Consider the following 55140-nt stretch of genomic DNA (forward strand, 5'->3'; position numbering starts at 1 on the left):
TGCATCGCCGCTTCGCGCACGGCGTTTTCCTGCGCGTACCAGCCGAGCTGCAGCCACAACAGCTGCATTATGCATTGGAGCAGTTGCGTGCGGCGCACCCGGCGCTGGGCGCGCGGATCCGCGACGGTCAGTTGGTGGTTGAAACCGCCGCCGCCGGTGAGCTGATGCAGGTTGATACCGTGTCCGGTGAGCTGGAATCAGCGGCGGAACAGGCGTTTGATGCCGCGCTTGACCATCTCGATCCGGCAGCCGGTGCCATGATGCAGGCGATCCTCTTGCAGCGCGACGGGCAGAGCCTGGGGCTGGTGCTGGCGATCCATCACCTGGTGGTCGACGGCGTTTCCTGGCGCATCCTGCTCGACGAACTGCGGCAGGTGGCCGACAGCGCCATGCAGGGGCAGCCGATCACATTGCCGCCGGAAGAAACCTCGCTCTATGAGTGGTCTGCACGCCTACGAGCCGACGCTGAACGCCGGGAAACCGAGCTGCCGTTCTGGCGGCGGATGCTGGCGGACGGCGCACCGCGTTTGGGGCGGCGAGCGTTGGATCCGCTGAACGATCGCACGGGCGACGTATCGGAAAAACGCACGCTGCTCGACAGCCGGCTGACCGCCGCGCTGCTCGGCGCATTGCCGCAGGGATACCGCGCCCAGGTTGAAGAGATCATGCTGTGCGTGTTGGCTCAGGCCTGCCGCCAGCGTTTCCAGGCCGCTTCGCTGCGTTTCTCTCTGGAGTCGCACGGCCGCGCCGAACTGGACGACGGCCTCGATCTGGCCCGCACCGTCGGCTGGCTGACGGCGGAGTATCCGCTGCGCATCGAACTGCATGACGCTGAGCACAATGAGGCCGTGCGCGCGGTGAAACGGGCGACGCGAGCGGTGACCGATCGCGGCGTCGGTTATGGCCAGCTGCGTTATCTGCACCCGCGGCGTGACGAACTGGCGGCGCTGGCGCAGCGCAATGCGCCGGAGATCTTGTTCAACTACCTCGGGCGTTTCAGCCAGGATGAGGGGCACTGGACGCCGCAACGCAGCCAAACCCGCTTCCGCGACGCCTTCGCCGTGGCGCAGGATGCGCAGCAGGCGCTGTCGTATGGCCTGGAGGTGAATATCTTTGTCGAAGAGCGGCGCGACGGCGCCTGCCTGGCGATCAACTGGAGCTGGCTGGAGGCGATGTTCAGCGAGAGCGACATTGCGCAGCTGCACAGCGGCATCGAGCAAGCGGTGCGTTCACTGTGCGAGTTTGCCGAGCGTCATCCCGAACGCGCGGCGGCAACGTTGGTGGCGGCCGAGATCGCCCAGCCGAACGTTGACGATGAGACGGTGCGCGCCTGGGAGCAAGAGTGCGGGCCGTTGGCCGCGGCGCTGCCGCTGTTGCCGTTGCAGCACGGCCTGCTGTTCCATGCGCAGACGGCGCAGCAGGGCGGCAGCTATAACTCGCTGACGCGCCTGAGCCTCTGCGGCGAGCTGGACGAACATCAACTCCAGCAGGCGCTGAATGCGGTGATCCGCCGCCATCCGCAGCTGGCCGCCCGGTTCAACCGCGAGGGGGAACCGCTGCAGCTGATACCGCAGGAAAGCCATTGGCCGCTGGACAGTCGTAAGCTGCCGCCGCAGTCCGAAGAGCAAGAAGCGCAGGCGCTGCATGAACTGGAACAGGAAGAGTTGCGGCGCGATCTGTTTAATCAGCCGGGCGCGATGCTGCATGCGCTGCGGATCAAACACGGCGATAGCGAACGCTACACGCTGTTCCTTAACGCGCACCATCTGATTGTCGACGGCTGGTCGACGCCGGTGGTGCTCAACGATCTGATGCTGGCCCTGCGTGAAGGCGAGCAGGCGTTGCCGCCGCTGCGCTCGAACTACGCCGATATCGTGCGCCGCCTGACCGCTCGGGATGCCGACGCCTCGCGCCGCCTCTGGCGTGAGACGCTGCAGGATGTGCGCCCGACGTTGTTGTTCGGTGAATCGCATAACGATCGCGTGCATGAGCTGGAAATGACGCTGCCGCCGGCCGAGGAAAGGCGCTTGCTGACCCTGTGCCGCGAACGCGGGCTGACGCTCAATACCCTGATGCAGGGCATCTGGGCGCTGCAGCTGGCCAGCTGTTGCGGCCAGCAGGACGTGGTGTTCGGCTCGCCGGTTTCCGGCCGCTTTGGCCAGATAGAAGGGATTGAGGAACACGTTGGCCTGTTCAGCAACACGCTGCCGGTGCGGGTTCGTCTGCAGCATGACCGTTCGTTGACGGATCAACTGACCGAACTGCAGCATCGGCAGATTGAACTGCTGGAGCACGACGACTTGGGCTTGGGAGAGATCCAGCATCTGGCCGGGGCGGGCACGCTGTTCGACACGCTGTTGGTGGTGGAAAACTACCCGGACAACGACGCCTTGCTTGGCGGCGCAGGTTCCTTGCGCTGCGATGCCATCCGTAACAAAGGCTATACCCACTATCCGCTGACGCTGCTGGTGCTGCCGGGCGAGCGCCTGCGTCTGCTGATGGAGTACCGCGATTCGGTGCCGCAGCCTGAACGCTTCGCCGCACGGCTGATGGCGCTGCTGCAACAATGGATAGCGCAGCCGGATCTGCCGCTGCCGCGCTGGCAATTGCAAACGCCGCAGGAGCAGGCGCTGGTCGCGGCGGTCAACCGCACCGGGCAGGCGGTGGCGGACACCACCTTGCATCAGGCGATCGCCGAGCAAGCGCGGCGCACGCCGGAACGCATCGCGCTGCAGGACGCCGGGCACAGCCTCAGCTACCGTGACATGCAGCGCCAGGCCGCGCTGTTGGCCGAACGGCTGACGGCGGCCGGCATTCAGCCGGGCGATATCGTCGCGGTGGCGTTGCCGCGTTCGGTGCGCCTCAGCCTGGCGCTGACGGCGATTGTGCAGACCGGTGCCGCCTGGCTGCCGCTGGATACCGGCTATCCGGACGAGCGGCTGGCCTACATGGTGGAGGACGCCAAACCACGGCTGATCGTTACCGAGAGCGCGTTGGATGCCCGCTTCGCAGCGCTGGCGCCAACGCTGCGGTTCGATGCGCTGGACGACAGCGGGCGCGAACCGGCGCCGCGCCCACCGGCGGGGAGCGGCGATCATCCCGCCTACGTGCTGTATACCTCAGGCTCTACCGGGCGGCCGAAAGGCGTGGTGGTGAACCACCGGGCGATCGTCAACCGCCTGTTCTGGATGCAGCACGAGTATGCGCTCGATGCGCAGGACGTGGTCCTGCAGAAAACGCCGTGCAGCTTCGACGTTTCCGTCTGGGAGTTCTTCTGGCCGCTGATGGTCGGCGCGCGCCTGGTGATGGCGCCGCCGGAGGCGCACCGCGATCCGCAGGCGCTGACGACCTTGATCGACGACTATGGCGTGACCACGCTGCATTTCGTTCCGTCCATGTTGGCTATCTGGGTGGAGGCCTTGAACGAGCGGGCGCCACGGCGCGCCGCCGCCAGCCTGAAACGCGTGTTCTGCAGCGGCGAAGCGCTGTCGTGCGAACTGGCTTCCCGCTATCAGGCGTTGGTCGCCGCGCCGCTGCACAACCTGTATGGCCCGACGGAGGCGGCGGTCGATGTTACCTATCAGCCGGCGTCCGGCGAGGCATTGGCGGCGGTGAACGGCGCCGGCGTGCCGATCGGCAAACCTGTCTGGAACACCCAACTGAGCATTCTCGACGCCATGCTGCGGCCGGTGCCCGTCGGCTGCGCCGGCGATCTCTACCTGCGCGGCATTCAGCTGGCCGACGGCTATCTGCATCGGCCGGAGTTGACGGCGCAGCGGTTTGTCGCCGATCCCGCCGGCAACGGCGCGCGCATGTATCGCACCGGCGATATCGCTCGCTGGCTGGAGGACGGCAGCGTCGAGTATTTGGGCCGCAGCGACGATCAGCTGAAGATCCGCGGCCAGCGCATCGAGCTGGGCGAAATCGAACAGGCGCTGCTGGCGCAGCCGGGGGTAGCGCAAGCGGCGGTGCACGCCATCGAATTAAGCGAGGGCGCGACGGGGCTGGGCGGCGCCGATATGCGCCAGTTGGTCGCCTGGCTGATCGCCCAACCGGGCGTGACGCTGGATACCGGCGCGCTGCATCAGGCGCTGGAGGCGCGTTTGCCGGCGCATATGATGCCGGTCAGCTATGTCATGACCGACAGCTTCCCGCTCAGCGCCAGCGGCAAGCTGGATCGCAAGGCGTTGCCGCGGCCGCAGTTGAACCCGCAGAGCGGCCGCGCGCCGCACAGCGACAGCGAACGCCTGCTGGCGGCGCTGTTCGGGGAACTGCTGGGGCGCGAGACGGTGTATGCCGACGACGACTTCTTCGCGTTGGGCGGCCACTCGCTGCTGGCGATGCGTTTGGCGGCGGAGCTGCGGCGGCGCGTCCCGCGGCCGTTGAGCGTCGGGCAAATCATGTTCGCCCGCAGCCTGGAGAAGATGGCGCACCTGCTCGATGACGCGCAGGCCGCCAACTCGGCCGAAAGCCGCGGCGTCGGCGAGTGCCTGCAGCTGCGGGCCGGCCAAGGCCCGGCGCTGTTCTGTCTGCACCCGGCTTCCGGTTTCGCCTGGCAGTACTCGGGGCTGAGCCGTTATCTGCCGGGGAGTTACCCGATCATCGGCCTGCAGTCGCCAAGGCCGGATGGCGCCATCGCCACCTGCGAGGACATTGAGCAGATGGTCGATCGTCATCTCGCCACTCTGCGCCGCCTGCAGCCGCAGGGGCCTTATTACCTGCTGGGCTATTCGCTCGGCGGCACGCTGGCGCACTCGATGGCCGCGCGTTTGCAGCAGCAGGGCGAAGAGGTGGCGTTCCTCGGCATGCTGGATACCTATCCGCCGGAAGGCCAGGACTGGACCGGCCCCAGCGAGGAGGAGGCGCAGAAGGAGGTGGCGCAGGAACAGGCCGAGTTTATGGCGGAAGATCATGGCGATCCGGCGCTGATGGCGGAGAAGGCGGCGATGTTCGACAGCATCGTCGCCAACTACCGCGACGCGGTGCGCCTTCTGTCTCAGGCGCGCAGCCGGCGTTTCCACGGCACGGCGACGCTGTTCGTCGCCGACCGGACGCTGCCGCCGGAGATGGATATCAACGCCGTGTGGGCGCCGTATCTGGATGGGCTGATCTGTCATCACCAAAGCTGCGAGCACGCGGACATTCTGTCGCCGGCCTCTCTGGAGACGCTCGGGCCGCTGTTGCATTCGCTCCTGACGCGGCAATACGGGTTGGTATAACGCAACCGGGCCGGGGCGTGCGTCCCGGCCCGCACTAAAACATGATATGCAGGACACTATGGCCAGACCTTCTTTTTTTCTTGATTTCAGTTTGCTGAGAAGCAATGCGCATTTCCGCGCGATTTTCTGCGCCCGCATGCTGTCGGTGTTTTCCCTCGGCATGCTGGCGGTGGGGGTGCCGATTCAGATCCAGGCGATGACCGGCTCCACGTTGCAGGTGGGGGTCGCGGTGGCGCTGGACGGCGTGGGCATGTTTATCGGCCTGATGCTGGGCGGCGTGCTCGCCGATCGCTACGATCGCCGCAAGCTGATCCTGTTTGCGCGCGGCACCTGCGGGCTGGGCTTTGTCGCCCTGAGTCTGAACGCCTTCGCCCCGGCCCCGTCGCTGTGGGCGCTCTACCTGTTGGCGGCCTGGGACGGCTTCTTCGGCGCGCTGGGCATGACGGCGCTGATGGCGGTGATCCCGCTGCTGGTCGGGCGCGAAAACCTGGCGGCGGCGGGGGCCTTGAGCATGGTGACGGTGCGCATCGGCGCGATCCTGGCGCCGGCGCTGGGCGGGATTATCATCGTGTTCGGCGGCGTGGGGCTGGCGTTTGCCGTCGCGGCGGCAGGGACGCTGGGCACCCTTGTGCCGCTGGTGCGCTTGCCGACGCTGTTGCCGCAGCAGCAGGAGCCGGAACACCCGCTGCGCGCGCTCGCCAGCGGCTTCCAGTTTGTCTGGCGCAATAAGGTGGTCGGCTCGGTGGTGCTGCTGGGGATGCTGATGAGCATCGTCGGCGCCGTCAGGGTGCTGTTCCCGGCGCTGGCGCAGGACGCTTACCACGTCGGGGCGTCCTCTATCGGCCTGATGTACTCCGCGGTGCCGCTCGGTGCGATGCTGGGCGCGCTGACCAGCGGCTGGGTGGGGCGATACGCTCGCCCTGGCGTGCTGATCCTGATCGCCGCCATCGTCGCGTTTACCGCCATCGCGTCACTGGGGCTGTTCAGCCACCTGGCGCCGGCGCTGCTGGCGCTGGTGTGCTACGGCTACGCCAACGCCATCGCCTCACTTCTGCAGTTCATGCTGATCCAGAGCAACACGCCGGACCATCTGCTGGGGCGGGTGAACAGCCTCGGCACCGCGCAGGACGTAACCGGCGATTCGATCGGCGCGCTGGGGCTCGGCGTACTGGGCCGGGTATTTACCCCGTTGATGAGCGTGCTGTCGTTTGGCGCATTCGCCGCCTTGTTGGGCGTGCTGGTGGCTTTCAGCGTACGCACGCTGCGCCAGTGCCGGCCGGCGGACGCGCTGGTCGAGCACGATGAACCCGCGCCGGCAACCTCAGCGGCGGCGGACAACTAACCCCTCACGGCACCGGCTGTTCCGGCCGGTGCTGCTCCCCCCAGTTACACATCATGTCGATCACCGGGATCAGCGAACGTCCGCGCTCGGACAGGCTGTACTCCACCTTGGGCGGGATCTGCGGATACTCCTTTCTTACCACCAGGCGATCTTTTTCCAGCTCTTTCAGCGTCGAACTCAGCGTTTTGTACGAAATAGTGCCGATGCAGCGCTGCAGTTCGTTGAACCGCAATACCGGCTTATACAGCGCCAGCCAGTAGAGAATAATCATTTTATATTTGCCGTTGATCACCGACAGGGTGTAGCCATAGCCGGTGTCTTCGAGGCTGATGCCCGTTGGGCTGCAGCGGGATTCGGCGGTCATTTTATACTTTCTCCAGGGTAAGTATGTGTCGTGAGTGTGCGTATTTTACATTCTGTCAGCATACCCTAAGATGCGTCGAAACACCTGACTGGAGAGATCAGTATGAAAACCTTGGTGGTAGTAACACATCCCGATATGGCGAACTCGGTGGTCAACAAACGTTGGCTGGAGGAACTGCGCCGCTATCCGGCGCTGTATACCGTGCACGAATTGCATCAGGCCTATCCGGACTGGCAGATCGATGTCGCCAAAGAACAGCAGTTGATTGAAGCGCATGACAACATCGTGCTGCAGTTCCCGATTTACTGGTTCAGCAGCCCGCCGCTGCTGAAAAAATGGCTGGACGACGTGCTCACCTACGGCTGGGCCTACGGTTCCCGCAGCGGCTATAAGATGCAGAACAAGAAACTGGCGCTGGCGGTCACGGCGGGCGTGCGCGCAGAAGATTACGCGCGCGACGGGCGTTATCGCTACTCGCTGGAGGAGATCTTCCGGCCGTTTGAAGTGACCGCCGATTACGTGCGGGCCGACTATGCTTCGTTCTTTGCCTTTTACGGCAAGGAAGCCGCTTCGGACGGGGCGGTGGAGCCGCTGCAATCCCACGAATTGGATCGCAGCGCGCAAGGCTATCAGGCATTTCTCGCCGCCCTGAATGAACGACACGCCCCGGATGCGTCTGATAGTGCTGTTGCGAATGTCCGGGGAGGAATATGATTGCCGTATTCTTTGACGCGCCGGTGATAACCCCATGCCTTCAGCCGAAACGTTTATTGCTTTTCTTGTTGCACTCACCCTTCTGGAACTCTCTCCCGGACCGGATATGATGCTCACGCTGGCCCGGGGTATCGGCCAAGGTCGTCGCATCGCGCTGCTCAATGTTTTCGGCATGGTTTTTGTCGCCGGTATGGTGCAGGTTTCCATGCTGGTGCTCGGCCTCGCCACGCTGTTGCATAGTTATCCGCTGGCGTTGGACGTATTGCGTTGGGTTGGGGCCGCCTATCTGGTCTGGCTGGGGATAAAAATGCTGAAGGTAAGCCGGCAGCGTTCCGATGCCGTGCTGAAACCCCGGATGATGACCGGGTGGCAGGCGGTGAAAGAAGGGGCGATTAACAGCCTGACCAACCCTAAGTCGCTGCTGTTCATGTTTGCTTTTCTCCCGCAGTTTGTTAACCCTGAAACCGGGCCGGTTTGGTTGCAATTGCTCGTTTTAGGTTCCATTCAGAAGCTGGCCGGGATCCTTTCGCTGGGCTCTGTCGCTATGGCCTCCGGCACCGTGGGGCAATGGCTCGCCCGCAATCCCCGTTTGTTGGTCTGGCAGCAGCGATTTACGGGCGTGGTCATGATGGGATTGGGCGCCAAACTCCTCCTCGGGGGCGGCGCTGTGTCAGCGCCGCGATAAGGGGAGCGGCTCGCGCTATTTCAGGTGAATGCTAAAACCGTCTTGCCCCGGCGCCAGATGGGCTTTCAGCGTCAGCTGCGGGATCAGGTAGTCACCGGCGTTCTGCCGCCGAAACGGAATCGGCTCGGTGTGCCACAGATTATCGAGCCGCTGTCCGAGCTGTTCGCACAGGGCGGCAAAGCGCGTCTCGTCGGTCTTACCGGCGCGGTAGGTGACGAACGGCGGCAACACCTCGAACCCCGGGTAATGCAGCATGCCGTGCTGGATCGGGAACAGAATATCGTCGATCGGCCCGTTAATGCCGCGTGGGGCGTAATGGGATTCCCAGCCGCCGGCGCTGACGATCAGCATCGCCCGTTTGCCTGCCAACATACCCTCGCCGTAACGGTCGCCCCAATGGGTATCGGAATGCTCACCGACGCCGTAGGCAAAACCATAGGCATAGACGCGATCGAACCAGCCTTTCAGCATCGCCGGCATCGAGAACCACCACAGTGGGAACTGCAACAGCACCGCGTCCGCCCAACGCAGCTTTTGTTGCTCCCGTTCGATGTCGGCGCTCTGCACGCCGTTGGCAAACGCGCGCCGGGAATCCAGCGAAGGATCGAAACGGGGCCCTGATGCGCCTTCCAGGCTGTCGTCGGCGTCGATCGCCGCTTTCCACTTCATGGCGTACAGGTCTGACACCTGGACCTGATGGCCGGCCTGCGTCAGGCGCTCAACGGCGAAGTTTTTCAGTGAGCCGGTCAGCGACTGTGGCTCCGGGTGGGCGTAAACAATCAGCACATTCATAACAACGCTCCTTGGTGTGAGAGCTGCAGAGTAGGGCGTCACGAGGTATATTAGAAATGAATTACCGTTATCCCAGGTATAAGCATGAATAATTTAAGGCGGCTGGATCTCAATCTGCTGGTGACGCTCGACGCGCTGCTGGCTGAGCACAACGTCACGCGCGCGGCGCAGCGGCTCAATTTCTCTCAGCCGGCAGTCAGCGTGCATCTCGCCAAACTGCGGGCGATCTTTGACGATCCGCTGCTGTTGCCCGGCCCGCGCGGCATGCGTCCGACCGCCAGAGCGGAGCAACTGCGGGAACCGCTGCGTCAGGCGCTGGCGGCGCTTGAGTTGGCGGTGACGCCGGCGACGCCGTTCGATCCCGCTGTGGCGACCGATATCTGGCGTGTGGCCGCCTTCGACTACGGCGAATCCACCATCGTCCTGCCGGCGCTGAACGGTTTGCGCACGGCGGCGCCCGGCACCCGGCTGGCGGTGCTGGAAACCGCGCCGTCACGCATCGCCAAACTGGCGGAACAGGGAGAGATCGATCTGGCGTTTCACACCCGCGAAGGGGCGCCGCCCGGTCTGCGTCAGCGTACGCTATTCCGTGAACGCTATGTGCTGGTGGGCAGAGTCGGTCACCCTAAGCTGCATGAAAACCTGACGCTGGCGCAATTCTGCCTATTGGAGCAGGTGATGGTTTCGCCGGACGGTGGCGGTTTCTACGGCATCACCGACCAGGCGCTGGCGGACGTGGGGCTGACGCGGCGCGTGGTGCTTTCCGTGCCGCATTTTCTCTTCGTGATCTCGGTACTGACGCAGTCCGATTTGGTGGCGATGTTGCCGGAGCGGCTGGTGCGCAACCAACCGTTATTGCAGCAACTCAAACCGCCGTTGGCGGTGCCGGGTTTTGAAATGACGATGCTGTGGCACGAACGATCGCATCGGGATCCCGCTCACCGGTGGCTGCGCGAACATATCGTGCGTTCAGTGTGATCGGGCTAATGTAAACAGCGCGGGAAATTACATGAACAGGAAGCGGTCGGCCAGCGGAACGCCACGTTCGAGGCGCGGTGGCAACGCGTCGTCGCGATCGTCAGGCTGAGCAGCTTGCGGCGCGGCGTCTTCGGCTTTTTCGATCATCAGCTCGCCGAGCAGGGCCAGAAAACGAGTGATCTTTTGCATATTCCCTCCGGGACCATGATTAACCTGAGGACGATAGTAATCGCCGCCTAACCGAATGGGAAAAACTTAAAACTCATATCCTAAGAACCGGATCGCATATCGCATGACCGGGCGACGGTTGCCCATCGCCCGGTGAACGGTTTAGAAGGTGACGTTAACCTTGGCCCACAGGGTGCGGCCCGGTTCATTCACCGCGCTGTTGGCCGAATAGCCGAAGGCGCTGTTGCCCGCCAGGTTGAGGTGCTCGCTGTAGGTCTTGTTCAGGATGTTATCCAGACCGGCGCTCAGCTTGACGTTTTTATTCACCTTGTAGGCGGCGTTCGCGGAGAGCACGCCGAAGCCGGCGCTTTCGGCAAAGTCTTTGCCCACCACGTTGCCTTCGTTGATCGCCACGCGGTTTTGGCTGCTGACCAAACGCCACAGCCCGGTGCCGCTCCAGTCGCCGTACTCGTAGGTCAGCCCCAGACGCGCCTCCAGCGGCGGGATCTGCGGCAGCGGGCGGCCGTCGCTGGTGTTTTTGCCCCAGGAGTAGGCCAGGCTGGCGTCGGTTTTCCAGTGCTCGCTCAACTGATAACCCATGCCCATTTCGCCGCCCATGATGTTGGCGTTGACGTTATCGGCCTGGCTGAGACGCGCATTGTGCGGATCGTATTTGAACAGGATGAAATCATCGACGCGGCCCACATAAGCGGAGATCCAGCCGTTGAAGCGCTTGCCGTTGTATTGTGCGCCGATGTCGAGCTGCGTAGTTTTCTCGCTCTTGACGCTGGAGAACGGATCCTTGCTGCCATTCGGGCCGAGCTTCGGCGAGAACAGCTCCCAGTAATCCGGGAAACGCTCAGTATAACCGACGCCGGCGTACAGCATCAGCGGCAGCTCGGCCAGCGTGTGTTCCAGGCGCATAAAACCGCTCGGCAGGGTGTCGGAACGCTCCGCGTCGCCGCCGTTGCGGAAGTTTTCCACCAGGGTGCGATCGAGACGCGCGCCGCCGATCAGTTTATCCTGTTCGCTGGTGGACCAGGTCAGTTCGCTGAAGGCGCCGTAGCTGTTGAACTGGGCGTCTTTTTCCCAGCTGCCGCGGCTCATGCTGCGATGGGTGTTGGTTTGGGTGTCCAGGCCGCTTTCCAGCTTCACGTCCTGCCACAGCCAGGTGCCCATTACGCGGCCGCCAACGGTGCGGCGATCGAGCTGCATCGTCATGCCGGAGGACATCATATGTCCGCCATGGCCGCCCATGCCCATACCGCCATGGCCACCGTGCCCACCCATGCCGCCGCTGCCCGGTGAGCGCAGGGTGACGTTGTCCATCACGTGGTTGGCGTAATTGTAGTAGACCTGCGCTTCCAGCTTATCCAGCACCTCGCCGATGTTGGATTTTTCCACCCGCATGCCCAGGCTTTCGCGCTTGAACTGCGAACCGTCCATGCTGCGGCCGGCATAGCGCGCTTCGCCGTTGCCGCGGCCCATGGTCACTTCCAGCAGCGTATCGTTGTCCGGCGTCCAGCCGAGCGCCAGATCGCCGTTCCACTTGTCCCAGCGCGACGGCACGCGCGTATTGGTGCCGTCCTGATAATCGTTGGAACGAGATTTGTTGGCCATCACCCGCAAGTAACCTTGCTCGGCGCCGAGGCTGGCGTCGATATTCTCGTCCCAGCGGCCGTTGGAGCCGGTCAGCACGCTGGCGTTGCCCTTGACGCCCGGCTTGTCGAAGCGTGGGCGTTCACGTTCGAAACGCACGGTGCCCGCCGACGATCCCGGTCCCCACAGCACCGTCTGCGGCCCTTTGGTGATGGTCAGCAGATCGAAACTTTCCGGCGAGATGTAAGAGGTGGGCGCATCCATTCTCGATGGGCAGGCGCCCAGCATTTCCGAACCGTCGGTGAGGATCTTCAACCGCGAACCGAACATGCCGCGGAACACCGGATCGCCGTTGGTGCCGCCGTTGCGGATCTGAGAAAAACCGGGAATGGTTTTCAGGTAGTCCGAGCCATCGCTGGCCGGCACCGGCTGACGCGGAGTTTTCGGTGACGTCACGATGGTCAGCGGAGAGTAGAGCGGTGCGGTGACGGTGATCACGTCGCCATCATTAACCTGTGTGTTGGCAGGGTGCTGATGCGCCTGCGCCGCGTGGCCAGCCAGCAGGAACAGCGGCATGGCGGCGGTGATGGCGCGGGCGGCGGCGTTCTTTTTATAAACGGGTTTAAACATCATCTTTCCTTAAGCTAACTTTTTTCCGTTCTTGGCCGAGGGATTATTCAGGCGTGGGGCGGCCTGGCGAAAATCACCATCGGTAAATACGGGGGTTAATTCCATCAGCGTGGAAATAACCGGATTAATAATGTCGTCTCGGTGCTTAATCGTTGGGCGAATTAATTCCGCCGGGTTGAAGCGATCAACGGCAATACAGAGAACGGCAATGGGCTTATTGTTAAATCAGAGGAAAGAGAGGGGGGGCGCGCGCGGCTGTAATTCGGTGTGAACGACGTGGGCAAACAGGGGAACGAGATAGCGGATCGGCGGCGGGCGCGAAGCCAGCGACTGAGACCAGAACAGCGGGGCGTGGCTCACGTCCAGCAGCGGCGCGTGCAGCAACAGCACGCAGTAGCCGCAGGCGCTGTCGTCCATCATCATCGCCATGTTGTGGTGGCCGCCGCCGTGCTGCATCAGCGGCTGCGAGGCTTTTTCAGGTTCAGACGGCGGTGAGTGCATCCCGTGATGCATCGGCATATCCATGCCGCAATCCGCCATGACGGCCGTTCCAGCACTTCCGGCGCGTACATGCTCCAGAGATCGCGAGATCACCGGCGCAATGAACAACATCAGAATGGCAAACACCCCTAACCAGGCGGCGGCCCGATTTCGCGATGCAGAGGGCTGAATTAACGACACAATCAACCTAAAAAAGGGTTAACACAGGGGAGGGAATTGTACTGGTTTATGTCGAAATGTTAAAACCTTTTATTTCTGGTCAACGGCCTGTTGATGAATATATTATCGGATAAGCGCTTTAATTCTGACCAAAGGCTATTTTTATTGCGCCACTAACGTGACGGGGACAATATTAATGACGGAAGAACTGGCGAGCACGATTATTCCGCTTTATGACGAACATGCCGCCGCCTGGGAACGCCTCAGACCCACCACGCTGTTCGAGCGGCCGTGGCTCGACCGCTTTTTGCAGCTTACCCTGGCCAACGCGCGGCTGCTGGATCTCGGCTGCGGCAATGGCGCGCCGATCGCCGCCTATTTTATCGAACAAGGGTATCGAGTCACCGGCATCGACGGCGCGCAGGCGATGATCGCGCGCTGCCGGCAGCGTTTTCCACAGCAGGAGTGGCGGCAGATGGACATGCGCCGGCTGAATCTGGCGACAAGATTCGACGGCCTGCTGGCCTGGGACAGCTTCTTCCATCTGGCGCGCAACGATCAGCGCCGCATGTTTCTACTGTTCAGACGGCACGCCAAGCCGCATGCCGCACTGATGTTCACCAGCGGCCCTGAAGACGGCGTGGCGATCGGCAATTTCGAAGGCCAGCCGCTGTTTCACGCCAGCCTGGCGCCGGAGGAGTATACGCGCCTGCTGCAGGAGAACGGCTTCCGCGTGGTCGATCATGTGGTGGAAGATCCCGCCTGCGGGGGAAGAACGGTCTGGTTGGCGCAAAGCATCAAGTGACAACGTCACGTGCAGGTTCATCGGAACCTGCACGTTAACGTTATTTAGCGCTGACGCGCCAAACGGTGTTGCCCACGTCATCCGCAATCAGCAGGGCGCCGGCCTTGTCGACCGCTAATCCAACCGGTGCGCCATAGAGTTCCTTCTCGTCGTCGGAGACAAAGCCGGTGACTACCGCTTTGAGTTTACCGACCGGCTTGCCTTGTTCGAACGCCACGTAGCTGACCCGGTAGCCGTTCAGCGGCGAGCGATCCCAACTGCCGTGCTCACTGACAAAGGCGCCGCCGCGATAGTCGGCCGGCAGAGCGCTTGCGGTGTAGAACAGCAGCCCCAGCGGCGCGACGTGCGAGCTGAGGGCGTAGTCCGGCTTGATGGCTTTCGCCACCAGATCCGGCCGCGCCGGCTGCACCCGACGATCGACGTGCTGGCCGAAATAGCTGTAAGGCCAGCCGTAGAAGCCGCCGTCCTGTACCGAGGTCAGGTAGTCCGGCACCAGATCGGCGCCGATCTCGTCACGCTCGTTGACGATGGCCCACAGCTTGCCGCTGTGCGGTTCCCACTGCAGCCCGGTCGGATTGCGCAGGCCGCTGGCGAAGATGCGGCTGGCGCCGGAGGCGGTGTCCACTTCCAACACGGCGGCGCGCCGGTACTCTACGGCCAGGCCGTTTTCGGTGATGTTGCTGTTGGATCCAACGCCGACATACAGCTTTTTACCGTCCAGGCTGGCCAGCAGGGCCTTGGTCCAATGATGGTTGATGGTGTCCGGCAGATCGGCCAGCTCTTTACCCGGATCGCTGATGCGCGTTTCGCCCGGCTGATAGGCGTACTGCATGATATTGCCGGTGTTGGCCACATACAGGGTGTTGCCAATCAGCTGAACGCCGAATGGAGAATCGAGCCCCTCGAGGAAGACATGCTTTTCCCAGCTGCCGTCGGCGGTGGGGCGCAACAGGGTGATGCGGTTACCACCTTTTCCCCCTTTACCTGACTGCCCCTTAACCAGCCCGGCGATCAGCTGCTTGGGTGTGCTGACCGCTTCGGTGCCCGGCCCGTTGGCCTCCACCACCAACACATCGCCGTTGGGCAGGGTAAGCAACTGACGCGGGTGCAGCAAACCGTCTGCCACCTTGTCGATTTTCAAGCCTTCGGCGACTTTCGGCATCTGGTTTTGCTGCCAGCCCACGCCCTTTGGCACCTGCATCGGCGGCATCAGGAAATCTTGCGCCGCCGGCAATGCCGGATCCGGCCCCATTTGTTGTTCCGGCGAAATGACGGCACTGTTATCGCAGCCGGCCAGCGCCAGTACGGCCGAAAGCGCAATCGCGATGGATGATAGCTTCATGAAAACCTCCTTATTTTGCGCGGGCGCTCACGGCCAGCAGAATGTTGGCGAAGCTCAGCAGCGCGACCACGATCGCAGACAGCACCAGGCCTTGCGGCACCACGGCATACGCATCCCGGCTATGCACGAAAGCGTTGATAATGGCGAGAACGATGGCCAACAGATTCAGCCAGAAATGGAGCTTGACCGATAAGCCCTGTAGCCGGCCGCTGCCGAACCACACCTGCACCAGGTTAATCAGTCGGGGAATGATGGCAAAAATCAGGCCGATGGCGATCAGCCAACTGGCACCATTGACCCATTGAATATTCGCCGTGCAGGCATAGATGATGTCGAAAATGAGCGCCGCGGTAAAAAATCCATAGGGTATCGGATTGAGCCATTCATAGACGGCCACCGCGGCCGCTGAAGGCCTTGCTGTCGTTTGCGTGGTCATACTGGTATCTCCATGAAAAATGATAGATAAAAAGGCGTTGGCCCCTTAAAGCTTTGTTCAGATTCACCGATTTGAACAATTTTGATTCTCATTTTTAGCATGCGATGTTAAAACCGAAACCGTCACCACGGCATTATCAATGGCTTAGCAACATCTGGAGGAAGGGCATGAGTGTAGAGCGCGTTCAGCGATTTCTGGCCGAGCACGCGCCGGAAACGGCGGTGACGGTGCTGGCAAAGAACACCGCGACGGTAGCGCTGGCGGCGGAAGCCTTTGGCGTGGAGGGCGGGCAGATCGCCAAGACGCTTTCGTTTCGCGTGAACGACGGCGTGGTGTTGTTGGTGATGGCGGGAACCGCCAGAATCGATAACAAGAAGTACAAGCAATTCTTTGGCGTAAAGGCACGCATGCTGCCGGCGGAGGAGGTGGAGGCGCTGACCGGCTATCCGCCCGGCGGCGTTTGCCCCTTTGCCGCACCGGCAACGGTGAGAGTTTACTGCGATCGCAGCCTGTGCAGCTACAGTGAAGTGCTTCCGGCAGGCGGCAGTGATAACTCAGGCGTGAGAATTGCGCCGCAACGGCTGGCCAGCATCACCGGAGCGGAGTGGATTGACGTGACAGGGTAACTGCAAGTGTGTTATTGCAAGATTAAAAAGTCACCCGATTTAGCCCGTTTGAAATGTCACTCACTTCGTCAATACGATAATCGCAAGGGGCCGTTAAGCGAGTTTACGGATCAATCGATCCAGCCGCTCGCAGGCATGGAGGAGTGATTCGCCTTCCTTGCCTGATACGCCAAGCAACAGACCGGACTTTTCCGCTACCCCTGACTGATACCAGGCTGAAAGCGGGGATGGCGCCAGGCCAAAGTTATAGGCGTAATGCGCAATGGTGCGATCCTGAGAGCCGTCTGGCAGGTTGATTAAGACGGATAAACCATGGACCTGAACGGTGTAGCCTAACGCCTTCATTATGCGGGAAAGTTCAGTACTTCTGGCATGGTAAACTCTTTTCATTTTTCGCAGATGCCGAAGAAAATGCCCCTCACTCAAAAAGGCATGCACCGCCATCTGGATCGCGGGAGTCGGAGCGGGGGAAAGCGAGGCGGCGACATCAGCAACCGTCTCGACAAGCGATGGCGGCGCCACGACAAACCCCAGGCGTAGAGCCGGGCTAATGGTTTTACTGAATGATCCAATATGGATAACCCGACCATAAATATCCTGTGACGCCAGCGCTGGCGCCGCGCGGCGATTAAGCTGCAACTCCCCCAGATAGTCATCCTCGATGATCCAGCGGCCATTTTGGTGGGCCCACTCAATTAAACGGTGGCGCCGTTCCAATGATAATGCCATCCCCAGGGGCGCTTGCTGCCCGGGGGTGACCAGCGCGATTGCCGCGTCAGGCGCGTGATGGATGCCATATTCTATATCCATCCCTTCGGAATCGACCCGCACAGGTACCGTGGCCAGGCCCGCAAGGCTCAAGGCTTTTCTTGCCGGCGGAAAGCCAGGATTTTCCACCCAGGCTTTGTGCCCGCGTAAAGACAGCGCGTGCAGTATGAGGCCAAGTCCTCCGGTGAATCCGGCAGTCACGAAAACTTGAGAAGGATGGCATTTGATTCCTCTGGAAAGGGTGAGCTGACCGGCGATTTCGCGGCGCAACTCGCTTTCCCCTCTGGGGTCGCCATAGCATTGTCTGGACTGCACGGCGTGACGGGCTGACGCCGCAAAAAGGCGTGAGAAGAGGGGGACGGGAAAGACATCGCCGGCAGGGATCCCCATCTGAAAATCGCCTGTAGGGAAGAGAAAATCCTGAAACAATTCTGAAGTGGGTACGGATTCAGGCACCTTTTTCGCCGCCCTGCCCGGCGGTAGATTATCCACGACACAGGTTCCACGAGAGCGGGACATCACGACAAGTTGCTCATCGGATAACCGTTCATAGGCGGTCTTAACCGTGCCGCGAGAGATACCCAATTGTATGGCAAGGTCAATCCATGAAGGGAGCCTTGTGCCTGGCGCAAGAACACCGCTCTCAATGGCTTCGGTGATCCCCTGGCGGATCTGCTCGGCGATGGATATCCGTGCGTTACGGTCAATCGTCAGCGCCAGAGTGGGTCTGTTCATATATGGCTCCATTAATCAGCAGATGTACTTGAAATAGCAGAGGCATCTCTGGTCAGCATGTTTTAACCATCCCGGATGCGTGGTACAGCAAAATCTTCGTTTTTTGGTTCTTTTAAGTGTAAATCCAGCTGTTATGCTTGACTCAGTTTCAACGATAAAGGAAATAAAAAATGAGTCAACGCATTGATTATACTAAAACTTCTCCGACAGGGGTTAAAGCGCTCGGTGGTGTTTATACCTACGTCGCGCAATGTGGCCTGGAGAATACGCTCGTGGAACTGGTTAATTTGCGCGTCAGCCAAATTAACGGCTGCGCTTATTGCCTGGATATGCACACACGCGATCTCCTGAAGAAAGGTCTCAGCCCCGTCAAACTTGCTTTGGTGCAAGTCTGGGAGGAAGCCGGAGAGGTCTTTACCGCGCGTGAAAAGGCGGCGCTGTCCTGGGCCGAGACCGTCACCCGGGTTTCTGAAACGCATGTTCCGGATGAAGCCTTTGCGGCGGCATCTGCCGTTTTCGAAGATAAGGAACTGGCGGATTTGACGATGGCGATAGGCTTAATCAACGCCTATAACCGTCTGGCTATCAGTTTCCGCAATGTACCGCAGGAAGCGCAAAAACCCTGATATTGCGTGTTGTGACGTAGCGAGATCGCGCGGCGTCACACCTGCTTTAGCAACTCCAGTCAGGAGCCCGTCATATGATAAGCAGAAATCCATTATTATCCGCAGTGGCCGCTGTTGGAATGATCTTCTCAACAACCGTTTTGGCGCATGGCGTTGAACCACAGGGGCAAGGCGAGACGGTTAAACCGAATTTTTCGCATGCGATCCCCAACATTCCGGGTAAATCGCTTACTGCCGTCGAAGTCATTTATCCTGCGGGCGCTGCATCAGCATCTCATACGCATGCTCCTTCTTCATTTATCTACGCTTATGTCGTGGAAGGCGAGATTATCAGTCAGGTCGAAGGTCAACCTGAACGGACTTATCGGGCAGGCGAAAGCTGGTATGAAGATCCTGGCGCGCACCATGTTGTCAGCAGTAACGCCAGCAAAACCAAACCGGCGAAACTACTGGCGGTATTTGTCGTGGACACCAAAGATACTCAGCTCACCACGCCAGACAGTAAGCCGTAATAAATGGGAGTCCGAATTGATTACACCCGGACGTCCTCCGCTGGCGTCCAGGCATTCAGCGCCATTGACCATTACCTCTGTCATTGCGGTTTGGACGAGCGACTGCGCGATCTCATTAATTTACGCGTCAGCCAGATTAACGGCTGCGCGTATTGCACTGATTTGCATACGCGTATGTTGATGAAAGAGGGCGTCGGCGCCGAGAAACTGGCGGCGCTCCAGGGATGGGTCTGTACCGAAGGCATTTTTTCTTTAAAGGAGCGCGCGGCGTTAGCCTGGGCTGAATATATGACGCTCATTGCCCCTTCATCAAACCGGCGTGAACGCGCGCCAGATTTGCGGCGCTATTTCAGCGACGAAGAGGTATGTGACCTTACGCTGGCTATCAGTCTCATCAACGCCTACAACCGCCTGGCGATAAGCTTTCGTAATATCCCTCAGGCGGTTTTGGAGCATCAGAAGTAATGAATGGACGTGCCTTAACGGCGATAACGCGAGGCCGGCTGCGCAGTGCTGAGATGCTGGCTCATGGTACGCCGAGCGGCCTCCCAGGCATTCCATTCTTCACCGTCCTGCAATGGCGGGATGGTCACCGTTTCACCGGCATCTAAACCTGCCAGCGCGGCATCGACCATCTCCTCGCTTTTCATGACCCATGATTGCGGCAGATTTTCATGGCCGCCTACGCCTGGCACATTCCAGAACGCGGTCGCCGTCGCGCCGGGTAAAACGGCCTGAACGCGAATCCCTTTATCCCCGAGCTCGTGCTGCAGAGAGTGGCTGAACGCCAGCACAAAGGCTTTGCTTGCGCCATAAATCCCATTCAGGGTTTCCGGGCTAATCGCGACGATAGACGCGATATTGATGATTGTTCCCGTTCCGCGAGCGAGCATTGCCGGTGCAGCCGCATAAGTTAAACGCATCAGCGCGGTGACGTTGAGGTTAATCATCGCTTCCATTTCATCAACATTCGAATCCAGAAGCGGCGTTACGGCGCCAAAACCGGCATTATTCACCAGCATAGTCAGTGACGTTTCATTACGCAGTAGCTCTTCCACATGGCGTAGTTCCTGCGGGTTACCGAGGTCCGCGCCGATAATACGGACCTGACGATGATGAGTATCGCGGATCCGTTGGGCAACCTGTTCCAGACGGTCAGTATTGCGCGCCACAAGGATCAGATCGTAGCCGCGTTTAGCGAGTCTGTCGGCATAGAGTGCGCCGATGCCGCTTGAAGCGCCGGTCACCAGGGCGGTGCCATTTGATGATGTGCTCATGTTTTTCTCCAGGGTGGTTATTTTCAATGATGAGCACAATAACACTCGCATTTCATGTCTTAAATGTCATATAAACACCTTTTTATGACATTGGATTATGATGGGTCCGCTATATGCGCAGAGTCGGTTTTATCCTCACACCCGGTTATTCGCCGATGGGCTTTGCGGTTATTACCGCGTTTGAAGTCGCCAATATGGTGTTGCCGGAACCGGTCTATGACATTCATTTGCTTTCGGAAAATGGCGGCGCGTTACGCACATCCGCGGGCTTCGATGTGGTGACGGAAGCCTTTACTGAAACGCATTACGATGTTTTGCTGTTTGGCGCCAGTATGGAAAAGGCGACACCCGATACCATCGCGTTCGTGCGCCGCGCCGCGCCATTCGCCCGTCGGGTCGCAGCAGCGTGTATTGGGACGTTTTTGCTTGCGGAAGCCGGAATGCTGGACGGACATCGCGCCACCACGCACTGGATGTATGCCCGGGAACTCAAGCAGCGCTACCCGAAGATACAGGTTGAAGAAGACCGGATATTTGTTTGCGATGGTCCGTACTGGACATCAGCAGGGATGACAGCGGCTATCGACCTCGCTCTGGCGTTGATCGAAAGTGATTTGGGCCCCGATATCACCCGGTCTATAGCGCGAAAACTGGTGCTTTACCATCGCCGCACGGGCGGACAATCGCAGTACTCGTCACTACTGGAGCTGGAACCGAAAACCGATCGCATTCAGAAGGTGCTGACCTATGCGCGCCGCAATCTGGACCGTCGTCTAAATATTGAAGAACTGGCCGACGTGGCGAATCTGTCGCCTCGTCAATTCAGCCGTATCTTTCAGGCGGAAACCGGACAGTCGCCGGCAAGGGCCGTTGAGTATCTGCGGCTGGAATCGGCGCGGGCGATGTTAGAGGAGAGCAACAGTTCACTGGATGAGATCGCCAGGCAAACAGGATTTATCGACAGAGAACGCATGCGACGCGCTTTTATTCGTACGATTGGGCAGCCGCCGCAAGTTATTCGTCGTCAGGTACGCCATACTGAAGGCTGAGGGACTTCAGATATAAGGAGAGTAGGGAAGAGCAGCGTCAATGACATCAGCCTACAGAATATTTTACTCCGCGATGGGGCTGCCAAATTTAGCGACGCAATGCCATACCTTCTTCAAATGCTGTGGGTCATAACCTTTCCCGCGAGCGAGCCCGATATCAAATGGCGTCACAAAACCGTTGTTAACGAGTTTTCGCGCCAGATCGGCAATCTCTTTTCCCCGGTAATCGACGCACTCGGGTAGGTGTTTTTCCGCCAGCCGGTAACCAGGATGCCATTCTACCGGGCAGGCTAGCCGGTGAGCGAAAATGTCGATCGGCGTGTCTTTATAGCAACCATCCAGCACTACGGCTTCAACGTCGTCCGCAATAGTCATGATGCCGTGTATGTGAGCTTCTATATAGTTATCTAAAACGTCTGTGATTGGGCTATCTCGCTCGGCTAATTCAATCAGCGCGCACTTTTCGGCAGTAGCAAAATGTGACGGCGCGAAAAAGCTATCGGGGTAACAGAATGTCGTTCTCTCCATGGCCGCTGGGCGCATACGGAAATGCGATGACCCAAAGCGCGGCGAGCCTCCCGTTATGCTGTTTCGGTAATTGAGCGCCCCATATTTAGGGCGTAGTTCCGGGCTTGCGTCAGCATACGCCATGCCAAAAATAGCGTTTTCCCACGCCCAACGATCTCCACCGGGGTATGCCGTTAATCCACCGTTGCTGGTATGCGTTTCAAACTGCGAACGATACACGCCATCCTCAGCTAACGCCTCAATCATGGTCATTCCACGGTATAGCGCATCAGGATGGAAGTTAAGCGTGACGGGCATCGTTGTCGGTAACGGATCACCATCCGCTTTACTGGAAATATGAAGAATGGCGGCCAGAACAGGGTTAGCGAGCATCACAATGTTATGTTAAATATAGTGTATGATGTCATAATTAACAGACTGTTTTAAATAGAAAAATCATTAGTCCATCGGATTGTGGCAAACCGCCTCGATATTGTGGCCATCCGGGGCGATCACAAATGCCGCATAGTAATGGGCATGGTAATTGGGCCGCAAACCGGGCGCGCCATTGTCTTTGCCGCCGGCGTTTAGCGCGGCGTGGTAGAACGCATCGACCTGCTCACGGCTGCTTGCGGCAAATGCCAGGTGCAGATGCGCCGGTTTTTCATCGGTTTGAAACAGGCACAATGACACATTACCCCGTTCGGGACACAACTCAATGCCATAGCCGGGGTCGCCTTCGGCAACGATTTTTACGCCCAGTGGCGCCAGCGCATTGAGGAAAAACGCTTTGCTGAGGGCAAAGTCGCTGACGCCAAATTTCACATGATCAAACATGGGGAGGCTCCTGGAGCGAGGAGGAATGTTCCCATTCAGTATAGCCAACGCCGCGGTGCGTGCCGAAAGCGATCAAACGCGCGCCAATGCGCATTTAGCGTGCAAATACTGTCCGCTTAAATGACGCGTTTTAGAGAAATCTGCAGTATCGTAGCCGCTACGTTTTATCAGATTTCACGTAGCGCGATCAAAAAAGCAGGGGGATGCTTGGCCAATACCGGCAGGTACGCGCCATTGAAAATCATGCCCGGTCATCATTATTGAAGTGGAAAATGGCAGCGCGCATCGAAACTACGCGAGATTATTGGCTGGCGTTTTAACGGCCATTCATCATATCGGCAGCACAGCAGTACCGGAACTGGCAGCCAAACCAACGATTGATATATTGCTGGAGGTTGAAAGTCTGGCGGCGTTGGATAGCTTGAATGACAGGATGCGTGACATGGGATATACGCCGCGTGGCGAGAACGGCAAGCGCACGCATCGCGTGCATGCATTATTGCGGAGAGTGAACAGGCGATCAGACATTTGGCGTTCAGAGATTATCTGCGCAAGCATCATGATGTTGCTCAGCAATACGCGGCAATCAAATGCCAGGCAGCGAAGACTGCCGGCAAAACCCAGTGGCTTATGGCCGATTGAAAAACGAATTTATTCAACGGCACGAGCAGTTGGCGCTGGCCTGGTTGGCCGCAGGAGAAACCCCAAGAATCAGGCCTGGACGGCAGAATCCACATACCTTCACATTGGTGCGCATAATGTATATTATGTTAAATTAAAATACTGAATACGCACCGGGATTAGCCCTGCACATCAGCTCTCGCCTCACCTTCAACGTTATCATTCCGACATTCCATTTTCCCGCCAGGCTTACTGTCACTCGCCGCTTTTAAACGCAATCAATCATCAGTCGGCGTACCTTGATGAAACCGCATCTGCCAACCCTCTTTATCTTTCAGGAGCCAAATCGATGAGCGCTCAGTGCAACGAACGGCGCGGCCCTGTGCGTCACGCTGAAAACTTTTATACGTCAGCAACACGGCACCTTCGCTGATTTGCGCCAGCTTAAAAGCTTCGGCGAAAATCGGCGGATAATCCGTTTCCATCTCCAGCGCCGCAACGGTCTGGCGTTTGTCATAGCGCAGCCCTGAACGACCGATCTCTTCAAAGTCTTCATGCAACAATGCCGCGACACGTTTTGGATCGCAGCGCGTCGTTGGCTGGTGCAGTTCAACCTCAAGCGCCTGAATTTGGCTAAGCCACTCTGCAAAATGGGTCAACATGCCCTCCTTTTTGATCGCGCTACGTGAAATCTGGAGACAAGAAACTCACACAGGGGTTCAGATTTAAGCGGATGTGATTCCTGTCGTAACGGTTGAAAATCAAACCGGATATTGCTTATTTTAAACCATTACTATAAATTACACGCAATATCAATTTTTTGGCGAATGGAATCATGCCCGATCGGTCATTACTCTTTTTTTATGGTTTAGTCATTGCTGCAGTAATTTATTTCATTGTGAAATTCAGGAAGGACATAACAAAAAAAGATGGGTTGATAAATATAGCTTCATTTCTAGTTATCGCTATTACGATAATGTTCCTTCTCAATTCAGATCTTTCTGCCACTGGCATTCTGATTACCATATTTTCTTTTCTTTCAGCAGGCTTTGTTTTTTTATGCGCTGCCATTTTTCTCAAGGATCTGTACTCAACGAAAAAGTATACATTAACTGCCATAAAGCGAATAAAAAAGGAAAACACAATTAATTTCAAAGCAATGCCAAAATTTAAAAGCGGGATTTTTTGCTACCAAAAATCATGGTATGCCATCTATTCACCCTCTTTGAATTTACTTGAAATAGGCGTTAATGCGTTTGATAGCCAACCTGATTTTGGCAAAAAATTCACCGTGCGAACGTTGTCTAAACGTGCTATTACATTCGTTCCAGAAGTAATTCCTGATGAAATCAATGATAACACTGAACTATTCGGCCAACTGGTAATATTTTGTGAAATGTCTGAAAAAAATCAGATTATGGTGGGAAATTATCTTGAGGCCATAAAAAATGGCTCTGCTACACCCTGGCTTATCTCTGTGCCAGATGAAACTCCATAATTTTAGCATGGCGGAAATATTATCCGCCATGAACTCAATCAGCGATCTGAATTCCCTCTTGCTTCACATGCGACCGCCGAACCCGCAATTCCCCGTGCCGCCAGGCGCCGTCTGCCGTGGCGCGATTGTCGATCAGGCGATTCAAGGCTTCTTCGACAAGCCGGTCGATGCGTTGGCTGTAGCTGGTCAGCGCCCAGTTGGCTGAGCCGGCCTCATCGATATCGTCGAAGCCCACCACGGCCATCGCGGACGACGGCGCCGTTTGCCTGAGCGCTTCGAGCGCCCCCAGCGCCAGCACGTCGTTCTCGCAGAACAGCGCCTCAACCCGCTCGCTTTCCGGCGTTGCCTGCAGGTATTCGCTCATCAGTTGGAAACCGCGTTGGCGATCGTAGTGGCCGGCGGTGAGCACCTGATTCAACTGAAAGCCGGCGGCCATCAGCCTGTCGCGGTAGCCTTCCATGCGCAGTAAATGGCTGCTTTGCGTGTCCGGCCCCTTCATGTAACCAAAGCGCCGATGCCCTTGCTCTATCAGCAGCGCAGCGATCTCTTCGCCGGCGCGGTAGCCGTCGATATTGACCACATCAATGTGTTCGCTTTCCGTATTGCGGCACACCTGCACCAGCGGGATCTGATGCAGATCTTGCGCGATCGCCGCCCACTCTTTGGTTAACACCGTCGCCAGGAACAGAATGCCATCGACCTGCAGCTGGTCGGCCATCGCCATCACCGCCCGGTAGTTTTCGCCCGCGGTGATGTTCAGCAGCAGCGCCATATAGCCGCGGGTTTGCAGCTGTTTGGTGACCATATCGAGCATCATCATCGAATGCGGGTTCTTCATCTCGTCGATGGCTACGCCAATGATCTGCGTGCGTTTTTGCGACAGGCTGCGCGCCAGCAGGTTTGGCCGATAGCCCAGCTCGGCGGCCGCCGCCAACACGCTTTCACGCGCGTTGTCCGAGATCGACGCACCAGGCGTAAAGGCGCGCGATACCGTCCATTTAGAGACGCCGGCCTTTTCGGCGACGTCGCTGGCGGTGGCTTTGTGGTGTTTTATCATGGTTGCGTCGATCCCTGCTTCGGTGAAGTCAAACTATACCCTGCTCGCTCAGATCCCCTAAGCGCCTGTCGGCATATCTGCTGCAATTATGTATCGTTTTTGCACCCGATTGCAATTTGTTGTGCAACCGGGTGCAAAGCGTAAAGAGTTTGTGATCGTCCGCGCTGTTTTCACCTTTCCCCTGTTGACCAAATTTTATCCATGGCCGACATTCACGGTGGCATTCAGAGACTCGTCGCCGTTTTTCCTTCTGATTTGCACCCGGTTGCAAAAACGTTGTTTTTACATAACACCTCTCTTCTCAACAGGATACCGTAATGAAAAAAACCAGACTGTTGTTGATGTTAGCCTGCTCGCTGTTTGTCATGACCGCTCAGGCCAAGAGCTATCAGGTCGGCGTGGCGCTGGCCAATTTCGATCTCAACTTCGTCTCCATCCTGCGCAGCCAAATGGCGCGTGAACTGGCTGCGCGGCAGCTGCAAGGCCAGTTCGTCGATGCCAAAGGCGATGTCGCCCTGCAGGTGCAGCAGGTAGACGATCTGATTAATCAGGGCGTGGACGCCATTATCCTCAACCCGGTCGATACGCAAGGCGTCCAGCCGATGATAGCGGCCGCCAAACGCGCCGCTATCCCCCTTATCTTCGTCAACCGCAAACCCGAAGTGCCGCTGAGCGGCGCGACGGCCTACGTCGGCTCCGATTCGGCGCTCAGCGGCCGCCTGCAGATGGAGGCCCTGGCGAAAAAAATGAATTACCGCGGCAACGTGGCGATCCTGATGGGCGCCCTCTCCAACGAAGAAACCCGCGAGCGCACCCGCGCGGTGGAAGCGGTGATCGCCAAACACAAAGAGCTGAAAGTGGTAGAGAAACAGACTGCGAAATGGCAACGCAATGAAGCGGTCGACGTGGTCTCCGGCTGGTTGCTGAACGGCGTACCGATCGATGCGATCGCCGCCAACAACGATGAGATGGCCATCGGCGCGATCATGGCGCTGAAGCAGGCCAAAAAGAACGGCGTACGGGTTGCCGGTATCGACGGCACGCCCGACGGCCTGCAATTTATCAAAAACGGCGACCTGGCGGTGACTATTTTCCAGGATGCCAAAGCCCAGGCGATCGGCGCGGTGCAAGTGACCCGAGCGATGTTGGATCACGCCAAAACCGAGTCTTACAACTGGGTGCCTTATGCCACCGTGACGCGAGAAAACTACCCGCAATTTGCGCAGATGAACCAAAAATAAACCGTTGCCACTCTCTTTTTCAACCCGCTTTGCACCCGAGTGCAAAACCACAGTGTCAGGAGTCAGCATGTTAAATGGTGAAAGAAGCATCCCTCGCCCGCTGCGTTGGGCGATGATCGGCGGCGGCCGCCTCAGTCAGGTGGGCTACAAGCACCGTTCCGGCGCACTGCGCGACAATACCGCCTATCGGCTGGTTGCCGGCGCTTTTGATATCGACGCGGCGCGCGGGCGTGAGTTTGGCGTCAATCTCGGCGTGCCCGCCGAACGCTGCTATGACGACTATCAGCAGTTGCTGAAACAAGAGACCAACCGCGAAGATGGCGTTGAGGTGGTGACCATCGCCACCCCTAACGGCACCCACTATGAAATCACGCGCGCCGCGCTGAATGCCGGCCTGCATGTCATCTGCGAAAAACCGCTGTTCTTCACTACGGCGGAGGCGAGAGAAATCAAGGCGCTGGCGGCGGAGAAAGGCCTGATCGTCGGCGTAACCTACGGCTTCTCCGGGCATCCGCTGCTGATGCAGATGCGCGCCATGATCGCGAACGGCGACATCGGCGAAATACGCATGGTCGAATTGCAGTACACCCATGGCTTCAACGCCAACGAAAGCGCGGACACGTTCGAGGCGCAAAAGTGGCGCGTCGATCCGAAAATCGCCGGCCCCTCCTTTGTGCTGGGCGACATTTCCACCCACACCTTCTACATCTCACAGCTGGTCATGCCCGACATGAAAATTGCCTCCCTGCTGTGCGACCGCCAGAGCTTTATCCCTTCCCGCGCCCCGCTGGAAGACAATGCCATGGTGCTGATGCACTACGAAAACGGCGCCGTCGGGCGCATGTGGGCCTCCGCCATCAACGCAGGCGCGATGGACAGCCAAAGCATTCGCGTGGTGGGCTCACGCGCCAGCCTGCAATGGAGCGATTCCACGCCCGGCGAATTGCGCTATGAGATCCAGGGGCGGCCCAACCAAACGCTGCACCATGGCATGCCCTATCTGGACGACAGCGCGCTGGCCGAAGAGCGGCTCGGCGCGTTGCATACCGAAGGGCTAGCCGAATCCTGGGCCAATATTTACCTCAAGTTCGCCATCGCCATCAGCGCCAGTCAGCGCGGCGATCGGCAGACGCTGGCCGCGCTGATCTATCCGGATATCGATGCCGGATTGGAAGGCGTGCGCTGGATTGAAAACTGCGTTCGTTCCGCCGACAACGGCGCCACCTGGGTTAATTACCAATAAGGAAAGCACCATGAAACTTTCGTTCTGTACCGACAGCCTGGGCCATTTACCCTTCGAGCCGATGCTGGATCGGCTGCTGGAGCTGGGGGTGCGCGGCGTGGAGATGACCACCGGCGGTTGGTCCCCGGCGCCCCATCTGGATACCGAGGAACTGCTGGCCAACCCCGCCAAACGCCGGCAGCTGCAGCAAGCGCTGGCCAGCCGCGGCATGGAGATCGCCGCGCTCAATGTCTCCGGCAATCCGCTCGATCCGGGCGAGCTGGGGCAGCGCCATCTGCGCCAAACCGACAATACGCTGGAACTGGCCGGCCTGCTGGGGGTGAAGAAAATCGTCATGATGAGCGGCCTGCCGCCGGCCAGCCCGCATGACACCGTCCCCAACTGGATCACCTATACCGTCAGCTGGCCGCCTACGGTGAAAAACTGTCTGGACTATCAATGGAATGAGGTGGCGATCCCCTATTGGCAGGCGCTGGTCGCCCGAGCCAAAGCGTGCGGCGTCGAGCGCTTTGCGCTGGAAAACTTCAGCGCCATGCTGGTGTGGACCCCGGAAACGCTGTTCCGGCTGCGCGAAGCCGTTGGCCCGATGGTGGGCCTGAACCTCGATCCCAGCCACTTGATCTGGATGGGCGCGGATCCCATCGCGGTGGCCCGCGCCCTTGGCCCCGCGATTCACCACGTACACGGCAAGGACGTGCGCCTGGAGCGCGGTGTCGTCGAAGTTAACGGACTGCTGGAAACCAAACCGATCGACGAGGTGGCCGGCCGGGCCTGGAACTATGTCGCCGTCGGCTGCGGCCGGGATCTGCAGTGGTGGAAGGAATTCTTCTCGGTGGTGCGCATGATGGGTTACAACGACTGGGTGTCGCTGGAAATGGAAGACCTGACCATGTCGGTCGATGCCGGCATCGCCTCTTCCGTTCAGGCGCTGCAGCAGAGCATCAGCCAGTAAAGCCAGGCGCGGCGGCCACGGCCGCTGCGCCCCATTCACTCCGGTTCACTCGCCCCGGCCGGCGTTTGCCGCCGATACTGCGACGGCGACTGCGCCATCACCCGCTTGAAGGCGGTGCTGAACGCGCTTTCCGAGCCGTATCCCAACGAGTAGGCGATCGACGCGACGTTTTCTTTACCGGCCCGCAGGCGATCTGCCGCCTGCAGCATACGCCAACGCGAGAGGTATTCCATGGCGGTGCTGCCAACCAGCCCTTTGAAACGTTGAGCGAATACGGTGCGGGAAATGCCGGCGATGCGGGCCAGCTCTTCCAGCGTCCAGTTGCGCGCCGGCTCGGCATGCATGGCGGCGATCGCCAGGCTGATCTGGCGGTCGGTCAGCGCCAGAAACCAACCTTTCGGCAGCCCATGGGCCGTTTCGAGGAACTGGCGAAACACCTGCACCAGCATCAAGTGCGCCAGGTGGGTCGACATCAGCGCACCGCCGAGCTGCGGGTGACGCAACTCGTTCGTCCACTGTTCGAGCGTCCAGCGCAAAACGCCCGCCTGGCTCGAGGCTTTGGGGATGTTGATGATCGGCGGCAGCGCATCAAACAGCAGCGCCGCATGCTGGCCGGAAAAACCGAAACGCCCGCTGATCAAAAAGACCTCGCCACCGCCGTTATGCACGGCGATGCCGTCGCGCGTCGCCTCGGCCATGATTTGCTCCCCTCCCTGCGGCGGCAACGCCGGATCGGACGCGACCCTGAAGCGCCGCCGACTGTTCAGCAAAAAGCAGTCCCCTTCGCGGAAATGGATCGGCTGCGCCAGATCGTCGGTCATGCCCCAGCAGGCGCCGCGCATCACCGCCGTGAATTTGATGCCTTCATGAGGGGGAAACTCGAACGACCAGTCCCCGGCGGCGTCGAAACCGGCGTAAAACTGGTTTTGGGGTTGCAGCAGCGACAACACGTCTGACAGCGGGTCCATGATGAAATCCGTACTCTTGATAAACAAACAAGTACTTTAGCGCATGGATCGTCCGTCTCTCAAGGCTTATTCTTGACAACAAGTTTTATCGCGTCGTGCGGGCAAAGGCGACCTGAACCGCGCCGCTGCCCGAATCATCCATTGCTGTGCTGAAGGAATTCTGACTTTGAGCCGTTGTTCCAAATTGCGCCCGACAGCGGGCGGCTATGCTTCATCGCCACAATGGCGCGATCGGCGCTTTAACAATCAGCGGCCGCCGGCGCCGGGTGACCTGCCCGAGTCCACCCTGCGCGTGTGGTGGGACGTATTTTTCAACAAGCCCAAAGGCACGGTGCCGGCGACGCCGGTGCCGATTCAGCGCCTGTCGCGCGCCGAGCTTGAGGCGGCACCCGATCGTAGCCTGTACCGTCTGGGGCATTCCACGGTGTTGCTCAAGCTGCGCGGCCAATGGTGGCTGACCGATCCGGTGTTCTCCGAGCGGGCATCGCCGCTGCCGTTCGCCGGGCCAAAACGCTTTCACGCGCCGCCGATCGCGATCGAGGAGCTGCCACCGATCCGCGCCGTGATCCTCTCACACGATCATTACGACCATCTGGACCAGGCCGCCATTCGGGCGCTGGACGGCAAGGTGGGCCAGTTCGTCGCACCGCTCGGCGTGGGCGATCGCCTGGCGGCCTGGGGCGTGGCGCCGGACAAAATCCGCCAGTTCGACTGGTGGCAAGGCACGGAAATCGACGGCCTGCGGCTGACGGCTACCCCGGCCCAGCACTTTTCGGGCCGAAGCCTGACCGACGGCAACCGCACGCTGTGGTGTTCCTGGGTGATTGAAGACGATGAGCTGCGGGTGTTCTTCAGCGGCGACAGCGGCTATTTCACCGGTTTTGCCGAGATTGGCCGCCGTTTTGGCCCCTTTGACCTGACGCTGATGGAAACCGGCGCCTACGACAAACGCTGGCCCTATGTGCATATGCACCCTCAGCAAACCGTGCAGGCGCACCGGGATTTGCTCGGCCGCTGGCTGCTGCCGATCCATAACGGCACCTTCGATCTGGCGATGCACGCCTGGCAAGACCCGTTCGACCAGGTACTGCGCCATGCCGCTCCCTTTAGCGTGCAGGTCGCGACGCCGATGATCGGCGAACGTGTCGATATCGTTCGGCCGCACCCCGGCAGCCGTTGGTGGCGCTAAGCGCCGTTTTATTTATTCGCAGGAAACCTGAAATGAACAATGACCATAAAGTGTGGCTGATCACCGGCGCCTCGTCGGGCCTGGGCAAAGCCCTGGCGGAAGCGGCCATCGCCAACGGCGATCGGGTGGTGGTGACCGCCCGCCGTCTCGACCGCCTGCAGGCGCTGGCTAAGGGCCAGGAGGATCGCGTGCTGCCTTTGGCGGTGGACGTCACGGATGCCGCCGCGCGCGATAAGGCGGTCGCCGATACCCTGGCGCGGTTCGGCCGCATCGACGTGCTGGCCAACCTGGCCGGGCGCGGTGTAGCCGGCGCCTGCGAAGAGTTCAGCCTCGAACAGCTGCGCGAGCAGATGGAGCTGAATTTCTTTGCGGCGGCGGAGATGACCCGCGCCGTGCTGCCGCAGATGCGGCGCCAGGGCAGCGGCAACGTGATCACCGTAAGCAGCATCGCCGGTCTGGTGGCGATGAACGCCGCCGGCCCCTATTGCGCGGCGAAGTTTGCCCTCGAAGGCTGGACGGAGTCGCTGGCCATCGAGGCCAGGCCGCTGGGGATCCACGTGACCCTGGTCGAGCCCGGCGCCTTCCGCACCGAATTCGCCGGCGACGTGAACATGCGGCCGACGCAGCGCATCGAGGCCTACCGCCCGTCGATTGCACCGTTTGAAACCTACCTGGCGCAGTCCGCCGGCCGACAGATGGGCGATCCCGCCAAAGCGGCGCAGCGCATGCTGGAGTTGGTCACTCTCACGGCCCCGCCGGTGCGCCTGATGCTGGGGCGCGACGCTTACGCCATGTGGGACACCACCCTAGCCAAACGCCAGCAGGAGCTTAACGCCTGGCGCGAACGGGGCGAAGACACCGCCTTTGATGGCGCAGAACTCACTGAAATTCAACTGTAACTCTCCACGATAACGAGGAATCTCGATATGAACAAAACCTGGTTTATTACAGGCGCATCTTCCGGCTTCGGCCAGGCTTTGGCTGAAGCCGTGCTGGCCAAGGGCGACAACGTGGTGCTCACCGCCCGCCGCCTGGCGCCGCTGCAGGCGATCGCCGCCGGCCACGGCGAACGCGCGCTGGCTCTGCAGCTGGACGTGACCGATCCTGCGGCGCGCGCCGCCGCCCTGAAGAAGACCGTCGAAACCTTCGGCCGCCTCGACGTACTGGCCAACATCGCCGGCGCCGGTTCTTACGGGGCGCTGGAAGAGTTCACTTCCGAACAGATCCGCGCCCAGATGGAGCTGAACTTCTTCGCGGCCGCCGAGCTGTCGCGTGAAGTGCTGCCGCAGATGCGCGCTCAACGGTCCGGCCATATTCTCAATCTGACCAGCATCGCCGGCCTGGTGGCCTTCCCCGGCAGCGGTCTGTACAACGCCACCAAGTTCGCGTTGGAAGGGTTTACCGAAGCGCTGCACCACGAGGTCAAGCCGCTGGGGATCCACGTCACGCTGATCGAGCCGGGCGCCTTCCGTACCGGTTTCGCCAGCAGCGCCGCCATGAAGGCCGAACGCGAAATCGCTGCCTATGCGCCACTGGATGCCGGCATGGTGGAGTATTACCGCACGCAGAACGGCAAACAGATGGGCGATCCGGTCAAGGGCGCTCGCGTGATCGTCGATATGGTGGCCAGCGCCACCCCGCCGGTGCGTTTGATGCTCGGTAAGGACGCGTATCAGCTGTGGGACAGCGCGGTAGCCTCCCGCAGCCGCGATCTGGCGCCGTGGCGTGAACGCGGTGAAGATACGGCCTTCCCCGGCGCTGCGATGAACCCCGTTCAGGCGCTGTAATACCCACCTTTCAAACGGGCTACCTATGTAGCCCGTTTGTTTTATGTGACGTCGTCACGTATGTCTTACCTTTTGTTTCTCAGTCGAGTGTTCAAAACTAATTGCCAAAGCAACTGTTGCAATTTAACCTATATACACTGTTTGCCGAGGTATCCCATGTCATCGAAAGAAAAATCCCTCTATGCCCTCACCAACGCCCTGCAACCGGTTCGCCGGGTGTGGAAACAGGCTGCGACGCTGGCGATCGCCAAATCCGGCATCTCCATGTCGTTGGCTACCGTCGTGGTTCTGGTGCACCGCAATCCGCAGGGCATCAATCAGCGCGACCTGGCGGAAGAAGTCGGCGTCAATCCCGGTGCGATGGTGCGTCTGTTGGATCAGGCCGCCGCGTTAGGCTTCCTCGAGCGGCAGGAGTCGGCCGGCGATCGTCGGTTTAAAACCCTGCGCATTCTGCCCGCCGGCGCCGAATTGGCCAAAAAGGTCGAAACCGCGGCCGATAAGCTGCGAGTCGAGCTGATGCACGACGTGCCGTTGGAAGATATTGAAACCGCCACTCGCATTCTGCGCCTGTTTGAAGAGCGCGCAGGCCACTATCTGCAACAGGCCGGCAATGAGCCATGAACATCGGTAAACCGCAGCTGCTGTACGCCGCGAAACTGTTTATTTCCGCCATGCTGGCCTTCGCGCTGGCGGAAAGCATCGGCCTGCAAAATCCCTATTGGGCGATGGTGACCTGCTGCGTGCTGAGCAATCCGGTCAGCGGCGCCGTACGCGCCCGCGCCACCTACCATGGGGCTGTATCTGGAAAGCACTACCGGCACGCTGATCGGCGTCTATTTCGCATTCCTGTGCGCCGCGCTGTTCCGCCGCTGGGGCACCGATCAGGTGGTGGCGCGGCTGATGCGGCAGGATGCGCAAGAGATGCTGCGCCTCAATCGCCACGTCACGGAGCGCGACTTACAGCGCTATCAGGCCCGCGCGTTGGATCGCATCACCGCGCTGGGTAGCCGCCTGGCCGCCGTTGGGCAAGCCGATCGCAGCCCACAGCTGTTGATGCGCTTAAAAACCGCTATCGACCTGATTCGTCTGCAGCAGGCCGGCGCTCTCAGCCCTGGCGCTTCGCCGAACGCCGGTCTGCCGGCGGCGTTCCGCCAACTTTCTCTGCACGCTGAGGCCCCCTCCGCGCTGCTGGGCCAGATCGACGTCGGTCTGCAACAGGCCTGGCGGCAGAACGATCGGCGCGCGCTGCGGCCGCTTACCCGGCTACGGCTGCTGCACTTCCCCACGGCTTTGCACTGGAATCCCTGACATGATCGGTGAAATCAACATTGACGGCGTGTTCATCTCGCCCTTGCTGCTGTGCCTGGTGTGCGCGTTTTTCTCGCGCATGGCGCTTTCCTGGACGCTCAGCGCGGTGGGCGTCTATCGCTGGGTCGCGCAGCGCCCGCTGTTCGACACCGCCCTGTTTCTTATTCTGGCCGGGCTGTTTTTCCACGGCCTGAAATGGCTTACCACCCCCTGAGGACCCCATGTTTCGTGAACGTACCCTTGTTCTGCTGCGCCCCGCGCTGACCCTGATTGCCGTTTTGATCGCGGCAGGCGTGCTGTGGCAGCTTTATCTCTATTACACCTATGCCCCGCAAACGCGCGACGGCAAGATCCGCGCCGACGTGGTGCCGCTGGCCACGGATGTTTCCGGCAAGGTGGACGCCGTGCACATTCACGACAACCAGGTGGTGCATAAAGGGCAGCTGCTGCTCAGCCTGGACAAAGTACGGCTGCGCAATGCGCTGGATCAGGCCGAGGCCGCCGTTGAACGCGCCAACGTCCAGTTGGCGTCATCCCAGCGCGAAAACCGGCGCTATCAGGCGCTGCAGTCGGCTATTTCACAGCAGGAACGCGACAATCGCCGCGATGCCCAATCGCTGGCAAAGGCCAATCTGGATCAGGCCCTGGCGGATCGGGCGCTGGCGCGCATCAACCTGCAGCGCGCCGATCTCTATGCGCCGGTGGATGGCGTGATCACCAACTTCTCCCTGCGCCCCGGCGCTTACGCGACCGCCGGTCAGCCGATCATGGCGTTGGTGGATTCCAACAGTTTCTACATCGCCGGATACTTCGAAGAGACCAAGCTGGGCCGCATCCAGAACGGTGACAAGGTGGTGATCCGCATCATGGGGGAACGGCAGCCGCTGTATGGCCACGTCGACGGGCTTTCCGCCGGCATCAACGACAGCGAGCGCACCACCGCCGCCGGCAATCTGCTCGCCAACGTCAACCCGACATTCAGCTGGATCCGTCTGGCGCAGCGCATCCCGGTGCGCATCGCGATCGACACCATTCCCCACGGCGTCGAGCTGATCGCCGGCCGCACGGCGACGGTTAGTTTGAGTGAAACTCATTAAGCCTGTCCCTCCGGCGTCAACCCGGCGATCAGCGCCTGCAGTAAAGCGCTGACCTTCGGCTGCGCCCGGCGGCTTTTCAGCCAGACCACGTTGATCGGCAGGCCGTCGGTCGCCAGATGCGGCAACACCTCGGCCAACGCCCCCTCCTCTAGCTGCCGTTTGACCAGCCAGGTCGGTAACTGAGCGATGCCGTGCCCCGCCAGCACCGCCGTCAGTTGCCCCTCCGCATCGCCAATGGCCACCCGCGGCGTCAGCGTTCTTCGCTCTACCGGCTGGGCACCGCTTCCCGAGAAATGCCAGGGCGTCTGCACGCCGTCGTTTTCCTGATACAGCACGCAGTGATGATGCGCCAATTCAGCAGCGGTGGTGGGTTCACCCTGGCGCTTCAGGTAGCCGGGCGCGGCGCAGAAGATATGCCGCTGCTTACCAAGGTAGTGATGCCCCAGCGTATTTGGCCACACATCCGAACCGCCGATACGCACCAGGATATCGATGCCTTCACTGACCGGATCGGCGAAGCGGTCCGAAAACGTGATATGCGGCACCAGCAACGGGTGATCCTCAATACATCGCAAGATCACCGGCAGCGCATGCAAACGGCCAAAGGAAGCGGGAAGATCGATGCGCACCCTGCCGCGCGGCTCGGCGCTTTCCGCCTGCATCGCCAGTTCGGCCTCTTCCAGCTCGGCCAACACGCCGGTACAGGTGCGATAAAATTGGGTGCCGGCGTCGGTCAGCGCCAGCCGCCGCGTGGTGCGCTGGAACAGCTTCGTCTGTAATCGGCTTTCCAGCCGGGCGATCCCTTTGCTGACGGCAGAAGCGGTCAGGTTCAGGCGTTCCGCCGCCAGCGTAAAGCTGCCCATATCGGCCACGCAAACAAACAGACCGATCCCTTTAAGACGTTCGGAAGAAAACATGCCCCTGCCTTATTGATGAATTTAGTTCCCGCAACTCGGTAATTTATAGCGCAAATCATGATTTTTATTCCGATAGACTTTCCCTCACAGCGTTAAAAACCGCAAGAGGTAAGTTATGAAGAACAAGAAGCCCCAGATCCTGATCACCGGCGCCACCGGCCAGATAGGCGGTGCGACCCTGCGTCTTTTACAATCCCAGGCAGAGATCGAGCCGGTTGCCGCCGTGCGCTCTCCCGCCAAGGCGGCGCCCTTCGAAAAACTGGGTATCCGCACCGTCCAGCTCGATTTTGATCGGGAAGAGACGCTGGCACCGGCGCTGGCCGGCATCGAGCGCGTATTTCTGGCCACTGGCTACACGGTGGACATGCTGCGGCAAAGCAAGGTGTTTCTCGATCGCGCGCGCCAGGCCGGCGTACGGCATGTCGTGCACCTCGGCGCCTGCGGCCGTGACGACACCAGCGTCGCGCACTGGGCCTGGCACCAGCTCATCGAGCGTTACATCGAGTGGTCGGGATTTTCTTTCACCCACCTGCGGCCGGAGTGCTTTATGCAGAACCTGCTCAACTACGACGGCGTACCGGCGGTGAAAAACGGCGTGATCCGGCAATATACCGGCGATGCGCCGTTCAGCTGGGTGGACGGCGACGATGTAGCGCAGGCGGCGGCGCTGGCGCTGCTGCACCCCGAGCGGCACGGCGGCCAAACCTACCGCATGGGCTATGACGTTAAATCCTACGGCGAGATCGCTGCCATGATGACGGAAGAGCTGGGGCAGCCGTTCCGCTATGAAGCGCAAGATCCGCAGGTTTTTCTGGATGAGATGCGCGCGACGGGCGCCGAAATGGCCTACATGAGCTGCGTCTACGACAATTTTCGCCGCATAGCGGCTCGCGATATCCCAGGCGTCGATGAGGTTTTCGATAATTTCCCGCAGATCGCGGGGAGAGAGCCGATGCGGCTAAGGGCGTTTATCCGCAAGCACCGTGACAAGCTGGCCTACTGAGCCTCGCAAGGTTCGCCGGCCAAAACCGGCGAGCCTTCCTTTTCCCTCCCGCCACGCCGTTACAGCATCCACTCGATCGGCAGCCAGCCGGCCACGGTGAGAATAATGCGTTTTACCCAGCCGGCGCCGGGCTCTTGCTGATGCACCTCGGTGTGGCCGTCTTCGAAGGCTTCTTTCCACACCATTTTGCCCTCGGGCGTCAGCACCGGGCGGTAGGCGGCGTACTCGAGCGGGCCATCAAACAGTTGGCGGGTGTCGGCCGCCAGCGTCGGGCTGTCGATCAAGAAGCCCATTTCGCAGTTCAGGTGCGCCGAGCGCGGATCGAAATTGAACGAACCGATAAACACCCGCTTATCATCGATGGCGAAGGTTTTCGCGTGCAGCGCCGCGCCGGACAGCCCCAGCGGCTTGAGTTCCTTGCGCCCGGTCGGTTGACCGGCGCGCAGCTTCAGCTCGAACAGTTCGACGCCCGCCTGCAGCAGCTCACGCCGGTATTTGGCGTAGCCGGCATGCACCACCAGCACGTCGGTGGTGTTCATCGCGTTGGTCAGCACGCGTATGGACTTCCCCTGTTTGGCAAGCGATTCAAAGAAGCTCGCCCCTTCCCGCCCCGGCACGAAATAGGCGGAAACCAGATCCAGCTGCCGGCCGACGCCGCCGATGATCTTGCCGAGCTGCGTCACCATCAACCGATCGCGCGACGCCTTGCCCAGCCCTTTCGCCGGATCGTCGGCCACCAGCTCTACCTGGGTGAATTCCGGCTGGACGGCGCCATCGCGAAAGCGCACCGCGCTGGTTTCCAGCTGCACCGCCAATTTGCGGGCCCGCTCGCTGCTTTCGGTCGCGGTGGCCTGCGTCAGGAAGGCAGAAAGATTACCTTTGCCACGGATAATCTGCTCAACGCCGAACACCGACGCGCTGTTCCAGTAGCGATCGAACACCTCGGCCGTTTCTGCCACTACGCTGCCGACGCTCAGCACGTCGAGATCGAGGAAATAGTTTTCGTCGCCGACCTGGAAATACTCGTCGCCAATGTTGCGGCCGCCGATGATCGCCACGGCGCCGTCGACGATGTAAGACTTGTTATGCATGCGCCGATTCATGCGCATAAAGTCAAAGGCGTAGCCGGCCAGCTTCGGCGTGCGCACGGTTGATGGGTTGAACAGGCGGATCTCGACGTTTTCCTGGGCGTTCAGCGCCGCCAGGGTCTCGTCCATGGCGACGCCGTTATCGTCCAGCAGCAGCCGCACGCGCACGCCGCGTTGGGCGGCGTCATACAGGGTTTTCAGCAGGATCTGCCCGGAGGTGTCGTTATGCCAGATGTAGTACTGGGCGTCGATCGACCTTTCCGCCATCCGCGCCAACGCCAGGCGGCTGGCGAACGCATCGTGCCCGCTGGCCAGCGGCACCACGCCGCTCAGGCCTGGATGCGCCGCCATCAGTTCGGCGGCCCTCGCCGGTAACTGGGCGGCAGGATCCGCCGGCAACGCCGCCTGCGGCAGACGCTGGGAAATATCCGGCAAACGAAAGAGGACTCTTGCCGCAATAATGGCGATCGTCACGGCGAGAATCAGATACACGACAATTTTTATCACGGGAAGCGGCCTCGGAGGTTGACTGCTTTGCTTTATACGTCATTAGGTTGCTTCAATCTATAGGAGAAGCGCGCTATGCCATAAGGCTATAGCGTAAAGCGCGAAGGCGAAACGCCAAACAGTTTTTTGAACGCCACCGAATAGGCACTGTGGCTCTCGTAACCGCTTTCGAAGGCGGCATGGATGATCGAGTTGCCGGCCAACAGCAGCGGAATGGACGACAGCAGCCGCAGGCGCTGTTTCCACTGGCCGAAGGTGATGCCGGTTTGTTGACTGAAATGGCGTTGAAAGGTCTTTACGCTGATCGACAGTGAATCGGCCCAGGCCTCAATACCGCGTTCGTCGGCCGGCGTGATGACCAACTGCCGGCAAATTTCGGCCATTCTCGCCTCTGCCGGCCAAGGCAGATGCAGCGCCAGCTGCGGCTGCAGGCTCAGTTCCTCCAGGAACAACGCTCTGAGCAGCGCATTGCGTTTGGTCTCCGGCCCTTCAGGCGCCAGCGTCGCCAACTGGGCGATCAGTTCTCGCAACAGCGGTGAAACCTGTAATACGCCGTCGCGCAGCGGCAAACGCGCGGCGGTGATTTCATCGACCAAAATCCCGTAAACGCAGATGTTGCTCTGCATGACGATCTGATGTTCTACCCCCGGCCGCAACCAAACCGCGGTGGTGGGCGGCACGATCCAGCGCCCGCTGCTCGCCTCGACCGCCATAACGCCCTGTTGCGAATAGAGCAAATGACAGCGTTTATGCGAGTGGTAAGGAATGACGAAGCCCGCCGGATAGTGTTTCACCAGCCCCGTCACCTCGAACGAGGAATTTTCGTGGCTGCTGAGGTCGATGCGTTTCGTTTCGGCGTTGTCGACTTCGAATCCCATGATCGTTTGTCCCTTTTGATAACGCGAATGTCTTTTATTTGATAGAGGGACCGCATGATCCTCCATATAGTGACGTTCTCGCAAGCCACACCAGGGGCCTTATGCGAAGAAACTCACTATTTACACCAAAATTTCATCGTTCTGCGTAAAACGGAGGCGATGACGTTGCGCATGCGCTGCGCGATGGCGGCTCGTTGCGGGGGCGACGCGGCCGAAAGTGATGGAGAGGGAAAGCGCGGTGGCATAAATCAGGAGGTGTATGCATCAATCAGCAGGTAGCTCGGCCTGGGGGGCGGCTTACTGCTGAAGGGATAGGGAGAGCGCCTAGGCTCTCCTCCATCCAACGTGGTTATCTCATCAACGGGCCAACTCGGCGCCGTCCAGCTCGGAAATCGCCAGACAAATCACTTCCGTGATGGCCTGTACCGTATAAGCGGTATTGGCAGGAATGATCAACATCTCATGGGGTTGCAACGTCTGATCGTCAACCTTCAGTTCACCGCTCAGCACCATCAGTTTCACCCAGCCCGGGTGAAAACGCGCCGGTTGCCGGCTGCCCGCATCCAGCTTCAGCAACGCCGTATGGCCAGGCGTCTCCCGTTTCAAAATGTGAAAGTGTACCCCATCGTAAGGCATGTTTTCGTAATGCAGTGACGCCAGTGTTCTCTTATGCATGGTAAGTGTCCTCGTGACCGGTGAGTAGCTGCTCCGCCTTCGGTCGCCGTAAAAACGATTGGCGGCTGTCCCTACCGAAAGCACAGGCTCGCAGCCTCTTGGCGAACGGATTAACTGTCGTACTTGCAGCGGCCCGATCGACCGCCGTTTCATGCCTAACCTGCCTCAGGCATGCTACTAAATATATAAGAGCCTCGCCGACGGCGCAAAAAACCGCTGCAAGGTTGAGCGCATTACGGTGCTGATCCGTAGTCGGAAAACCTGAACGGCGAGACCAATGCGCCGTCTGCCGGAGATCGCGATGATCTCCCCCCTTCACACCCCATCATTAATAAATCGCGCCGGGCGATAAGCGTGCGGAATGGCGGGGTTAACGCCATGCAGCAGCTCGTCGCCGATCAGCCGACCAAGCGTCGGTGCGCACATCACGGCCGGATGCATCACCGCCACATAGAGGCAGGTGGCGCCCAGCGGCCCGACGATGGGATAACCGTCGCGCGGCCGGGGGCGCATCCCCACCGCACACGCCTGCAGTTGCAAGGGCGCCGTGCCTGACAGACGCCCTTCAATCGCCGATTGCGCTTCGCCCTCCACGCGGTTTTCATCGCCGTGCGCAGGATAATCCTCCGCCGCCAGCAGATCGCCATTTTGCGCATGACGCACTTCGATGTCGTCGCCCGCAATCAGCGTGTTCACCACCTGCGCCGCCGCGTGATAGCGTAACAAAATGGCCGGCGACGCCTCGATCGGCAGCGAGAATCCGCTGCCGTCCAGCAGCGCCGAGATCCCCGTACCGCAGGAGAGCACCACCCGATCGGCGGCAATCGCGCCTTCCTCGGTAACGATGCCGATGATCTGCCCGTCTTCACGCAAAAATCCGCTGACGGTTCGCCCCAGGAGCAACTCCCCGCCCCACGAGCGAACGCATTCGAGCAACCGCTGTGTCACGTCTTGCGGATCGACGGCGCCGTCACGCGCCGCAAAATACGCTTGGCTATCGGGCTGCCTGAGCCCCGGTTCCAGCACTGTCACCTCGGCGGAGGACAAAAGCCGATTATCGGGGTTTTGCGTCGCCGGCGCCTGGCCATAGCTGAGCGCGCCGGACCAATTCACCCAGAGATCCGGGATCTCCTGCGCCAGGCGTATCCAGTCAGCCACGATCTCGCGCCGCAGAAACGCGTCGGGAGCACCCTCAAGCACGCCTTCGCTGATCCAGCCGAACGAGCGGCCTGTGGCTCCCGCCGCGGGATGCGCCTGCTCAACGACGATAACGTGCTGCCCTTGGCGCGCGAGATGATAGGCGATCGATGCGCCGACAATCCCGGCGCCCACGATGACCATGCGTGATGATGTTCCATTCATTTAATGATCTCCGAACCTCATTTCACGTGTTGTCGCCAAAGCAACCCTGCCGCCAGGCAGGCTACCCCGCCGCCGCAGGCCAACACGGCATAAGACGTGCCCCAGCTCTGGGTGGTATCCATCACGACGCCAAAGGATAACGGGGCGAACGAACCGATGCCGAACCCCAGCAACGATCGCCAGCCCATCACGCTACCGAGCTGTTGCGGCGGCACGTTGTCCGCCATCGCCGCCGACAGCACGCCGGAGTCGCCGAGAATAAAGAAACTGCCGATGCTGACGAACAGCAGCGTCCAGCCTGGCCCCCAGTTCGCCGACCACCCCATCAGCAGCGATCCCAACGCGCCCGCGGCGCCCATAAACATCAACACCGATGCACGATTGAAATAGTCGGAAACGGTGCCGACAATCAGCGTGGCGATCATGCCGGCCAGGTGGATCACCGCCGCGACGATCAATCCTGCGCTGAGCGGATCCAGAGAGAAACCGCTCAACGCCTCGCTGACCAGGCTGGGTGCCCAGGCCCAGTTACCGAGCAGTTCCCAGCTGTGAGCGATATACCCGATCAGCAACAGCAGGGTCGCATAGGTGATAGCATAGCTTTCTCGTTTCGTCTTCCTTCCCAGCGTGCGCGGTTGCGGTTCCTGATAACCGACCAGGGCCAACGAACCCGCCAGCGCCCCCAGTAACGCACCGGCGGCGCACAGGGAAAACGCCACGCCGGCGCCCCAGCGCATGGCGCTCCAACCGGCGATGAAAACCGACAGAAAATACCCCAACGAACTGGCCGCCAGGATCATGCCGATGGCGTAACCGCGTCGGGCCGGGCCGTTCATCCCCATCGCTAACAGCAGCGCCGGCGTATAGGCGCCGCCCTGCGTCAGGCCGACGAAGGCCATCAACACCAGCGCACCGATATACGAATGGGCAAACACGGCGAACAGCATCAGCGCACCGGCGCCCAGCCAGGAAAACAGCAGATACACGCGACGCGCGCCCAGCGAATCACACCACCAGGAAGCCACCAGCAACGCCAGGGCGTTGGTCAGGCTGAACACCGTCTGCACCGTACCGGCGGAGGCGGCGTCGAGCTGCCACTCGCTTCTGATGGTCGGCAGCGCGCCGGCAAACATCATGGTGCCCAGGCAGAGGCCAGCCCGGCTCACGCAAAGCAAAAAGAAAGCTCGCATTTCAGCGCCGCCTCCCTGCCAACCGCAGGGTGAGGATAACGCCATTAACACACATGACCGATAGCCAAAAGATCCGCATCATAAACTCAGCAATCAGAAGGAAATGCCTCATCATAGTGAGCAAAATCAACGGCTGACAAACGATCTTTCCTCCCTCATTTGGTTGAGCTAGACTCAACCTATGAAAAAAATCCACTCCCTGCCGCACCTGTCCGCTTTCGAAGCCGCCGCCCGTCTCGGCAGCTTCAGCGCCGCTGCGGATGAGCTGTTTCTCACCACCGGCGCGGTCAGCCGCCATATTCGCAGTCTCGAAGCACAGCTGGGGGTCACGCTGTTTTATCGCGGACACAAATCCGTGCGGCTGACGCAGGCCGGCGAGAATTTTTCCCGCACCGCATCTCGGGTGATAAGCGAACTGTATGCCGCGGAAAGCGCGCTGAAAGCGAGCGCCGGTCGGCAACGGCTGGTGGTGCACAGCCTGCCGACGTTCACCATGCACTGGCTGATGCCGAAACTGGCGACGTTCAACGAGATTCATCCGGAGGTCGCGGTTGATATCACCACCGCCACTGGGGCCGTCGATCGCAATATGCCGTTTGATCTGGCGATCAGGCGCGACCCCGCGCACTTCTCAGGGCTGAAGGCGATCCCTTTTTTGCAGGAAGACAGCCTGCTGGTCTGCAGCCAGAGCTATTTGCGCACCATGCCGATCGGTGCGCCAGACAATCTGGCCGGGCATACAGCCATTCGCATCCGCGCCCGGGAGGATTTGTGGCGCAGCTGGTTGAATACCTATCCGACGGCGCTGGACGCCTCGCCGCCGCCGCTGACGCTCGACCATACCTTCGCCGCCATTCAGGCGGCCGAAGACGGCCTGGGACTGGCCGTCGTGCCTTACCTGTTCTGCGCCAAACATCTGTCGTCCGGTCGGCTGGTGTCGCCCTTCCCGGCGTTGACGATTCGAACCGGCGTTTATTCCCTGCTGCTGCGCGATCGGGACGATGAGGTCGTGAGAAAGTTCGCCGCCTGGCTGCAGACGTTCCAGGCCTAAGCGCCGTATTGGATCCCGTCGCAAAAGCGCACCGCGCTAACGGTATTTCTCAGGCGTGCAGCGTCAGGCCTTTTATCGCCTTATCCACCGCTTTCTTCGGCCCGCGCAGCGCCAGGCCGACCAAATCCAGGTTGTCCGCGTCTTCGGCGAGAAAAACCTGCCGGTTGGCTGCATCGTGCCCGGTCGAGAACATGGCGTGCACATAGGGGATCAGCGTCAATTCCCGTTCCAGCCCTTTGCGATGCGCATTTTGCAGGCCCGGCAGATCCGCTGCGAAAATCAGCATCGGCTGCCCGGAAATGCCGCCGTAGCGTCTGCCTTGCGCATCCACGTAACATTCGCCGATGATCTCCGGGGCGGCGGCGGCGATGCCCGTCGCCAGAAAGGCCACCACGTTCAGCCGCTGCCAGGTTTGCAGATCGTCGCGCACGATAAACGCTATCTTGGTATCAAACATGTTTCGCTCTACTCCGTTGTGCTCTTAAAAGCGCATCATCGGCGATGAGCGAGTCAGCGGTATAGAACGTTTGTGCACTGCCGTTGATAGGCCGCCGGCGATAAACGGTAGGCGCGCCGGAACCAGCGGCCCAAATGACTTTGGTCGGCAAAGCCTACCCGCATGGCGACCTGCGCCGGCTCTTCCCCCTGCGCCAGTAACAGTCGCGCGGCACGCAGCCTCAGCCGGATCAGGTAAGCATGCGGCGACTGGCCGAAAGCGCGGGTGAATTGGCGAGTCAGACGGAAACGATCCAGGCCGCACTGAAGCGCAAGTTCCTCCAGACTGGGATTATCCGCCATGTGCTCGTGCAAGTAGTCCCGTAAACGATTCATCTCAATCAAAGCGTCATCGCGTTGGGACGTTGGCCTGACGCGTATATGCCGCGCCAAAAGCGTCAGCAGTTGGTCCAGGCTTTGATCGCGCGCCAGCCGGCCTTCCCTCTGATGCAACGCAAAAAAAGCCTGTTGTATCGCGGTCGCCAGCATCGGATCGTCGGTCAACGTGCTGTGGAAGGCGCCTTCCAGCACTGAAGCGTCCCCCAATCCGCGGCGCTGCATCGCGTCGGAGACCCAGCGCTGCGGCAGATAAAGCATCGCATAGGTAAACCCTTCGGCCTGCGGCGCATGGCCATCGTGCACCGCGCCCGGCTCGATCAGCATGGCGCGCCCCGGCCGGCTGGTGTGCAGCGAGCGGTGGCAATTGAAACGCTGCAAGCCCTGCTGCGTGACGCCCACCAGCATTTCATCATGATCGTGAGGATCGTAGGCATGCCCCTGAAAGTGGGCGTTGACGCTCTCAATACCCGTTTCGTCATCGCGCCGCAGTTCGAGCCAGTCTGTATGTTGATGATTGGACGCCATGCAATTAATCCGGAGTTCTGCTCACAGGAAAAGAAAAACAGCTTACCCTGAGACCGCCACCGTTGCACGCTCACAGCTCGCAGATGGCATAAGTGCCCTTTCCGGCCGATTTCGCCTGATACATCGCGCCGTCGGCACGGGTCAACAGCATCTCCTCCGTCACATCGCCGCGTGGAGAAATGGCCGCGCCGATGCTGGCGGAAAGCCGTACCTTCTGCGGCCCGATCTGCGTAATTTTGGCCAGTTGCGCCAACACGTTTTCGCAAAATTCGCTGACCTCGCGCCGCGGATCCGTCAACGGCCACAGGATCACCGTGAACTCGTCACCGGCCAGGCGCGAGACGCTGTGGTGCTCGCCTGCGCAGGCGCTGAGCAATGTGGCGAATGTCTTCAGGATCGCGTCGCCGAAGTCATGACCATAGCTGTCGTTAAGGGTTTTGAACCCGTCGAGATCGATAAACAACAGCGCCATCTGCCGCTGATGGCAACAGGCCTGCAGCGTGCCCGACAACCGGCGCAGAAACGCGCGTCGATTGGTCAATCCAGTCAGCATGTCATGGGTTGCGTCATATTCCAGCCGCTGCTGCAGCCGCTTCAACTCGGTAATGTCCATGGACAGAATGTAAAACCCCTGCGTTTCGCACGGCACCAGCGTGGTGTGGATCATCAGCAGTCCCTTTTGGGTCTGGAGCTCATTTTCAAAGCTCACCATTTCCCCCGCCAAGGCCCTGTCTATCATAGGTTTCGCTATCTGATAAACGTTCTCCCCCATAAAATCGCGCACCGTCATTCCTCTGAGGCGGCTTTCTTCCAGGCCAAACCAGGTTTTGTAGGCGCTGTTGGCGAACAGGTAGCGTTCATTGCCGTCGATCTGGCTGATCAACGCCGGCATATTGTCAGTAATGGCGCGCAGGCGTTCCTTCTCCGCGCTGAGCTGATATTCGGCGAGCACCCGGGTTTCAATCTCTTCGTTGAGTTTCTTGACGACCACGTTCAGCTCCCGCGTGCGGATTTCGACGCGTTGTTCCAGCTCGTGTTGCAGAGCGAACAGATCGGCCTCCGCCGCCTTGCGCTCGCTGATATCGACGATAACCGAGATGAAATGATCCGGTTTACCGTTAGGCAGCCGATTTAACGCCACCGTCAGCTGCACCCAGACGATCGAGCCGTCGGCGCGGAAATAACGTTTCTCCAGCGAGTAAGTGCTGATCTCGTTTCTCAGCAGCTGCTGCAGTTTTTCCAGATCGGTGTTGAGATCGAGCGGATAGGTAATGTCCTGAAAGGTGCGATCCATCAGCTCGCGCTCGGAATAGCGCAACATTTCGCAGATGCGCGGATTGACCCGCAGCCAATACCCCTGCAGCGACACCAGCGCCATCCCTACCGCCGCCTGGGCGAAAGTCTGTTCGAACAGGGCTTCCGAGCGTTGCAGATTGGACTTCAGGTTTTCGGTATAGACGTGGCGTTCAATGCTCTGCAAATACTCCTCCACCACGGCGGCGAAGTCGTGCAGGTCGGCCAGTTGTTCCGGGGAAAACGGCTGCGGCTGGCTGTCGATAATGCACAGGGTGCCGAGCGGCAACCCGTCGAGCGACAGCAGCGGTTGCCCAACGTAGAAACCGATCCGCGGTCCGCCAATCACCAGCGGATTATCAAAAAAGCGCGGATCGTTGGCGGTATCGGGCACCACCAGCGCTTCGCGTTGCAAGATAGCATGGCCGCAAAACGAGATATTGCGCGGCGTTTCCCGGGCATCCAGACCGTAACGCGATAAAAACCATTGACGATCCCGGTCGATCAATGACACCAACGCGATGGTCACGCCGAAGTATTTCGCCGCCAGCCGCGTGATGCGATCCAGTTTCTCCACCGAGTTTGAATCCAGCACGTTCAGCGAATTCAATACCGACAGGCGTTCAGCTTCGTTTTCGGGGAAGCAGGGTTCGAGCATGTTGTCTCCCAATGTGTCACCGACGGACCCGGCATAGCCGGCGTGAGTCCGTTCAGCGTTTTCGTCGGTTAGCGGCAAATATCCTTGTCCATCATAGACTCACTCAGTATCAATCCGATTGCGCGTTCTCGCCAGCTTTGCCGGGCGTTGCGTTTGCCACCGCGCTGCGCTACAGTCGCTCACAAGGTGATGGTGTTCCACCTTTCCCAACCGCCGCGTTCGCTCGAACCGGATGATGACGCCTGATATACAACTTCGCTTTATTTTTAGGCAGGTATGTCAGGAGTCGCTATGAATGAAATCTCACGTTTTACCCCTTTTCCGCCCCAGCCTGATCTCACCGTGCGGGAAATGCCGCTGTACGTTTTCGGCCATAAAAATCCCGACAGCGACAGCATCTGCAGCGCGCTGGTGGTCGCGGACTGGCTCAATCACCTCGGCAAACCGGCCGTCGCTTTCCGCCTTGGCGAACTGACGCCGGAAACCCGCTACATACTGGCCGTCGCCGGCGTACAAGCGCCTCCGCTGCTGAAAGGCGATCTCCGTGACCGTAAAGTCTGGCTGGTCGATTTTACCGACGTCGAACAAGGGCCGGCCTCATTGCCCGACAGCGATGTGGTCGGCGTTATCGACCATCACCGGCTGGGCACGTTAATCACCCGCAACCCGCCCGATGTCTGGGTTCGCGCCGTCGGCTGTTGCGCCACCGTGATCCTGCAGATCCTGGCGGCGGAAAGGCCGATGCCGCTTTCTTCCGCCCAGGCCACGCTGCTGCTGGGCGCGATTTTGAGCGATACCGTTGCGCTGAGCGCGCCGACCACCACCGAACTGGATCGGCTGGCGGTCTCGCGGTTGCGCGCAATTTCTCACGTTGATTATGACGCCTTCACCGCCGGACTGCTGGCCGCCAAAACCGATCTTTCGGGGCAATCCGCCGCGCAGTTGCTGCAGCGCGACGCCAAGAATTATCGCATCCATAGCGTCTCGCTGCTGCTGTCGCAGATAGAAGTGCGGGCCATGAGCGACATCGATCCGCTGTTGCCCGCGCTGCAACAGGCGCTTGAACACGCGAAGCAGGAAGCCGGGCTGGCGATGGCCGCGCTATTGGTCACCGATATCACCTGCCGTCGCTCCACCCTGTATTTCTCGCCGAACCGGGTGCTCGACATTCGTCAGGTGTCGCTGCCCGGCATGACGAGCCGGAAAAAAGAGGTTTTACCGTGGTTAACCCGCCAGATCGCTAACGCAGGGAGATAAGTCATGCCGCTCTACCAACATGCTTTACTGCTGGTGCAGGATGAACGCGACGGCCGGCTGCTGTTGCGTCATGCCGAACGCCTCAATCAGCAGATGAATACGCGCATCACCGTGGCGCACATCAGCGCCGACTATGCCGAGCTGGACTACCTCAGCGATTCGCTGACCAAAGATCGCCAGTCCAGCGAGGTGATCGCCGCCAAAGCCATGCTCAGCCGTCTGGTGGAAGACTGCTCAATCCCCCTGGAGGTGCGCGCAATTGTCAGCATCCATCGCTTCAAAGACGTCGAAGCCCTGATTGCCCGCGAAGGGGTCGATCTGTTGCTGCTCGGCCATCAGAACCGTCCGTTCGGCGTCTTTGCCTCCTTCGGTTTCGAGTTCATTAACCATTTGTCGATCGACGTGCTGATAAAGCACGTGCCCACTCCCTAGAATGAGGTGATCATCCATGAGCTATGAAATTGAAAACGTAACCGCCAGAGAAATCCTGGATTCGCGCGGCAACCCGACCGTCGAAGTTGAAATGACTGCGGCGGGCGTCGTGGCCAGGGCTTCGGTCCCCTCCGGCGCCAGCACCGGGTCGCGCGAGGCGGTGGAGCACCGCGACGGCGATCCGCACCGTTTCGGCGGCAGAGGCGTACTGGAGGCGGTGCACAGCGTCAAAACGGCGATCAATGAGGCGCTGCGCGGGGTGGATGTGCGCCAACAAGAGGAGATTGACCGCCGGCTGATCGCGCTGGACGGCAGCGAGAACAAGAGCCGATTGGGGGCCAACGCCCTGCTCGGCGTTTCTCTGGCCGCCGCCCGCCTCGCGGCGCAATTGTCGCAACTGCCGCTGTATCGTTATCTGGGCGGCATCGGCGCCAACCTGCTGCCGGTGCCCTGCATGAATATCATCAACGGCGGCGTGCACGCCCGTTGGCAAGGGGCAGACTTTCAGGAGTTTATGATAGCCCCGCAGGGCGCGCCATCGCTGCGCGAGGCCGTGCGCTGGGGCAGTGAAGTCTATCAGGCGCTGCGCCAAATCCTGTTGGAACAAGGCCTGTCGGTCGGCGTCGGCGACGAAGGCGGTTTCGCGCCGGCGGTTGCCTCGAACCGGCAACCGCTGGAGCTGATCGTGCAGGCGATAGAGAAAGCCGGTTATCAACCGGGAGACGATATCGCCATTTGCATGGACCCGGCCTCAAGTGAATTCCATGCCAACGGTAAATACCGCCTGCGCAGCGAAAACGCTGAACTGGATGCCGAACAGATGACGGCCTATTACCAGCGGCTGGTGCAGGATTTTCCCATCGTGCTGATTGAAGACGGTTTGGCCGAGGACGATTGGGCCGGCTGGCGCATTCTCAGCGACACCCTGGGCGATCAGGTGGAACTGGTTGGCGACGATCTGTTCGTCACCAACGTGAAATACATCCAGCGTGGGATTGATGAACGGTTGGCCAATGCAGCGCTGATCAAATTGAACCAGATCGGCACGCTGAGCGAAACCTTCGCCGCCGTGCAGCTTTGCCAGGCAAACGGCTGGGGCGCCTTTATCTCGCACCGCAGCGGCGAAACCGTCGACAGCTTTATCGCCGATATGACGGTTGCGATGCGAGCCGGCCATTTGAAAACCGGCGCGCCGTGCCGCGGCGAGCGCATCGAAAAATACAATCAGCTGATGCGCATTGAGGAGCAATTGGGCACCGCGGCGGTATATGCCGGGCGCGCCGCCTTTAAACGCCGTTAATCTTTGCAGGCCGGCCACGCACCGGCCTGTTTTTCATTTTTTGCGCGGCATAATCCCGCCACGCCGGATTCCAACAGAATACGCCGCGTCGCCATCAACGTCTCACGCTGCTCGTTCAGCGTCGCCATCATCCGCTCGATCTCCGCCAGCCGGCTGTCGACGCCCTGTATCACCCCATCCTCATAAGCGCTGCCCTGCAGCGCCAATACCCCGCGGATCGCCTGCAGCGAAAACCCCAGATTCTGGCCGATTTGGATCAGGTGCAGCCGCTCCAGCGCGCTTTCGCTATACACCCGATAACCGTTGACGCCGCGCACCGCTTTGGGCAGCAGACCCTGCTGTTCGTAGTAACGTATCGCCGAGGCGGCCATGCCGGCGCGCTCCGCCAACTCTCCGATTTTCATGCCCTATTGACCTTAAAGTTAACTTTAAACCTAGTATAGCGCCATTCACCCTGCGACAGGAACGTACCCGATGTTTACCCCGCTGATTCTGCCCAACGGCAGCCGCTTACCCAACCGTCTGGCCAAGGCCGCGTTGGAAGAAAATCTGGCCGATGAAGGCCAACTGCCCGGCCCCGCGCTATGGCGTCTGTATCGCCACTGGGGTATCGGCGGCGCCGGCCTCATCATCACCGGCAACGTGATGATCGACGGCCGCGCCATGACCGGCCCCGGCGGCGTGGTGCTGGAACAGGATACGCCGCTCGCCCCGTTTGAAACCTGGGCCAAGGCCGCGCGCCAGGAAGGCGCGCAGGTATGGATGCAGCTCAGCCACCCGGGCCGTCAGGTGATGGCCAACATGGGCGGCAACGCCTGGGCGCCCTCCGCCATCCCAATGGCGATGGGCAAGTACAGCAAGCAGTTTGCCCCGCCGCAGGCCATGAGCGAAGCGCAGATTGCCGAGGTGATCGCCCGCTTCGCCGCCAGCGCGCACGCCGCCGAACAGGCCGGGTTTACCGGCGTGCAGATCCATGCGGCGCACGGCTACCTCATCTCCCAGTTCTTGTCGCCGTTGTCCAACCAGCGCAGCGATCGTTGGGGGGGCGAGCTGGCGAATCGCGCCCGCCTGCTGCTGGAGGTGGTGAGCGCGGTGCGCCAGCGTGTCTCGCCAGGCTTTTGCGTGGCGGTCAAACTGAACTCCGCCGATTTTCAGCGCGGCGGCTTTTCGCCGGACGAGGCCCGACAGGTATTGTTGATGCTCAACAAACTGCCGGTCGATCTGGTGGAGCTATCGGGCGGGAGTTATGAAAGCCCGGCGATGCAGGGCGAAGCGGCGGACGACAGCACCCTGGCGCGCGAAGCCTATTTTCTGACCTTCGCCCGCGATCTCGCCGCAGTAGCCCGCATGCCGGTGATGACCACCGGCGGCATCGCCCGCCCGTCGGTGGCGCAACAGGTGCTGAACAGCGGCGTCGCGGTAGTCGGCATCGCCGCCGCCATGGCGGAAATTCCCGATCTGCCGCACCGCTGGCAAACCGGCGAAGCCCCTCATGCACTGCCCGCACCGGTAAAATGGCGCGACAAAACGCTGACGCTGCTCGCCCGCATGGCGCTGATCAAGCGCCGCATGCACGCCCTGAGCCGCGATCGGACGCGCAACGTGCGTTACTCCCCACTGTGGTCGCTGCTCATCGATAGATGGCGCACCCGCCGCACTCTGCGGCGCTATCGCGTCTGGTTACGGCAACGTTAATGACCACGGCGCCGGCAGACTCGCCGGCGCCGCACAAAAATTCCGCTTTTTCGATCGCGCTACGTAAAATCTGCAAGAAATCACCACTCTGGATACCGCGCTTTTAACGCTCGATGACTTATATTCATCACAAATTTTGTGTATATAACCGCTATAGGACTTAAGGTGGTGAATAGATGAAAATAAGCCGCTATTTTCTATTTATGTTATTAATCGGAAATTCACCTTAATAATAAATGCATTAAAGAGGCGGACAAAGGAAAGCAGAAAGGGATTTTTACGCAATGTTAAGGAAATGTTGTTTTCTGCTGGCAAAACCAACGGTCAACAAATCAACAACATATTGATGAGCCTAAGAAAAAACTAAACAATTCAAAACAAAATCGGCTATTGAGTCCCAGGCGAAAAAGCCATATATTGGTCGCGCTTTTCACAAGGCAGTTACTTTTCTAATTCATTAATTCAATCGTTGCGTGTTGAGACCTTCGGTTGTAGGAGAGATATGATGACGGATAAAGTCCGTATTGATACTTTAGTTGCAAACTCATTAAACGGAAACAATGAAACCTATTTGGCGCGTCAAGCCGAATTTGAGTCGAATGTTAGGAGTTATCCGCGCAAACTGCCGTTGGCAATTGCGAAAGCCCAGGGCGTTTGGATCACTGATGTTGAGAATAATCAATATCTTGATTGCCTGGCCGGGGCGGGAACGTTGGCTCTTGGACATAATCACCCCGACGTCCTGCAAAGCATCCAAAATGTCATTACCAGCGGCTTGCCGTTACATACTCTCGATCTCACGACCCCGTTGAAAGATCGTTTCTCCGATTACCTGCTCTCTCTGTTGCCTGGCGAAGGCAAAGAGTATTGCCTGCAGTTCTGCGGCCCGTCCGGCGCCGATGCGGTGGAAGCCGCGCTGAAGCTGGCGAAAAAGCACACCGGCCGTTCCGGTGTGATCAGCTTCTCCGGCGGCTACCACGGCATGACCCACGGCGCGCTGGCGGTCACCGGCAACCTGTCGCCGAAGGCGGCGATCAACGGCATGATGCCGGAAGTGCAGTTCATGCCTTATCCGCATGAATACCGCTGCCCGCTGGGCATCGGCGGTGAAGCCGGCGTCAAGGCGCTGACCTACTACTTCGACAACCTGATCAACGACGTGGAAAGCGGCGTGCGTAAACCGGCTGCGGTGATCCTTGAAGCCGTTCAGGGCGAAGGCGGGGTTAACCCGGCGCCGGCCGAGTGGCTGCAGCGCATCCGCAAAGTGACCCAGGAACACGGCATTCTGCTGATCATCGACGAAGTTCAGGCCGGTTTCGCCCGTACGGGCAAGCTGTTCGCCTTCGAACACGCGGGCATCGAGCCGGACATCATCGTGATGTCGAAAGCGGTCGGCGGCGGCTTGCCGCTCGCGGTGCTGGGCATCAAAAAAGAGTTCGACGCCTGGGAACCGGGCCACCACACCGGCACCTTCCGCGGCAACCAGCTGGCGATGGCCACCGGCCTGACCACCCTGCAGTACCTGAAAGAGCATAAGGTCGCCGACAAAGTGGCCGCTCAGGGCGAGTGGCTGAAAGGCAAGCTGGCCGAGCTGCAGAAACGTTATCCGGTGATCGGCCACGTCCGCGGTCTGGGCCTGATGATCGGCATCGAGATCGTCAAGCCGAACGAAGCGCAGGATCACATGGGCTGCTACCCGGCCGATGGCGAGCTGTCCGCGCTGCTGCAGAAGAAATGCTTCGAATCCGGTCTGATCCTGGAGCGCGGCGGGCGCAACGGCTGCGTGCTGCGCCTGCTGCCTTCCCTGCTGATCACCAATGATGAGCTGGGTATTTTCCTGGATAAATTTGAGCAGGCACTGCTGGCCGCCGGCGTCAAGCCAGTCTGATTGGAGCGAATGACCGCGATGTCCAAGTTAAACCCGATTCTGGCTTCCTCGGCGCACAGCGCCGAGGCTTACCGCCAGGCGATCGCACAGAGCAGTGAAGCCGTCGTGCAGTGGCTGCAACAGCCCGAGATGTATCAGGGCAAAAGCGTTGCCGAACTGCGCGAGCGCATCAAGCTCGACTTCACCCCGCAAGGCCTGGGCAACCAGGCGGCGATCGAGCGCGCCATCGAGTATTTTTTGAAAGACAGTCTGTCGGTGCACCACCCGCAATGCGTGGCGCACCTGCACTGCCCGAGCCTGGTGATTAGCCAGGCCGCCGAAGTGCTGATCAACGCCACCAACCAAAGCATGGACTCCTGGGATCAGAGCCCGTCGGCCACGCTGATCGAAATGAAATTGATTGAGTGGCTGCGCGCCCAGGTCGGTTACCAGCCCGGCGACGCCGGGGTGTTCACCAGCGGCGGCACCCAGAGCAACCTGATGGGGCTGATGCTGGCGCGCGATGCATTCTTCGCGCGTCAGGGCCACTCCGTGCAGCAGGACGGTCTGGTGGGCGATCTGCGCAAGCTGAAAGTGTTCTGTTCTGAAAACGCCCACTTCTCGGTGCAGAAGAACATGGCGCTGATGGGCCTCGGCTATCAGTCCGTCACCCTGGTGAAAACCGATCGCTTCGCCCGCATGGACGTGAACGATCTGGCGGAAAAACTGGCGCAGGCCAAGGCCAACGGCGAGCAGGTGATGGCGATCGTCGCCACCGCCGGCACCACCGACGCCGGTGCCATTGACCCGCTGCGCGACATCGCACGGCTGGCGGCGGAGCAGCAGATCTGGGTGCACGTGGATGCGGCCTGGGGCGGCGCGCTGCTGCTTTCCGAGCAGTACCGCGACTACCTGGACGGCCTGGAGCTGGTGGACTCCATCACCCTGGACTTCCATAAGCAGTTCTTCCAGACCA

Annotated in this window: 55 protein-coding genes, 1 pseudogene and 1 riboswitch (2 of these 57 running past the window's edge); of the genes and pseudogenes, 32 read left to right on the forward strand and 24 right to left on the reverse strand. The window is 60.0% G+C overall.

All coding sequences use genetic code 11. The features are described 5' to 3' along the window. A protein-coding gene (locus tag ACTJJ6_RS16865) for an amino acid adenylation domain-containing protein (RefSeq protein ID WP_440802364.1) crosses the window boundary here: on the forward strand, positions 1-5219 show its 3' portion. Its footprint begins 3292 nt before the window's first position; only the last 5219 of its 8511 coding nucleotides appear in the window; the start codon falls outside the window, past its left edge; the stop codon is at positions 5217-5219. A gap of 58 nt (positions 5220-5277) precedes the next feature. Further along, positions 5278-6561, forward strand: coding sequence for an enterobactin transporter EntS (gene entS, locus ACTJJ6_RS16870; protein ID WP_049299268.1), 1284 nt, complete (start codon positions 5278-5280; stop codon positions 6559-6561). A 4-nt stretch (positions 6562-6565) separates the two neighbouring features. Here the strand turns inward: entS and ACTJJ6_RS16875 are convergent, their stop codons facing one another. Then, the gene (locus ACTJJ6_RS16875) at positions 6566-6925 is read right to left on the reverse strand and encodes a winged helix-turn-helix transcriptional regulator (protein WP_049299265.1); all 360 of its coding nucleotides are present in this window, start codon (positions 6923-6925) and stop codon (positions 6566-6568) included. 102 nt (positions 6926-7027) lie between these two features. Between ACTJJ6_RS16875 and ACTJJ6_RS16880 the strand changes: the two genes are divergently transcribed. Next, positions 7028-7639, forward strand: a complete 612-nt coding sequence (locus tag ACTJJ6_RS16880) for an NAD(P)H-dependent oxidoreductase (protein ID WP_164052400.1) — start codon at positions 7028-7030, stop codon at positions 7637-7639. A gap of 34 nt (positions 7640-7673) precedes the next feature. Beyond that, positions 7674-8324, forward strand: a complete 651-nt coding sequence (locus ACTJJ6_RS16885) for a LysE family translocator (protein ID WP_028127429.1) — start codon at positions 7674-7676, stop codon at positions 8322-8324. A 15-nt stretch (positions 8325-8339) separates the two neighbouring features. Here the strand turns inward: ACTJJ6_RS16885 and ACTJJ6_RS16890 are convergent, their stop codons facing one another. Beyond that, entirely contained in the window at positions 8340-9116 is a 777-nt protein-coding gene (locus ACTJJ6_RS16890) for an NAD(P)H-dependent oxidoreductase (RefSeq protein WP_016927694.1), read from the reverse strand. A gap of 84 nt (positions 9117-9200) precedes the next feature. Between ACTJJ6_RS16890 and ACTJJ6_RS16895 the strand changes: the two genes are divergently transcribed. Next, positions 9201-10094 carry a LysR family transcriptional regulator gene (locus tag ACTJJ6_RS16895; RefSeq protein WP_016927695.1) on the forward strand — a complete coding sequence of 298 codons (894 nt, stop codon included), beginning with the start codon at positions 9201-9203 and terminating at the stop codon, positions 10092-10094. A 27-nt stretch (positions 10095-10121) separates the two neighbouring features. Here ACTJJ6_RS16895 and ACTJJ6_RS16900 read toward each other — a convergent pair whose 3' ends face one another. The 3 genes from ACTJJ6_RS16900 to ACTJJ6_RS16910 all read right to left on the reverse strand — a co-directional run bounded on the left by ACTJJ6_RS16900 (position 10122) and on the right by ACTJJ6_RS16910 (position 13103). Continuing rightward, positions 10122-10283: a hypothetical protein gene (locus ACTJJ6_RS16900; RefSeq protein WP_016927696.1), complete on the reverse strand. Its 162-nt coding sequence runs from the start codon at positions 10281-10283 to the stop codon at positions 10122-10124. A gap of 141 nt (positions 10284-10424) precedes the next feature. Beyond that, a complete protein-coding gene (locus ACTJJ6_RS16905) occupies positions 10425-12491 on the reverse strand; it encodes a TonB-dependent copper receptor (RefSeq protein WP_049299260.1) in 2067 nt (688 codons plus the stop codon). A 225-nt stretch (positions 12492-12716) separates the two neighbouring features. Further along, entirely contained in the window at positions 12717-13103 is a 387-nt protein-coding gene (locus ACTJJ6_RS16910) for a DUF2946 domain-containing protein (RefSeq protein WP_239044579.1), read from the reverse strand. Positions 13104-13347: 244 nt separating this feature from the next. On the opposite strand from ACTJJ6_RS16910, the gene ACTJJ6_RS16915 reads away from it, so the two are divergent. Next, on the forward strand, positions 13348-13956 hold the full coding sequence (locus ACTJJ6_RS16915) for a class I SAM-dependent DNA methyltransferase (RefSeq protein ID WP_197834862.1): 609 nt from the start codon (positions 13348-13350) through the stop codon (positions 13954-13956). A 40-nt stretch (positions 13957-13996) separates the two neighbouring features. Here the strand turns inward: ACTJJ6_RS16915 and ACTJJ6_RS16920 are convergent, their stop codons facing one another. Beyond that, positions 13997-15298: a PQQ-dependent sugar dehydrogenase gene (locus ACTJJ6_RS16920; RefSeq protein WP_143779001.1), complete on the reverse strand. Its 1302-nt coding sequence runs from the start codon at positions 15296-15298 to the stop codon at positions 13997-13999. Positions 15299-15308: 10 nt separating this feature from the next. Beyond that, on the reverse strand, positions 15309-15734 hold the full coding sequence (locus tag ACTJJ6_RS16925; RefSeq protein ID WP_028127428.1) for a DUF2231 domain-containing protein: 426 nt from the start codon (positions 15732-15734) through the stop codon (positions 15309-15311). Positions 15735-15901: 167 nt separating this feature from the next. Between ACTJJ6_RS16925 and ACTJJ6_RS16930 the strand changes: the two genes are divergently transcribed. Further along, complete coding sequence (locus ACTJJ6_RS16930) at positions 15902-16360, forward strand: YbaK/EbsC family protein (RefSeq protein ID WP_016927702.1); 459 nt, start codon at positions 15902-15904, stop codon at positions 16358-16360. Between the two features lie 93 nt (positions 16361-16453). On the opposite strand, the gene pdxR is transcribed toward ACTJJ6_RS16930, so the two are convergent. Continuing rightward, positions 16454-17863, reverse strand: coding sequence for a MocR-like pyridoxine biosynthesis transcription factor PdxR (pdxR, locus tag ACTJJ6_RS16935; RefSeq protein ID WP_097102025.1), 1410 nt, complete (start codon positions 17861-17863; stop codon positions 16454-16456). 170 nt (positions 17864-18033) lie between these two features. Between pdxR and ACTJJ6_RS16940 the strand changes: the two genes are divergently transcribed. From ACTJJ6_RS16940 to ACTJJ6_RS16950, 3 genes are all read left to right on the forward strand, one after another. Beyond that, the gene (locus ACTJJ6_RS16940) at positions 18034-18489 is read left to right on the forward strand and encodes a carboxymuconolactone decarboxylase family protein (protein WP_197834861.1); all 456 of its coding nucleotides are present in this window, start codon (positions 18034-18036) and stop codon (positions 18487-18489) included. 74 nt (positions 18490-18563) lie between these two features. Next, complete coding sequence (locus ACTJJ6_RS16945; RefSeq protein ID WP_075205893.1) at positions 18564-19001, forward strand: cupin domain-containing protein; 438 nt, start codon at positions 18564-18566, stop codon at positions 18999-19001. Positions 19002-19004: 3 nt separating this feature from the next. Continuing rightward, a complete protein-coding gene (locus ACTJJ6_RS16950) occupies positions 19005-19466 on the forward strand; it encodes a carboxymuconolactone decarboxylase family protein (RefSeq protein ID WP_110147002.1) in 462 nt (153 codons plus the stop codon). A 14-nt stretch (positions 19467-19480) separates the two neighbouring features. Here the strand turns inward: ACTJJ6_RS16950 and ACTJJ6_RS16955 are convergent, their stop codons facing one another. After that, the gene (locus ACTJJ6_RS16955; RefSeq protein WP_143778999.1) at positions 19481-20278 is read right to left on the reverse strand and encodes an SDR family NAD(P)-dependent oxidoreductase; all 798 of its coding nucleotides are present in this window, start codon (positions 20276-20278) and stop codon (positions 19481-19483) included. Positions 20279-20391: 113 nt separating this feature from the next. Between ACTJJ6_RS16955 and ACTJJ6_RS16960 the strand changes: the two genes are divergently transcribed. Continuing rightward, complete coding sequence (locus ACTJJ6_RS16960) at positions 20392-21327, forward strand: GlxA family transcriptional regulator (protein WP_033640301.1); 936 nt, start codon at positions 20392-20394, stop codon at positions 21325-21327. 63 nt (positions 21328-21390) lie between these two features. On the opposite strand, the gene ACTJJ6_RS16965 is transcribed toward ACTJJ6_RS16960, so the two are convergent. Continuing rightward, positions 21391-22227, reverse strand: coding sequence for a DUF3626 domain-containing protein (locus ACTJJ6_RS16965; RefSeq protein WP_049299246.1), 837 nt, complete (start codon positions 22225-22227; stop codon positions 21391-21393). A 66-nt stretch (positions 22228-22293) separates the two neighbouring features. Further along, the gene (locus ACTJJ6_RS16970; protein ID WP_016927710.1) at positions 22294-22671 is read right to left on the reverse strand and encodes a VOC family protein; all 378 of its coding nucleotides are present in this window, start codon (positions 22669-22671) and stop codon (positions 22294-22296) included. A 265-nt stretch (positions 22672-22936) separates the two neighbouring features. On the opposite strand from ACTJJ6_RS16970, the gene ACTJJ6_RS16975 reads away from it, so the two are divergent. Beyond that, complete coding sequence (locus ACTJJ6_RS16975; protein ID WP_440802350.1) at positions 22937-23458, forward strand: GrpB family protein; 522 nt, start codon at positions 22937-22939, stop codon at positions 23456-23458. A gap of 112 nt (positions 23459-23570) precedes the next feature. On the opposite strand, the gene ACTJJ6_RS16980 is transcribed toward ACTJJ6_RS16975, so the two are convergent. Further along, positions 23571-23951: a nuclear transport factor 2 family protein gene (locus ACTJJ6_RS16980; protein WP_049299244.1), complete on the reverse strand. Its 381-nt coding sequence runs from the start codon at positions 23949-23951 to the stop codon at positions 23571-23573. A 176-nt stretch (positions 23952-24127) separates the two neighbouring features. Here ACTJJ6_RS16980 and ACTJJ6_RS16985 point away from each other — a divergent pair, with 176 nt between their 5' ends. Beyond that, positions 24128-24790: a hypothetical protein gene (locus tag ACTJJ6_RS16985; protein WP_440802347.1), complete on the forward strand. Its 663-nt coding sequence runs from the start codon at positions 24128-24130 to the stop codon at positions 24788-24790. A gap of 34 nt (positions 24791-24824) precedes the next feature. On the opposite strand, the gene ACTJJ6_RS16990 is transcribed toward ACTJJ6_RS16985, so the two are convergent. Then, on the reverse strand, positions 24825-25847 hold the full coding sequence (locus tag ACTJJ6_RS16990; RefSeq protein WP_440802345.1) for a LacI family DNA-binding transcriptional regulator: 1023 nt from the start codon (positions 25845-25847) through the stop codon (positions 24825-24827). A 317-nt stretch (positions 25848-26164) separates the two neighbouring features. Between ACTJJ6_RS16990 and ACTJJ6_RS16995 the strand changes: the two genes are divergently transcribed. The 3 genes from ACTJJ6_RS16995 to ACTJJ6_RS17005 all read left to right on the forward strand — a co-directional run bounded on the left by ACTJJ6_RS16995 (position 26165) and on the right by ACTJJ6_RS17005 (position 29283). After that, a complete protein-coding gene (locus ACTJJ6_RS16995; RefSeq protein WP_016927713.1) occupies positions 26165-27088 on the forward strand; it encodes a substrate-binding domain-containing protein in 924 nt (307 codons plus the stop codon). Positions 27089-27155: 67 nt separating this feature from the next. Continuing rightward, positions 27156-28331: a Gfo/Idh/MocA family protein gene (locus tag ACTJJ6_RS17000; protein WP_049299238.1), complete on the forward strand. Its 1176-nt coding sequence runs from the start codon at positions 27156-27158 to the stop codon at positions 28329-28331. 10 nt (positions 28332-28341) lie between these two features. Beyond that, complete coding sequence (locus ACTJJ6_RS17005; protein ID WP_440802343.1) at positions 28342-29283, forward strand: sugar phosphate isomerase/epimerase family protein; 942 nt, start codon at positions 28342-28344, stop codon at positions 29281-29283. A gap of 35 nt (positions 29284-29318) precedes the next feature. Here ACTJJ6_RS17005 and ACTJJ6_RS17010 read toward each other — a convergent pair whose 3' ends face one another. Further along, positions 29319-30251, reverse strand: a complete 933-nt coding sequence (locus ACTJJ6_RS17010; protein WP_049299233.1) for an AraC family transcriptional regulator — start codon at positions 30249-30251, stop codon at positions 29319-29321. Positions 30252-30417: 166 nt separating this feature from the next. Here ACTJJ6_RS17010 and ACTJJ6_RS17015 point away from each other — a divergent pair, with 166 nt between their 5' ends. From ACTJJ6_RS17015 to ACTJJ6_RS17050, 8 genes and pseudogenes are all read left to right on the forward strand, one after another. Further along, positions 30418-31440, forward strand: a complete 1023-nt coding sequence (locus tag ACTJJ6_RS17015; protein ID WP_049299232.1) for an MBL fold metallo-hydrolase — start codon at positions 30418-30420, stop codon at positions 31438-31440. A 32-nt stretch (positions 31441-31472) separates the two neighbouring features. Further along, positions 31473-32339, forward strand: a complete 867-nt coding sequence (locus ACTJJ6_RS17020; protein ID WP_038871624.1) for an oxidoreductase — start codon at positions 31473-31475, stop codon at positions 32337-32339. 27 nt (positions 32340-32366) lie between these two features. Further along, entirely contained in the window at positions 32367-33227 is an 861-nt protein-coding gene (locus ACTJJ6_RS17025; protein WP_043147473.1) for an oxidoreductase, read from the forward strand. A 156-nt stretch (positions 33228-33383) separates the two neighbouring features. After that, complete coding sequence (locus ACTJJ6_RS17030; protein ID WP_049299229.1) at positions 33384-33848, forward strand: MarR family winged helix-turn-helix transcriptional regulator; 465 nt, start codon at positions 33384-33386, stop codon at positions 33846-33848. A 50-nt stretch (positions 33849-33898) separates the two neighbouring features. Then, positions 33899-33953: pseudogene (locus tag ACTJJ6_RS17035) on the forward strand (hypothetical protein); the annotation flags it as partial. A 63-nt stretch (positions 33954-34016) separates the two neighbouring features. Further along, on the forward strand, positions 34017-34535 hold the full coding sequence (locus tag ACTJJ6_RS17040) for a hypothetical protein (protein ID WP_440802338.1): 519 nt from the start codon (positions 34017-34019) through the stop codon (positions 34533-34535). 1 nt (position 34536) lies between these two features. Then, entirely contained in the window at positions 34537-34749 is a 213-nt protein-coding gene (locus ACTJJ6_RS17045) for a DUF1656 domain-containing protein (RefSeq protein WP_033648323.1), read from the forward strand. Between the two features lie 7 nt (positions 34750-34756). Continuing rightward, positions 34757-35632, forward strand: a complete 876-nt coding sequence (locus ACTJJ6_RS17050) for an efflux RND transporter periplasmic adaptor subunit (protein ID WP_033648322.1) — start codon at positions 34757-34759, stop codon at positions 35630-35632. Here the strand turns inward: ACTJJ6_RS17050 and ACTJJ6_RS17055 are convergent. Beyond that, positions 35629-36549: a LysR family transcriptional regulator gene (locus ACTJJ6_RS17055; RefSeq protein ID WP_049299225.1), complete on the reverse strand. Its 921-nt coding sequence runs from the start codon at positions 36547-36549 to the stop codon at positions 35629-35631. The two genes, ACTJJ6_RS17050 and ACTJJ6_RS17055, sit on opposite strands and share 4 nt — an antisense overlap. 115 nt (positions 36550-36664) lie before the next feature. Between ACTJJ6_RS17055 and ACTJJ6_RS17060 the strand changes: the two genes are divergently transcribed. Next, positions 36665-37552 carry an SDR family oxidoreductase gene (locus tag ACTJJ6_RS17060; protein ID WP_049299223.1) on the forward strand — a complete coding sequence of 296 codons (888 nt, stop codon included), beginning with the start codon at positions 36665-36667 and terminating at the stop codon, positions 37550-37552. Positions 37553-37611: 59 nt separating this feature from the next. Here ACTJJ6_RS17060 and ACTJJ6_RS17065 read toward each other — a convergent pair whose 3' ends face one another. The 5 genes from ACTJJ6_RS17065 to ACTJJ6_RS17085 form a co-directional block, all read right to left on the reverse strand. After that, positions 37612-39147 (reverse strand): phospholipase D family protein, encoded by a 1536-nt coding sequence (locus ACTJJ6_RS17065; RefSeq protein ID WP_039566127.1) that lies wholly within the window; start codon positions 39145-39147, stop codon positions 37612-37614. Between the two features lie 86 nt (positions 39148-39233). Further along, the gene (locus ACTJJ6_RS17070; RefSeq protein WP_110146997.1) at positions 39234-40025 is read right to left on the reverse strand and encodes an AraC family transcriptional regulator; all 792 of its coding nucleotides are present in this window, start codon (positions 40023-40025) and stop codon (positions 39234-39236) included. 357 nt (positions 40026-40382) lie between these two features. After that, entirely contained in the window at positions 40383-40700 is a 318-nt protein-coding gene (locus ACTJJ6_RS17075) for a cupin domain-containing protein (protein ID WP_015377878.1), read from the reverse strand. A 315-nt stretch (positions 40701-41015) separates the two neighbouring features. Continuing rightward, on the reverse strand, positions 41016-42062 hold the full coding sequence (locus ACTJJ6_RS17080; protein ID WP_440802332.1) for an NAD(P)/FAD-dependent oxidoreductase: 1047 nt from the start codon (positions 42060-42062) through the stop codon (positions 41016-41018). Positions 42063-42079: 17 nt separating this feature from the next. Continuing rightward, positions 42080-43252 (reverse strand): MFS transporter, encoded by a 1173-nt coding sequence (locus tag ACTJJ6_RS17085; RefSeq protein ID WP_239044543.1) that lies wholly within the window; start codon positions 43250-43252, stop codon positions 42080-42082. 181 nt (positions 43253-43433) lie between these two features. Here ACTJJ6_RS17085 and ACTJJ6_RS17090 point away from each other — a divergent pair, with 181 nt between their 5' ends. Next, on the forward strand, positions 43434-44303 hold the full coding sequence (locus ACTJJ6_RS17090; protein ID WP_016927730.1) for a LysR substrate-binding domain-containing protein: 870 nt from the start codon (positions 43434-43436) through the stop codon (positions 44301-44303). Positions 44304-44352: 49 nt separating this feature from the next. Here ACTJJ6_RS17090 and ACTJJ6_RS17095 read toward each other — a convergent pair whose 3' ends face one another. The 3 genes from ACTJJ6_RS17095 to ACTJJ6_RS17105 form a co-directional block, all read right to left on the reverse strand. Next, a complete protein-coding gene (locus tag ACTJJ6_RS17095) occupies positions 44353-44760 on the reverse strand; it encodes a DUF2000 family protein (protein ID WP_016927731.1) in 408 nt (135 codons plus the stop codon). A gap of 53 nt (positions 44761-44813) precedes the next feature. After that, entirely contained in the window at positions 44814-45662 is an 849-nt protein-coding gene (locus ACTJJ6_RS17100) for an AraC family transcriptional regulator (RefSeq protein ID WP_016927732.1), read from the reverse strand. Between the two features lie 70 nt (positions 45663-45732). Further along, complete coding sequence (locus ACTJJ6_RS17105) at positions 45733-47613, reverse strand: diguanylate cyclase domain-containing protein (RefSeq protein WP_016927733.1); 1881 nt, start codon at positions 47611-47613, stop codon at positions 45733-45735. A 176-nt stretch (positions 47614-47789) separates the two neighbouring features. Beyond that, a riboswitch (Fluoride riboswitch) is annotated at positions 47790-47865 on the forward strand. Between the two features lie 39 nt (positions 47866-47904). Between ACTJJ6_RS17105 and ACTJJ6_RS17110 the strand changes: the two genes are divergently transcribed. The 3 genes from ACTJJ6_RS17110 to eno are packed head-to-tail and all read left to right on the forward strand — an operon-like array spanning position 47905 to position 50602. Beyond that, positions 47905-48870 (forward strand): DHHA2 domain-containing protein, encoded by a 966-nt coding sequence (locus ACTJJ6_RS17110; protein WP_440802327.1) that lies wholly within the window; start codon positions 47905-47907, stop codon positions 48868-48870. Between the two features lie 3 nt (positions 48871-48873). Then, positions 48874-49302 carry a hypothetical protein gene (locus tag ACTJJ6_RS17115; RefSeq protein ID WP_016927735.1) on the forward strand — a complete coding sequence of 143 codons (429 nt, stop codon included), beginning with the start codon at positions 48874-48876 and terminating at the stop codon, positions 49300-49302. Positions 49303-49318: 16 nt separating this feature from the next. Next, entirely contained in the window at positions 49319-50602 is a 1284-nt protein-coding gene (gene eno / locus ACTJJ6_RS17120; RefSeq protein ID WP_440802325.1) for a phosphopyruvate hydratase, read from the forward strand. On the opposite strand, the gene ACTJJ6_RS17125 is transcribed toward eno, so the two are convergent. Further along, complete coding sequence (locus tag ACTJJ6_RS17125; protein WP_440802322.1) at positions 50599-51006, reverse strand: MerR family transcriptional regulator; 408 nt, start codon at positions 51004-51006, stop codon at positions 50599-50601. The genes eno and ACTJJ6_RS17125 overlap by 4 nt on opposite strands. 70 nt (positions 51007-51076) lie before the next feature. Between ACTJJ6_RS17125 and ACTJJ6_RS17130 the strand changes: the two genes are divergently transcribed. From ACTJJ6_RS17130 to ACTJJ6_RS17140, 3 genes are all read left to right on the forward strand, one after another. Further along, entirely contained in the window at positions 51077-52297 is a 1221-nt protein-coding gene (locus tag ACTJJ6_RS17130; protein WP_440802319.1) for an NADH:flavin oxidoreductase/NADH oxidase family protein, read from the forward strand. A gap of 505 nt (positions 52298-52802) precedes the next feature. Continuing rightward, the gene (locus ACTJJ6_RS17135) at positions 52803-54185 is read left to right on the forward strand and encodes a diaminobutyrate--2-oxoglutarate transaminase (RefSeq protein ID WP_176063873.1); all 1383 of its coding nucleotides are present in this window, start codon (positions 52803-52805) and stop codon (positions 54183-54185) included. An 18-nt stretch (positions 54186-54203) separates the two neighbouring features. Next, positions 54204-55140 carry the 5' portion of a pyridoxal phosphate-dependent decarboxylase family protein gene (locus tag ACTJJ6_RS17140; RefSeq protein WP_028127421.1) on the forward strand. It continues 533 nt past the right edge of the window, so the window shows 937 of its 1470 coding nt (coding positions 1-937); it begins with the start codon at positions 54204-54206; the stop codon falls past the right edge of the window.

It is taken from the genome of Serratia sp. 22278 (assembly GCF_052045405.1).
Taxonomy (GTDB): Bacteria; Pseudomonadota; Gammaproteobacteria; order Enterobacterales; family Enterobacteriaceae; genus Serratia; species Serratia marcescens.

Coding starts and splice junctions, on each gene's coding strand:
- entS (WP_049299268.1), top strand. CDS start 5,278: ATGGCCAGACCTTCTTTTTTTCTTGATTTCAGTTTGCTGAGAAGCAAT.
- ACTJJ6_RS16875 (WP_049299265.1), bottom strand. CDS start 6,925: ATGACCGCCGAATCCCGCTGCAGCCCAACGGGCATCAGCCTCGAAGAC.
- ACTJJ6_RS16880 (WP_164052400.1), top strand. CDS start 7,028: ATGAAAACCTTGGTGGTAGTAACACATCCCGATATGGCGAACTCGGTG.
- ACTJJ6_RS16885 (WP_028127429.1), top strand. CDS start 7,674: ATGCCTTCAGCCGAAACGTTTATTGCTTTTCTTGTTGCACTCACCCTT.
- ACTJJ6_RS16890 (WP_016927694.1), bottom strand. CDS start 9,116: ATGAATGTGCTGATTGTTTACGCCCACCCGGAGCCACAGTCGCTGACC.
- ACTJJ6_RS16895 (WP_016927695.1), top strand. CDS start 9,201: ATGAATAATTTAAGGCGGCTGGATCTCAATCTGCTGGTGACGCTCGAC.
- ACTJJ6_RS16900 (WP_016927696.1), bottom strand. CDS start 10,283: ATGCAAAAGATCACTCGTTTTCTGGCCCTGCTCGGCGAGCTGATGATC.
- ACTJJ6_RS16905 (WP_049299260.1), bottom strand. CDS start 12,491: ATGTTTAAACCCGTTTATAAAAAGAACGCCGCCGCCCGCGCCATCACC.
- ACTJJ6_RS16910 (WP_239044579.1), bottom strand. CDS start 13,103: ATGTTGTTCATTGCGCCGGTGATCTCGCGATCTCTGGAGCATGTACGC.
- ACTJJ6_RS16915 (WP_197834862.1), top strand. CDS start 13,348: ATGACGGAAGAACTGGCGAGCACGATTATTCCGCTTTATGACGAACAT.
- ACTJJ6_RS16920 (WP_143779001.1), bottom strand. CDS start 15,298: ATGAAGCTATCATCCATCGCGATTGCGCTTTCGGCCGTACTGGCGCTG.
- ACTJJ6_RS16925 (WP_028127428.1), bottom strand. CDS start 15,734: ATGACCACGCAAACGACAGCAAGGCCTTCAGCGGCCGCGGTGGCCGTC.
- ACTJJ6_RS16930 (WP_016927702.1), top strand. CDS start 15,902: ATGAGTGTAGAGCGCGTTCAGCGATTTCTGGCCGAGCACGCGCCGGAA.
- pdxR (WP_097102025.1), bottom strand. CDS start 17,863: ATGAACAGACCCACTCTGGCGCTGACGATTGACCGTAACGCACGGATA.
- ACTJJ6_RS16940 (WP_197834861.1), top strand. CDS start 18,034: ATGAGTCAACGCATTGATTATACTAAAACTTCTCCGACAGGGGTTAAA.
- ACTJJ6_RS16945 (WP_075205893.1), top strand. CDS start 18,564: ATGATAAGCAGAAATCCATTATTATCCGCAGTGGCCGCTGTTGGAATG.
- ACTJJ6_RS16950 (WP_110147002.1), top strand. CDS start 19,005: ATGGGAGTCCGAATTGATTACACCCGGACGTCCTCCGCTGGCGTCCAG.
- ACTJJ6_RS16955 (WP_143778999.1), bottom strand. CDS start 20,278: ATGAGCACATCATCAAATGGCACCGCCCTGGTGACCGGCGCTTCAAGC.
- ACTJJ6_RS16960 (WP_033640301.1), top strand. CDS start 20,392: ATGCGCAGAGTCGGTTTTATCCTCACACCCGGTTATTCGCCGATGGGC.
- ACTJJ6_RS16965 (WP_049299246.1), bottom strand. CDS start 22,227: ATGCTCGCTAACCCTGTTCTGGCCGCCATTCTTCATATTTCCAGTAAA.
- ACTJJ6_RS16970 (WP_016927710.1), bottom strand. CDS start 22,671: ATGTTTGATCATGTGAAATTTGGCGTCAGCGACTTTGCCCTCAGCAAA.
- ACTJJ6_RS16985 (WP_440802347.1), top strand. CDS start 24,128: ATGCCCGATCGGTCATTACTCTTTTTTTATGGTTTAGTCATTGCTGCA.
- ACTJJ6_RS16990 (WP_440802345.1), bottom strand. CDS start 25,847: ATGATAAAACACCACAAAGCCACCGCCAGCGACGTCGCCGAAAAGGCC.
- ACTJJ6_RS16995 (WP_016927713.1), top strand. CDS start 26,165: ATGAAAAAAACCAGACTGTTGTTGATGTTAGCCTGCTCGCTGTTTGTC.
- ACTJJ6_RS17000 (WP_049299238.1), top strand. CDS start 27,156: ATGTTAAATGGTGAAAGAAGCATCCCTCGCCCGCTGCGTTGGGCGATG.
- ACTJJ6_RS17005 (WP_440802343.1), top strand. CDS start 28,342: ATGAAACTTTCGTTCTGTACCGACAGCCTGGGCCATTTACCCTTCGAG.
- ACTJJ6_RS17010 (WP_049299233.1), bottom strand. CDS start 30,251: ATGGACCCGCTGTCAGACGTGTTGTCGCTGCTGCAACCCCAAAACCAG.
- ACTJJ6_RS17020 (WP_038871624.1), top strand. CDS start 31,473: ATGAACAATGACCATAAAGTGTGGCTGATCACCGGCGCCTCGTCGGGC.
- ACTJJ6_RS17025 (WP_043147473.1), top strand. CDS start 32,367: ATGAACAAAACCTGGTTTATTACAGGCGCATCTTCCGGCTTCGGCCAG.
- ACTJJ6_RS17030 (WP_049299229.1), top strand. CDS start 33,384: ATGTCATCGAAAGAAAAATCCCTCTATGCCCTCACCAACGCCCTGCAA.
- ACTJJ6_RS17040 (WP_440802338.1), top strand. CDS start 34,017: ATGGGGCTGTATCTGGAAAGCACTACCGGCACGCTGATCGGCGTCTAT.
- ACTJJ6_RS17045 (WP_033648323.1), top strand. CDS start 34,537: ATGATCGGTGAAATCAACATTGACGGCGTGTTCATCTCGCCCTTGCTG.
- ACTJJ6_RS17050 (WP_033648322.1), top strand. CDS start 34,757: ATGTTTCGTGAACGTACCCTTGTTCTGCTGCGCCCCGCGCTGACCCTG.
- ACTJJ6_RS17055 (WP_049299225.1), bottom strand. CDS start 36,549: ATGTTTTCTTCCGAACGTCTTAAAGGGATCGGTCTGTTTGTTTGCGTG.
- ACTJJ6_RS17060 (WP_049299223.1), top strand. CDS start 36,665: ATGAAGAACAAGAAGCCCCAGATCCTGATCACCGGCGCCACCGGCCAG.
- ACTJJ6_RS17070 (WP_110146997.1), bottom strand. CDS start 40,025: ATGGGATTCGAAGTCGACAACGCCGAAACGAAACGCATCGACCTCAGC.
- ACTJJ6_RS17075 (WP_015377878.1), bottom strand. CDS start 40,700: ATGCATAAGAGAACACTGGCGTCACTGCATTACGAAAACATGCCTTAC.
- ACTJJ6_RS17080 (WP_440802332.1), bottom strand. CDS start 42,062: ATGAATGGAACATCATCACGCATGGTCATCGTGGGCGCCGGGATTGTC.
- ACTJJ6_RS17085 (WP_239044543.1), bottom strand. CDS start 43,252: ATGCGAGCTTTCTTTTTGCTTTGCGTGAGCCGGGCTGGCCTCTGCCTG.
- ACTJJ6_RS17090 (WP_016927730.1), top strand. CDS start 43,434: ATGAAAAAAATCCACTCCCTGCCGCACCTGTCCGCTTTCGAAGCCGCC.
- ACTJJ6_RS17095 (WP_016927731.1), bottom strand. CDS start 44,760: ATGTTTGATACCAAGATAGCGTTTATCGTGCGCGACGATCTGCAAACC.
- ACTJJ6_RS17100 (WP_016927732.1), bottom strand. CDS start 45,662: ATGGCGTCCAATCATCAACATACAGACTGGCTCGAACTGCGGCGCGAT.
- ACTJJ6_RS17105 (WP_016927733.1), bottom strand. CDS start 47,613: ATGCTCGAACCCTGCTTCCCCGAAAACGAAGCTGAACGCCTGTCGGTA.
- ACTJJ6_RS17110 (WP_440802327.1), top strand. CDS start 47,905: ATGAATGAAATCTCACGTTTTACCCCTTTTCCGCCCCAGCCTGATCTC.
- ACTJJ6_RS17115 (WP_016927735.1), top strand. CDS start 48,874: ATGCCGCTCTACCAACATGCTTTACTGCTGGTGCAGGATGAACGCGAC.
- eno (WP_440802325.1), top strand. CDS start 49,319: ATGAGCTATGAAATTGAAAACGTAACCGCCAGAGAAATCCTGGATTCG.
- ACTJJ6_RS17125 (WP_440802322.1), bottom strand. CDS start 51,006: ATGAAAATCGGAGAGTTGGCGGAGCGCGCCGGCATGGCCGCCTCGGCG.
- ACTJJ6_RS17130 (WP_440802319.1), top strand. CDS start 51,077: ATGTTTACCCCGCTGATTCTGCCCAACGGCAGCCGCTTACCCAACCGT.
- ACTJJ6_RS17135 (WP_176063873.1), top strand. CDS start 52,803: ATGACGGATAAAGTCCGTATTGATACTTTAGTTGCAAACTCATTAAAC.